At 59.9% G+C, this 56,116-nt stretch carries 59 protein-coding genes (1 of these 59 running past the window's edge); 41 read left to right on the forward strand and 18 right to left on the reverse strand.

Going from position 1 to position 56,116, the window contains the following annotated elements; translation table 11 throughout:
- Nucleotides 1–328 precede the first annotated feature (328 nt).
- Nucleotides 329–1,255 carry a Gfo/Idh/MocA family protein gene (locus PL599_RS17485; protein ID WP_077982557.1) on the forward strand — a complete coding sequence of 309 codons (927 nt, stop codon included), beginning with the start codon at nt 329–331 and terminating at the stop codon, nt 1,253–1,255.
- Between the two features lie 202 nt (nt 1,256–1,457).
- Here the strand turns inward: PL599_RS17485 and PL599_RS17490 are convergent, their stop codons facing one another.
- Both PL599_RS17490 and PL599_RS17495 read right to left on the reverse strand, forming a co-directional pair.
- Entirely contained in the window at nt 1,458–1,907 is a 450-nt protein-coding gene (locus tag PL599_RS17490) for a DNA polymerase III subunit chi (protein ID WP_137410057.1), read from the reverse strand.
- Nucleotides 1,908–1,932: 25 nt separating this feature from the next.
- Entirely contained in the window at nt 1,933–3,426 is a 1,494-nt protein-coding gene (locus PL599_RS17495) for a leucyl aminopeptidase (RefSeq protein WP_191217790.1), read from the reverse strand.
- Between the two features lie 299 nt (nt 3,427–3,725).
- Here PL599_RS17495 and PL599_RS17500 point away from each other — a divergent pair, with 299 nt between their 5' ends.
- From PL599_RS17500 to PL599_RS17535, 8 genes are all read left to right on the forward strand, one after another.
- Nucleotides 3,726–4,895 carry an LptF/LptG family permease gene (locus tag PL599_RS17500; protein WP_217004539.1) on the forward strand — a complete coding sequence of 390 codons (1,170 nt, stop codon included), beginning with the start codon at nt 3,726–3,728 and terminating at the stop codon, nt 4,893–4,895.
- Entirely contained in the window at nt 4,892–5,980 is a 1,089-nt protein-coding gene (lptG, locus tag PL599_RS17505; protein WP_269824201.1) for an LPS export ABC transporter permease LptG, read from the forward strand. Before PL599_RS17500 ends, lptG begins: the two co-directional genes overlap by 4 nt.
- Nucleotides 5,980–8,361, forward strand: coding sequence for an LPS-assembly protein LptD (locus PL599_RS17510; RefSeq protein ID WP_269824200.1), 2,382 nt, complete (start codon nt 5,980–5,982; stop codon nt 8,359–8,361). The genes lptG and PL599_RS17510 overlap by 1 nt, the downstream gene beginning before the upstream one ends.
- A gap of 295 nt (nt 8,362–8,656) precedes the next feature.
- Nucleotides 8,657–9,604: a SurA N-terminal domain-containing protein gene (locus PL599_RS17515; RefSeq protein WP_077982977.1), complete on the forward strand. Its 948-nt coding sequence runs from the start codon at nt 8,657–8,659 to the stop codon at nt 9,602–9,604.
- Between the two features lie 26 nt (nt 9,605–9,630).
- Entirely contained in the window at nt 9,631–10,653 is a 1,023-nt protein-coding gene (pdxA, locus tag PL599_RS17520) for a 4-hydroxythreonine-4-phosphate dehydrogenase PdxA (RefSeq protein ID WP_269824199.1), read from the forward strand.
- The gene (gene rsmA, locus PL599_RS17525) at nt 10,653–11,483 is read left to right on the forward strand and encodes a 16S rRNA (adenine(1518)-N(6)/adenine(1519)-N(6))-dimethyltransferase RsmA (protein WP_269824198.1); all 831 of its coding nucleotides are present in this window, start codon (nt 10,653–10,655) and stop codon (nt 11,481–11,483) included. Before pdxA ends, rsmA begins: the two co-directional genes overlap by 1 nt.
- A gap of 89 nt (nt 11,484–11,572) precedes the next feature.
- Entirely contained in the window at nt 11,573–11,827 is a 255-nt protein-coding gene (locus PL599_RS17530; RefSeq protein ID WP_269824197.1) for a type II toxin-antitoxin system Phd/YefM family antitoxin, read from the forward strand.
- Entirely contained in the window at nt 11,820–12,269 is a 450-nt protein-coding gene (locus tag PL599_RS17535; RefSeq protein ID WP_269824196.1) for a type II toxin-antitoxin system VapC family toxin, read from the forward strand. The genes PL599_RS17530 and PL599_RS17535 overlap by 8 nt, the downstream gene beginning before the upstream one ends.
- 13 nt (nt 12,270–12,282) lie before the next feature.
- Here the strand turns inward: PL599_RS17535 and gmk are convergent, their stop codons facing one another.
- From gmk to fabD, 7 genes are all read right to left on the reverse strand, one after another.
- On the reverse strand, nt 12,283–12,948 hold the full coding sequence (gene gmk / locus PL599_RS17540; RefSeq protein WP_269824195.1) for a guanylate kinase: 666 nt from the start codon (nt 12,946–12,948) through the stop codon (nt 12,283–12,285).
- A 4-nt stretch (nt 12,949–12,952) separates the two neighbouring features.
- Nucleotides 12,953–13,840 (reverse strand): YicC/YloC family endoribonuclease, encoded by an 888-nt coding sequence (locus PL599_RS17545; protein WP_137410052.1) that lies wholly within the window; start codon nt 13,838–13,840, stop codon nt 12,953–12,955.
- Nucleotides 13,841–13,907: 67 nt separating this feature from the next.
- Entirely contained in the window at nt 13,908–15,128 is a 1,221-nt protein-coding gene (mltG, locus tag PL599_RS17550; RefSeq protein ID WP_077982566.1) for an endolytic transglycosylase MltG, read from the reverse strand.
- A 308-nt stretch (nt 15,129–15,436) separates the two neighbouring features.
- Nucleotides 15,437–16,699 carry a beta-ketoacyl-ACP synthase II gene (gene fabF / locus PL599_RS17555; protein WP_077982567.1) on the reverse strand — a complete coding sequence of 421 codons (1,263 nt, stop codon included), beginning with the start codon at nt 16,697–16,699 and terminating at the stop codon, nt 15,437–15,439.
- Nucleotides 16,700–16,949: 250 nt separating this feature from the next.
- Nucleotides 16,950–17,186 carry an acyl carrier protein gene (locus PL599_RS17560; protein ID WP_003502080.1) on the reverse strand — a complete coding sequence of 79 codons (237 nt, stop codon included), beginning with the start codon at nt 17,184–17,186 and terminating at the stop codon, nt 16,950–16,952.
- Between the two features lie 350 nt (nt 17,187–17,536).
- Nucleotides 17,537–18,274 carry a 3-oxoacyl-[acyl-carrier-protein] reductase gene (gene fabG / locus PL599_RS17565; protein ID WP_080791001.1) on the reverse strand — a complete coding sequence of 246 codons (738 nt, stop codon included), beginning with the start codon at nt 18,272–18,274 and terminating at the stop codon, nt 17,537–17,539.
- Nucleotides 18,275–18,356: 82 nt separating this feature from the next.
- A complete protein-coding gene (gene fabD, locus PL599_RS17570) occupies nt 18,357–19,301 on the reverse strand; it encodes an ACP S-malonyltransferase (protein ID WP_269824193.1) in 945 nt (314 codons plus the stop codon).
- 224 nt (nt 19,302–19,525) lie between these two features.
- Here fabD and PL599_RS17575 point away from each other — a divergent pair, with 224 nt between their 5' ends.
- The 5 genes from PL599_RS17575 to rplI all read left to right on the forward strand — a co-directional run bounded on the left by PL599_RS17575 (nt 19,526) and on the right by rplI (nt 23,294).
- Nucleotides 19,526–20,569, forward strand: coding sequence for an aldo/keto reductase (locus tag PL599_RS17575; protein ID WP_077982569.1), 1,044 nt, complete (start codon nt 19,526–19,528; stop codon nt 20,567–20,569).
- Between the two features lie 288 nt (nt 20,570–20,857).
- On the forward strand, nt 20,858–21,319 hold the full coding sequence (rpsF, locus tag PL599_RS17580; RefSeq protein WP_003502065.1) for a 30S ribosomal protein S6: 462 nt from the start codon (nt 20,858–20,860) through the stop codon (nt 21,317–21,319).
- 13 nt (nt 21,320–21,332) lie between these two features.
- Nucleotides 21,333–21,581, forward strand: a complete 249-nt coding sequence (rpsR, locus tag PL599_RS17585; protein WP_003502063.1) for a 30S ribosomal protein S18 — start codon at nt 21,333–21,335, stop codon at nt 21,579–21,581.
- A gap of 148 nt (nt 21,582–21,729) precedes the next feature.
- Nucleotides 21,730–22,704 (forward strand): DUF2232 domain-containing protein, encoded by a 975-nt coding sequence (locus PL599_RS17590; protein ID WP_077982570.1) that lies wholly within the window; start codon nt 21,730–21,732, stop codon nt 22,702–22,704.
- Between the two features lie 14 nt (nt 22,705–22,718).
- Nucleotides 22,719–23,294, forward strand: a complete 576-nt coding sequence (gene rplI / locus PL599_RS17595; protein ID WP_077982571.1) for a 50S ribosomal protein L9 — start codon at nt 22,719–22,721, stop codon at nt 23,292–23,294.
- Nucleotides 23,295–23,398: 104 nt separating this feature from the next.
- On the opposite strand, the gene PL599_RS17600 is transcribed toward rplI, so the two are convergent.
- Genes PL599_RS17600 through PL599_RS17610 form a run of 3 tightly spaced genes read right to left on the reverse strand, consistent with a single transcriptional unit; the run spans nt 23,399 to nt 26,664 of the window.
- Nucleotides 23,399–24,466, reverse strand: coding sequence for an HlyD family secretion protein (locus PL599_RS17600; RefSeq protein ID WP_077982572.1), 1,068 nt, complete (start codon nt 24,464–24,466; stop codon nt 23,399–23,401).
- Nucleotides 24,467–24,484: 18 nt separating this feature from the next.
- Nucleotides 24,485–26,212, reverse strand: coding sequence for an MFS transporter (locus PL599_RS17605; protein WP_162520428.1), 1,728 nt, complete (start codon nt 26,210–26,212; stop codon nt 24,485–24,487).
- A complete protein-coding gene (locus PL599_RS17610) occupies nt 26,209–26,664 on the reverse strand; it encodes a MarR family winged helix-turn-helix transcriptional regulator (protein ID WP_142912521.1) in 456 nt (151 codons plus the stop codon). Before PL599_RS17610 ends, PL599_RS17605 begins: the two co-directional genes overlap by 4 nt.
- A 325-nt stretch (nt 26,665–26,989) precedes the next feature.
- Between PL599_RS17610 and PL599_RS17615 the strand changes: the two genes are divergently transcribed.
- The gene (locus PL599_RS17615) at nt 26,990–28,486 is read left to right on the forward strand and encodes a replicative DNA helicase (RefSeq protein WP_003520716.1); all 1,497 of its coding nucleotides are present in this window, start codon (nt 26,990–26,992) and stop codon (nt 28,484–28,486) included.
- Nucleotides 28,487–28,585: 99 nt separating this feature from the next.
- Here the strand turns inward: PL599_RS17615 and PL599_RS17620 are convergent, their stop codons facing one another.
- The 3 genes from PL599_RS17620 to PL599_RS17630 form a co-directional block, all read right to left on the reverse strand.
- The gene (locus PL599_RS17620; RefSeq protein WP_077982574.1) at nt 28,586–28,888 is read right to left on the reverse strand and encodes an AzlD family protein; all 303 of its coding nucleotides are present in this window, start codon (nt 28,886–28,888) and stop codon (nt 28,586–28,588) included.
- The gene (locus tag PL599_RS17625; protein ID WP_077982575.1) at nt 28,885–29,589 is read right to left on the reverse strand and encodes an AzlC family ABC transporter permease; all 705 of its coding nucleotides are present in this window, start codon (nt 29,587–29,589) and stop codon (nt 28,885–28,887) included. Before PL599_RS17625 ends, PL599_RS17620 begins: the two co-directional genes overlap by 4 nt.
- A 94-nt stretch (nt 29,590–29,683) precedes the next feature.
- Nucleotides 29,684–30,541 (reverse strand): AraC family transcriptional regulator, encoded by an 858-nt coding sequence (locus PL599_RS17630; protein ID WP_170985470.1) that lies wholly within the window; start codon nt 30,539–30,541, stop codon nt 29,684–29,686.
- An 86-nt stretch (nt 30,542–30,627) separates the two neighbouring features.
- Here PL599_RS17630 and alr point away from each other — a divergent pair, with 86 nt between their 5' ends.
- The 14 genes from alr to rarD all read left to right on the forward strand — a co-directional run bounded on the left by alr (nt 30,628) and on the right by rarD (nt 42,785).
- Nucleotides 30,628–31,803 (forward strand): alanine racemase, encoded by a 1,176-nt coding sequence (alr, locus tag PL599_RS17635; RefSeq protein WP_269824192.1) that lies wholly within the window; start codon nt 30,628–30,630, stop codon nt 31,801–31,803.
- A gap of 65 nt (nt 31,804–31,868) precedes the next feature.
- Nucleotides 31,869–32,138: a type II toxin-antitoxin system ParD family antitoxin gene (locus tag PL599_RS17640; RefSeq protein ID WP_269824191.1), complete on the forward strand. Its 270-nt coding sequence runs from the start codon at nt 31,869–31,871 to the stop codon at nt 32,136–32,138.
- A gap of 1 nt (nt 32,139) precedes the next feature.
- On the forward strand, nt 32,140–32,445 hold the full coding sequence (locus tag PL599_RS17645; RefSeq protein WP_137410985.1) for a type II toxin-antitoxin system RelE/ParE family toxin: 306 nt from the start codon (nt 32,140–32,142) through the stop codon (nt 32,443–32,445).
- Between the two features lie 6 nt (nt 32,446–32,451).
- Nucleotides 32,452–33,858 (forward strand): DNA repair protein RadA, encoded by a 1,407-nt coding sequence (radA, locus tag PL599_RS17650; protein WP_077982578.1) that lies wholly within the window; start codon nt 32,452–32,454, stop codon nt 33,856–33,858.
- Nucleotides 33,859–33,947: 89 nt separating this feature from the next.
- Nucleotides 33,948–34,535 carry a CvpA family protein gene (locus PL599_RS17655; protein ID WP_137410042.1) on the forward strand — a complete coding sequence of 196 codons (588 nt, stop codon included), beginning with the start codon at nt 33,948–33,950 and terminating at the stop codon, nt 34,533–34,535.
- A gap of 138 nt (nt 34,536–34,673) precedes the next feature.
- A complete protein-coding gene (gene purF, locus PL599_RS17660) occupies nt 34,674–36,182 on the forward strand; it encodes an amidophosphoribosyltransferase (protein ID WP_077982580.1) in 1,509 nt (502 codons plus the stop codon).
- Nucleotides 36,183–36,328: 146 nt separating this feature from the next.
- Nucleotides 36,329–37,069, forward strand: coding sequence for an SDR family NAD(P)-dependent oxidoreductase (locus PL599_RS17665; RefSeq protein ID WP_217004523.1), 741 nt, complete (start codon nt 36,329–36,331; stop codon nt 37,067–37,069).
- A 212-nt stretch (nt 37,070–37,281) separates the two neighbouring features.
- Complete coding sequence (cysS, locus tag PL599_RS17670; RefSeq protein WP_269824190.1) at nt 37,282–38,667, forward strand: cysteine--tRNA ligase; 1,386 nt, start codon at nt 37,282–37,284, stop codon at nt 38,665–38,667.
- A gap of 315 nt (nt 38,668–38,982) precedes the next feature.
- Nucleotides 38,983–39,291, forward strand: coding sequence for an endonuclease domain-containing protein (locus tag PL599_RS17675; protein ID WP_271359454.1), 309 nt, complete (start codon nt 38,983–38,985; stop codon nt 39,289–39,291).
- Complete coding sequence (locus tag PL599_RS17680) at nt 39,288–39,764, forward strand: GFA family protein (RefSeq protein ID WP_269824188.1); 477 nt, start codon at nt 39,288–39,290, stop codon at nt 39,762–39,764. Before PL599_RS17675 ends, PL599_RS17680 begins: the two co-directional genes overlap by 4 nt.
- On the forward strand, nt 39,761–40,225 hold the full coding sequence (locus PL599_RS17685) for a GFA family protein (RefSeq protein WP_077982584.1): 465 nt from the start codon (nt 39,761–39,763) through the stop codon (nt 40,223–40,225). The genes PL599_RS17680 and PL599_RS17685 overlap by 4 nt, the downstream gene beginning before the upstream one ends.
- Nucleotides 40,222–40,707, forward strand: coding sequence for a GFA family protein (locus PL599_RS17690; protein ID WP_077982585.1), 486 nt, complete (start codon nt 40,222–40,224; stop codon nt 40,705–40,707). The genes PL599_RS17685 and PL599_RS17690 overlap by 4 nt, the downstream gene beginning before the upstream one ends.
- A complete protein-coding gene (gene pip, locus PL599_RS17695) occupies nt 40,704–41,660 on the forward strand; it encodes a prolyl aminopeptidase (RefSeq protein WP_142912510.1) in 957 nt (318 codons plus the stop codon). Before PL599_RS17690 ends, pip begins: the two co-directional genes overlap by 4 nt.
- A gap of 216 nt (nt 41,661–41,876) precedes the next feature.
- Nucleotides 41,877–42,785 (forward strand): EamA family transporter RarD, encoded by a 909-nt coding sequence (gene rarD, locus PL599_RS17700; protein ID WP_077982587.1) that lies wholly within the window; start codon nt 41,877–41,879, stop codon nt 42,783–42,785.
- A gap of 83 nt (nt 42,786–42,868) precedes the next feature.
- Here the strand turns inward: rarD and PL599_RS17705 are convergent, their stop codons facing one another.
- A complete protein-coding gene (locus PL599_RS17705) occupies nt 42,869–43,489 on the reverse strand; it encodes a TIGR00730 family Rossman fold protein (RefSeq protein ID WP_271359456.1) in 621 nt (206 codons plus the stop codon).
- Nucleotides 43,490–43,645: 156 nt separating this feature from the next.
- Between PL599_RS17705 and PL599_RS17710 the strand changes: the two genes are divergently transcribed.
- The 6 genes from PL599_RS17710 (at nt 43,646) to PL599_RS17735 (ending at nt 51,391) form a co-directional block, all read left to right on the forward strand.
- A complete protein-coding gene (locus PL599_RS17710; RefSeq protein WP_269824187.1) occupies nt 43,646–45,652 on the forward strand; it encodes a LysM peptidoglycan-binding domain-containing protein in 2,007 nt (668 codons plus the stop codon).
- A gap of 110 nt (nt 45,653–45,762) precedes the next feature.
- A complete protein-coding gene (locus PL599_RS17715) occupies nt 45,763–47,649 on the forward strand; it encodes an ABCB family ABC transporter ATP-binding protein/permease (protein WP_269824186.1) in 1,887 nt (628 codons plus the stop codon).
- 106 nt (nt 47,650–47,755) lie between these two features.
- Entirely contained in the window at nt 47,756–48,511 is a 756-nt protein-coding gene (locus PL599_RS17720; RefSeq protein ID WP_137410032.1) for a phosphatidylserine decarboxylase, read from the forward strand.
- A gap of 22 nt (nt 48,512–48,533) precedes the next feature.
- Nucleotides 48,534–49,403: a CDP-diacylglycerol--serine O-phosphatidyltransferase gene (pssA, locus tag PL599_RS17725; protein ID WP_077982591.1), complete on the forward strand. Its 870-nt coding sequence runs from the start codon at nt 48,534–48,536 to the stop codon at nt 49,401–49,403.
- A 172-nt stretch (nt 49,404–49,575) separates the two neighbouring features.
- Entirely contained in the window at nt 49,576–49,707 is a 132-nt protein-coding gene (locus tag PL599_RS17730; protein WP_264673018.1) for a hypothetical protein, read from the forward strand.
- Between the two features lie 391 nt (nt 49,708–50,098).
- Complete coding sequence (locus PL599_RS17735; RefSeq protein ID WP_173988586.1) at nt 50,099–51,391, forward strand: GGDEF domain-containing response regulator; 1,293 nt, start codon at nt 50,099–50,101, stop codon at nt 51,389–51,391.
- Between the two features lie 209 nt (nt 51,392–51,600).
- Here PL599_RS17735 and PL599_RS17740 read toward each other — a convergent pair whose 3' ends face one another.
- Nucleotides 51,601–52,362, reverse strand: coding sequence for an SOS response-associated peptidase (locus PL599_RS17740; RefSeq protein ID WP_137410030.1), 762 nt, complete (start codon nt 52,360–52,362; stop codon nt 51,601–51,603).
- A 10-nt stretch (nt 52,363–52,372) separates the two neighbouring features.
- Complete coding sequence (locus PL599_RS17745) at nt 52,373–52,696, reverse strand: YnfA family protein (RefSeq protein ID WP_077982594.1); 324 nt, start codon at nt 52,694–52,696, stop codon at nt 52,373–52,375.
- 133 nt (nt 52,697–52,829) lie between these two features.
- On the opposite strand from PL599_RS17745, the gene PL599_RS17750 reads away from it, so the two are divergent.
- The 6 genes from PL599_RS17750 to PL599_RS17775 form a co-directional block, all read left to right on the forward strand.
- Nucleotides 52,830–53,246, forward strand: a complete 417-nt coding sequence (locus tag PL599_RS17750) for an NUDIX hydrolase (protein WP_269824185.1) — start codon at nt 52,830–52,832, stop codon at nt 53,244–53,246.
- 98 nt (nt 53,247–53,344) lie between these two features.
- Entirely contained in the window at nt 53,345–53,782 is a 438-nt protein-coding gene (locus PL599_RS17755) for a TIGR02301 family protein (protein WP_077982596.1), read from the forward strand.
- 105 nt (nt 53,783–53,887) lie between these two features.
- Nucleotides 53,888–54,145 carry a hypothetical protein gene (locus tag PL599_RS17760; RefSeq protein WP_003501987.1) on the forward strand — a complete coding sequence of 86 codons (258 nt, stop codon included), beginning with the start codon at nt 53,888–53,890 and terminating at the stop codon, nt 54,143–54,145.
- A 14-nt stretch (nt 54,146–54,159) separates the two neighbouring features.
- The gene (locus tag PL599_RS17765) at nt 54,160–54,927 is read left to right on the forward strand and encodes a hypothetical protein (RefSeq protein WP_269824184.1); all 768 of its coding nucleotides are present in this window, start codon (nt 54,160–54,162) and stop codon (nt 54,925–54,927) included.
- Between the two features lie 122 nt (nt 54,928–55,049).
- The gene (gene ygfZ, locus PL599_RS17770) at nt 55,050–55,898 is read left to right on the forward strand and encodes a CAF17-like 4Fe-4S cluster assembly/insertion protein YgfZ (protein WP_269824283.1); all 849 of its coding nucleotides are present in this window, start codon (nt 55,050–55,052) and stop codon (nt 55,896–55,898) included.
- Between the two features lie 2 nt (nt 55,899–55,900).
- A protein-coding gene (locus tag PL599_RS17775) for a YfbR-like 5'-deoxynucleotidase (protein WP_170985469.1) crosses the window boundary here: on the forward strand, nt 55,901–56,116 show its 5' end (the start). 408 nt of this gene lie beyond the right edge of the window; only the first 216 of its 624 coding nucleotides appear in the window; its start codon is at nt 55,901–55,903; its stop codon lies off the right edge, out of view.

Below are 56,116 nucleotides of genomic sequence, written 5' to 3' on the forward strand. Positions count from 1 at the left end.
ATCTTCAAACAAAAACACAAAACACCCGCTTCGTAAAATATATTCAAGTGAAATCTAAAATTATTACGGATAACTGCACAATACACCGGAGAAAATTAACACTATAACTATCAAAATTCAAAAACAACACTCAATAATCCAGAAAAATATTTGAAACAATCGAATATTAATTGATCTGCGGATACACACACCGAAACTTGTTGCGATATTACGGCTTGAAAAAAGACGCGCCGCATGGAAACGATCACCTTGCTCCTTGGAGCGTTTCTGCTAGAAACTTGTAAAAATCACACTTTATCCCAAGCAGCACTCAGACGGGTTCCACTTCATGTCAGCCACCAAGCTTGCCATCGTCGGCGTCGGCAAAATCGTTCGCGACCAGCATCTTCCCGCCATTGCAGGCAATCCGGATTTTGAGTTGATCTGCACCGCAAGCCGTCACGGCACCGTGGACGGCGTCGCTTCCTATGGCACCATCGAGGCCATGCTGGAGGCTGTGCCTGATATCGATGCGGTGTCGCTGTGCATGCCGCCGCAATATCGCTATGAGGCGGCTTACGCAGCGCTGAATGCCGGCAAGCATGTCTTCCTTGAAAAGCCGCCGGGCGCCACCCTTTCGGAAGTGCAGGATCTCGCTCGGCTGGCGGATTCGAAGGGCCTTTCACTGTTTGCGAGCTGGCATTCGCGTTATGCGCCCGCGGTCGAGGCTGCGAAGGCGTTTTTGGCCTCGACGACAATCGACAGCGTGCATGTCATCTGGAAAGAGGATGTGCGTCACTGGCACCCGAACCAGGCCTGGATCTGGCAGGCAGGCGGTCTCGGCGTGTTTGACCCCGGCATCAATGCGCTTTCGATCATCACCCATATCCTGCCGCGCGCGCTGTTCCTGACCAAGGCGACACTCGAATTCCCGGAAAACCGCGACGCCCCGATCGCCGCCGACCTGCATTTTTCCGATGTGACGAAAATGCCCGTCCATGCCGAATTCGACTGGCGTCAGACCGGCAAGCAAAGCTGGGATATCGTTGCCGAGACGGCCGCGGGACAGATGGTGCTTTCGGAAGGCGGTGCGAAGCTCTCGATCAACGGCGAAGAAAAGCTCTCCCAGCCGGAGCGGGAATATCCTGCTCTTTACGAGCGTTTCTCGGAAATCATCAAGGCAGGCCGTTCCGATGTCGACCTCGCGCCGTTGACCCATGTGGCTGACGCTTTCCTGCTCGGCCGCCACAAATTCGTGGATTCCTTCTACGACTGAGAAGCCGAAACGCTTGCCAAGAACGCTGATTCAAAGGGCGCGACTGACGAAACGGTCGCGCCCTGAATTTTTGGCCTCATACAGCGCTCTTCGAGGCTGTGCAGCGGCCCCATGCGGTCTGCATCCACATGAAGGGGCAAGCGCACCACCAATGCCGAGACAGGCATCAACCGCCTGTCGGGGAGGCACGGTCCCTGGTGGATCAGGCTTTTTTCTGCCAGCGGCCTTCTGGCGATTGCTGCCAATAGGTCAGGGAGTGCCCCTCCGTCTTCAGTCTCTTCCAATGGTTACGTGCTATTTCCAGCTGGTAGGCATCGTATCCGTCGAACATGAAGACGACGCGTTCATAAGCCTCCACCGCCGGCGGCTCGGCGCCATCAACGAGAAAGCGGACACTTGCCGCGTTGGCGTTCTCGCCCGACGCCGTTAGGAGAATCGGCTGATTTTGCGGTGCGGGCGAAATATCGGTGGCGTGCGGCAGGAAGCTGTCGTCACGAAAGGTCCAAAGATGCGTGTCGAGAAAATCACGGCGCTCCTCGCCCACCGTCTGGATCGCGACCTTCCAGCCGCGTTCCAGCGATTTCTCAAGCAAGGGCGGCAGCGCGTCCTCCAGCTTCGATTCCGTCAGGTGGTAGAACAGAATTTCAGTCATTCGCAGACGCGCAGCTCCGCTCGCTTCAATCTTCGTAATGGGCGCGAACGAGTTCGTTCAGAAGACGCACACCATAGCCCGAGCCCCAGGACTGGTTGATCTCGGTCAGCGGCGAGCCCATGGCGGTGCCGGCGATATCGAGGTGCGCCCAGGATGTTTCGCCCACGAAACGCTTGAGGAACTGCGCAGCGGTGACGGAACCCGCAAGGCGGCCCGAGCTGTTCTTCATGTCGGCGAATTTGGAATCGATGATCTTGTCGTAATCCTTGCCGAGCGGCATGCGCCACAGTTTTTCCGCCGTCACATCGCCCGCCTGCGTGAGGCGCGCTGCAAGTTCGTCGTCATTGGAGAAAAGACCGGCCTGAAGATTGCCGAGCGCAACCGTGATCGCGCCCGTCAGCGTGGCGAGGTTCACCATGAATTTCGGGTTGAAGCGATCCTTCGTGTACCAGAGCGCATCGGCCAGAACCAGCCGGCCTTCGGCATCGGTATTGATGATCTCGATGGTCTGGCCGGACATGGAGGTGACGATATCGCCGGGGCGCTGGGCATTGCCATCGGGCATGTTCTCGACCAGGCCAATGACGCCGATCACATTCGCCCTGGCCTTGCGGGCCGCCAGCGTGTGCATCAGGCCGGTAACGGCCGCAGCACCACCCATGTCACCCTTCATATCTTCCATATTGAGGCCCGGCTTCAGCGAAATACCACCGGTATCGAATACGACGCCCTTGCCGACAAAGGCGATGGGCTCATCCTTCTTTGAACCGCCGTTCCATTGCATGACCGCCAGCCGCGGCGGACGGGCCGACCCCTGCGCCACGCCCAGAAGCGCGTTCATGCCGAGCTTTTTCAGTTCCTTCTCACCGAGGACTTCCACCTCGACGCCGAGCTTGCGCAGCTCTTCGGCCTTCTCGGCAAATTCGACAGGTCCGAGAATATTCGGCGGGAGGTTGACGAGATCGCGCGCGAGAATCACACCGTCCGCGACCGCTTGCGACACGGCAAAGGCCTTCTCGGCCTCCTTGTGAGCGGCGGTGACAATGACAACCTCGACCTTCTTCGGCGCCTTCTCGTCGTCCGACTTCTTCTTGGTCTTGTAGGCATCGAAACTATAGGCGCGCAGCAGCAGGCCAAGCGCGAAATCACCTGCCGCCCGTGCGCCAACCTCGACACTCGGTGCGTCGAGATAGATAACGACCTTTTCCGCCTTCTTGAAATGGGCGGCCGCAGTACCGCCAGCACGCAACCAGTCGTGCGCAACCAGTTTGGATGGTTTGCCAAGACCGATGACAAGCAAACGATCGGCGGCGGAACCCTGCGGTGCGATCACATCGAGCGTCGCCATGGATTTTGCGGAAAAACCTGCGATCTTCGCCGCCCTTTCGATCACACCGCCCGGATCGGCCTCGGAGGCGCCGGCGACGGCCTGAGCCTCACCCGAGGCCTGCAGCACAACGGCGAGCGCATTTTCCAGCACGGCGGAATTGGCGAAAGAAATATCGAATTTGGCGGACATGTTTTCCTGCTCTTCTTCTACGACTTGCACGATGCGCATGATCATGGCCTTTTCGGCCCCGGGCGCAACCCTTGCATTCTTTAAAGCCCCACAGTCGTTAAAGGAAAGGCATTTTTGTGTAATGCGAAATCACGTCATGAAACCGACAGCTTGTTTCACAAAAAGACACAGGCAGCGGAAAAATCGTCGCGCAAAACATATTTGTGAGCGCGCCGGAATAGCCAATTGCAAACGATGCGATTAGATAGACGAAAATTCGGCGAGCGATCGCACGTAAAAACAATGTCGAACAGGGCCGTATGAAGCTTCTCGAGAACTATATCCTGCGGCGGACAACGCAGATGTTTCTGGTCGCGCTGCTGCCGGTGCTGGCCATCATCTGGACCATCCAGGTTCTCCAGAGAATCAATCTCGTCACCGATACGGGCCAGTCGATGGGTTCCTTCATGGCGCTCGCGACCATGATCCTGCCGACGCTGATCCCAGTCGTCCTGCCTTTTGCGCTTGTCATCGGCATTACCCAGATTTTCACGACGATGAACAACGATTCCGAGCTTGCCATCATTGATGCGGCCGGATCGCCGCGGTCGGTGATGTATCGCCCGGTTCTCATTCTGGCCGCCGTTCTGAGCGCCTTTTCCTTCACCATCACCAATTTCATCGAGCCGCCCGCCCGCAGCTCCGCCCGGCAGATGGTGGCCGCCGCCTATGCCGACCTCCTGTCCTCGGTGATCGAGGAAAAGACTTTCCGCACCATTCAGGATGGCCTTTACGTGCAGATCGCCCAGCGGCAGGGCCGTATTCTCAAAGGCCTGTTCGTCGCCGACCGCCGCGATCCGAATTTCGACCTCATTTATTACGCCAAGGAAGGCATGATCGATGAAAGCGGCACGTCGCTCACCATGCGCGACGGTGAAGTGCAGCAGAAGACGCCTGACGGCAAGGTCTCGATCGTCAAGTTCCTGTCCTATGCCTTCGATCTTTCGACCATGTCGGAGAAGCAGGATTCCGAGCCGTCGCTCTCTCCGGGCGACGCCAGCCTCGGTTTCCTTCTCGCGCCCGACGAGAACAATGCGAGCTACAAGCGCTCACCGGAAAACTTCCGCAGCGAGTTGCACAAGCGTCTGTCGGACTGGATGTTCGCCTTCTCCTTCGCGCTTATTTCGCTGGTCATCGCCGCCGACGCCCGTTCGCACCGCGAGGCGCGCCTGCATCCGATGGTGGCCGCACTGGTGACGGCCTTCATGCTGCGCTGGCTTGGTTTTTACGTCACCAATCAGGTCAAGCAGAGCGCGGCCTTCATTCCCCTGGTTTATGCCGTGCCGGGCCTTAGCGGCGGCGCTGCCGCCTTCATTCTGCTGACCGGCCGAAAGCCGAAAATGCCGACAATCCTCGCCGATGCGATGGGTCGTCTGCGCCGTCTGTTCTCCAGCCGGATGGCCAAAAACTCTGGGAGCGGCAGCGCATGATTTTCAACACGCTCTCCCGGTATTTCCTGAAGCGATATCTGATCACCGCCGTCTGGTTCGTGCTCGGCGTATCTTCGATCATTTACCTTGCCGATTTCAGCGAAACGGCACGGCGCATGTCCGGCCTGCCCGGCTATTCCGTTCCGGCCGCCCTTGGCCTGACGGCGCTTCGCCTGCCGCTGATCCTGCAGCAGACCGTGCCCTTCATCGCGCTTTTCGTCGGCATGACGACGCTGATCTCGCTCAACCGGCGTTATGAGCTGGTGGTGACGCGCGCCGCCGGCATTTCCGCCTGGCAGTTCATCCTTCCGTTCGTGCTCGGCGCGGTTTTCATAGGCATCCTGTCGGTCGCGATCCTGAACCCCATCGCGGCATGGGGCCAAAACAAGTCGCTGGCAATGGAAGCCGGCCTGCGCAACGAAGCGGGCGGCGGCCGCCAGCAGGAGATCGTTCCGTGGATGCGCCAGTCGAGCGGCGGCAAGGATACGATCATCGGCGCCAAGAGCTTCGAGGACAACGGAACGCTGCTTCTCGACGTGGTTCTGATCGACATCGACAAGGACGGAAACATCGTCTCGCGTAAGGATGCGAAGTCGGCTAAATTGGAAGATGGTTACTGGCTTCTTAACGGCGTTTCGGAAACGCGCGCCGGGCATGTGTCAGTTCGGCAAGAGAGCATGCGGATCAGTACCAATTTGAGACGGGAATTCGTCCAGGAACGCATGACGCAGACGGAAACCGTTGCTTTCTTTGACCTTTCTCACAAGATCGAAGTTGCAAAGTCCTTTGGACTATCTTCAAAGGCGCTTGAGACGCAGTATCATTTCCTGCTATCGACGCCCCTGCTTCTGGTCGCGATGACCTTGATCGCCGCGACCGTTTCATTAAAGTTCAGCCGCTTCGCCCAATCGCGCTCCGTGATTCTGGGTGGAATCGTTTCCGGCTTCGTGCTTTATGTAGTAACCGTGCTCGTAAGGGCATTCGGGAGTGGTGGTGTTGTCCCTCCCACCGTCGCGGTCTGGGTTCCAGTCATCGTGGCGTTGGCTTTGGGGGCAACCATTCTGCTTCATCAGGAGGACGGCTAGTGGCGGTAATTGACCGCGGGAATATCAGGCGGCTTTGGACGGCCCTTCTGACAGGTGCCGCTGTGTGCGCGTATTTGGCATCCAGCCCGGTCGCTTTCGGCCAGGATGGTTTGCTTGCGTCGGCAAGCCAAGACGATTCGAAACTCCTGCTTACAGCAAATGAACTGACCTATAATCGCGATTCCCAGCGCGTGATTGCGAAGGGCGTCGTTCGCATGAAATATTCGGGCTACCGCATGGTGGCCCAGCAGGTGGAATACAACCAGCAGACCGGCCGCGTGATCGCCCATGGCAACATCGAGCTGATCGAGCCGGGCGGCAACAAGATTTATGCCGACGAGATGGACGTGACCGATGACTTCGGTCAGGGCTTCGTCAATGCCCTGCGCGTTGAGACAACGGATAACACTCGCATTGCGGGTGAAAGCGCCGAGCGTCTCGAAGGCGACCGGATGGTTCTCAACAACGGCGTCTACACCGCCTGTCTGCCTTGCGCCGAACGGCCCGAAAAGGCGCCGCTGTGGCAGGTCAAGGCCGAGCGCGTCATTCAGGACGGCAAGACCCATACGGTGCGGCTGGAAAAGGCCCGCCTTCAGCTTTTCGGCCACTCGATCGCCTATCTGCCGTTCCTCACGGTTCCGGACAACACAGTGAAGCGTAAATCGGGCTTCCTGTTCCCGCAGATGAGCTTGACCAACAAGCTTGGTTTTGGCCTTGGCGTTCCCTATTTCCAGGTTCTTTCCGACACGTCGGATTTGACCATCACGCCGACCTACTACACCAAGCAGGGTCTGTTGCTGCAGGGCGAATTGCGGAACCGTTTCGAAAGCGGCATGCATACGTTGACGATTGCCGGCATCAGCCAGCAGTCGTCTGACACCTTCAACGCCGGAACGAGTGACGCGTTGAACGATCAGCGCGGCATGGTGGCAACCAAGGGTGATTTCAGCATCAACCCGCGCTGGGCTTTCGGCTGGGACGCCATGGTGCAGTCCGACAACAACTTCTCGCGCACCTATAACCTCAAGGGCTACAAGAACGACGTCCAGACCAACCAGATTTATCTGACGGGCACTGGCGAGCGTAACAGCTTTGAGGCCCGTGGTTATTATTTCAACGTTCAGGACACGGATAATTCGGAGCTCAAGGAACGCAAGCAGGCGATCGTTCATCCGGTCGTAGACTATCGTTACTTCCTGCCGGATCCGATCTATGGCGGTGAACTGTCGCTGACCACGAACTTCACGAGCATCAGCCGTTCGACGCAGGATTCCTACGCGATGGGCGGCTTCCCCCGCTTCAACGGTCTGGAAGGCTCTTATACGCGCTGGACCACGGAAGCGGAATGGAAGCGCACCATCACGATGGATAGCGGTCTTCAGATCACGCCGATCCTTGCCGCGCGCGGCGACGCGCTGTGGACCGACATGAATGCGGCAAGCTTCACCTCCGGCGGTACATCCTATGCCTATGAAGGCATGATCCATGACGATGCTGCCCTGCGTGGCATGGTCACCGGTGGCCTTGAGGTGCGTTATCCCTGGCTGTTTACTGCCCTCAACAGCAGCCACGTGATCGAGCCTATCGCGCAGATTTTCGTTCGGCCGAACGAGCAATATTCCGGTCGTTTCCCGAACGAGGACTCGCAAGCCTTTGTGTTCGACGCTACCAACCTCTTCGAGCGCGACAAGTTCTCCGGCTTCGACCGCATCGAAGGCGGTACGCGTGCCAATCTCGGCTTCCGCTATAACGGCACGTTCGACAATGGTTACGGTATTCGCGCCATTGCCGGCCAGTCCTTCCATCTGGCGGGCGACAATTCCTTCGCGTCTTACGATCTCGTCAATGCAGGCGCCAATTCCGGCCTCGAATCCGACCGTTCGGATTATGTCGCCATGGCCGCTTTCGATGCGCCGATCGGACTCTCGCTCTCGTCGAGCCTGCGTCTCGACAAGGACGATTTCGACATCAACCGCTCGGAAACCGGTATCAGCTATTCGGACCGTCGCCTTACCGGCAAGCTCAGCTATACGCAGGTCAAGGCACAGCCGAAATACGGCTATAACGAAGACCGCGACATCATTCAGGCGTCCGGCACGCTGCGCATGGACGACAACTGGTCGCTTTTCGGATCGATCAATTACGATCTGAACGGGAAGTTTGCCGCTGAACGCCGTATCGGTATTGCCTATCAGGATGAGTGCACAATCCTGACGGTCAGCTATTCGGACGAAGGCAATATCAATTCCAGCCGTCAGGCCGCCAATGACTGGTCGATCAATGCGCGTCTGGCCTTCCGCACGCTCGGCGATATCAGCATCGGCTCAGCCAATGAGGACTGGAACGACATGGATATCGGCTGGAAGCCAAACAACTACTGAGTTTAGAGGCAGGTTACGCAGCATCGTGACCTGCCTTTTTACCATTTGGCCAGTAAAGCCACGGTTTCGCCGCAACAACACGCCAATGTCGGCCGCACATGGAACCTATCGGGTTTTCTTTCAACAAACCGACACATTGCCGTCTTGCGGATCGCGATGATATATACGTGGCAAATTCGCGGTGCGGACGCACAGGTGCAGGTCTGAAAGCGGGAAAGTTCAATATTCCCCCATCAGGCAGAACAGATTGGCGGGACAGGGCAACAGGACCCTGCCCGACGAAAGGGAGAAGGATATGATGAATTTCGGAAAGACGGCTTTGCGTGGCGCTGCTTTTGCCTTTGCGATATTCGCCGTTCCCATGGCCGTTGTGCCCTATACCGGCCAGGCCTTCGCCGATAGCACCGTCAAGATCGTCGTCAACAAGACACCCATCACCAACGACGATATTGCCAAGCGCGTCGCCTTCCTCAAGCTGCAGCGCCAGTCCGGTAATCTCAATGAAAAGGCGCGTGAGCAGCTTGTCGATGAAGCGCTGAAGCGCGAGGAAATCGCCCGCGTCAAGATGTCGGTCAGCACCGACGATGTCGATGCGGCCTTCGCGCGCTTTGCCGGCAACAACAAGATGAGCCCGCAGCAATTGACGAAGGTGCTTGCGCAGGCGGGTGTCGGCGCCGACCATTTCAAGGCCTTCATCGCGGTTCAGATGAGTTGGCCGCGTCTTGTCAACGCTCGTTACGGCGCACGCGGCAAGATGTCGACGCAGGATCTCGTTACCCGCCTGAAGGAACGTGGCGACAAGCCCGTCACCACGGAATATTTCCTGCAGCAGGTTATCTTCGTGATACCGGAATCAAAGCGCAAGGCCATTACCGGCAAGCGCAAGGCCGAGGCTGAAGCCTCGCGCAAGCGTTATCCCGGCTGCGACCAGGCCATGAGCTTCGCCGCGACCATGCGTGATGTTGCGATCAAGGACCTGGGCCGCATTCTGGCGCCGGAGCTGCCGGAAGACTGGAAGGCGCTGGTGGAGAAGACCAAGGAAGGCGGCACCACCGGCACGCGCGTCACCGAAAAGGGCGTCGAATATCTGGCCATCTGCAAGCAGCGCCAGGTTTCCGACGACTATGCGGCGGAAATGGTGTTCAAGTCCGAAGATCTGATGAAGGCCAAGGACGGTGAAAACCCGAACGAAAAGAAATATATGGATGAGCTGCGCAAGAAGGCGCAGATCGTCAACACCTGATATTGATTAAAGAGCCGGGTCTTTCCGTGACATATGCATCCCTGCCGCTTGCCCTGACACAGGGAGATCCAGCCGGTATCGGCCCTGATATCGCCATCACCGCCTGGGCCAAGCGCCGGGAGAACGGCATGCCGCCCTTCATCTTCATCGGCGACCCCGATGTGGTAGCGAGCCGCGCGGCGTTGATCGGCGTGCCGGTCAATATCGAGACCTGCGGTGCGGAAAGCGCCGTCGACCTGTTCGAACAAGCCTTCCCCATCCTTTCCCTTCCCGTCGGCTTCGAAGTGCAGGCGGGTCAGCCGCATGTCGGAGCGGCGCACGCGACGATCAAGGCCATCGAGACCGCCGTTTCCCTCACGGTCGAGGGCAAGGCTGCGGCCGTCGTCACCAATCCGATCGCAAAATCGGTGTTATACGAGGCCGGTTTCGGCTTTCCCGGTCATACGGAATTTCTGGCCGATCTCGCCCTGCGCGAGACCGGGGAGCAAGTCATACCGGTCATGATGATTGCCGGCCCCAAGGTCCGTGTCGTCCCGGTGACGATCCATATCCCCGTGAAAGACGTGCCGGCCGCTCTTACCGAAGAGCTGATCGTCACGACCTGCCGGATCATCGATGCCGATCTCCGGCGGAAATTCGGCATTGAGGCGCCGCGTCTGGCGGTTGCCGGCCTCAACCCGCATGCGGGGGAAGATGGCGCACTCGGCACCGAGGATCGCGATATCGTTCACCCGGCGACCATGCGGTTGCGGAAGGACGGGATCGATGCCTTTGGCCCCCTGCCCGCCGACACCATGTTCCACGATGCCGCCCGCAAGCGTTATGACGTGGCGGTGTGCATGTATCACGATCAGGCGCTCATTCCGGCCAAGGCGCTCGGCTTTGACGATTCCGTCAATGTCACGCTTGGCCTGCCCTTCATCCGCACCTCGCCCGACCATGGCACCGCCTTCGGCATTGCCGGCCAGGGCATAGCCAATGAGGCGAGCCTTGTGGCGGCGCTGAAGATGGCGGCGGACATTTCGCTCCGCAGCCGGGCCAACACATAATGGCGGCCATCGACGGACTGCCGCCGCTGCGCGATGTCATCCAGCGCCACGGGCTCGACGCGAAGAAATCGCTCGGCCAGAACTTCCTGTTCGACCTCAACCTCACCCAGAAGATCGCAAGGACAGCAGGACCGCTAGACGGCGTGACGGTGATAGAGGTCGGCCCTGGCCCCGGCGGCCTCACCCGCGCCATTCTGTCGCTCGGGGCAAAAAAGGTCATCGCCGTCGAACGCGACAGCCGCTGCCTGCCGGCGCTGGCGGAAATCGAAGCGCATTATCCCGGGCGGCTCGAAGTCATCGAAGGCGACGCGCTGCAGACGGATTTCGAGGCTCTGGTTGCCGTCGGCGAACCGGTGCGGATCATCGCCAACCTGCCCTATAATGTCGGCACGCAATTGCTGGTCAACTGGCTGCTGCCGAGGGAATGGCCGCCCTTCTGGCTTTCGATGACGCTGATGTTCCAGAAGGAAGTTGGGCAGCGCATCGTGGCCGAAGAAGGCGATAATCACTACGGCCGTCTCGGCGTTCTCGCCGGCTGGCGCACGGTTTCCGAAATGGCCTTCGACGTTCCGCCCCAGGCCTTCAGCCCGCCGCCGAAGGTGACTTCGACGGTCGTGCATCTGCTGCCGAAGGACAAGCCATTGCCCTGCCACGTGGCCAAGCTTGAAAGGGTCACGGAAGCCGCCTTCGGCCAGCGCCGCAAGATGCTGCGCCAAAGCGTCAAGAGCCTTGGCGGAGAAACGCTGCTGGAAAAAGCGGGAATCGATCCCACGCGCCGGGCGGAAACGCTGTCGGTGGAGGAATTCGTGACGCTGGCGAACTGCCTGTAAGCTAGCGTAAAGCCGATGCAACGACGGAGGTTGCTTGCAACTCTGCGCTCTACTATTATGTCCATATATGGTCATTTTTGGAGGCGGATATGTCGAGCATGAGCGTTGCCGAAGCAAAAGCCGGATTTGCCACACTGATCGATGAAGCAGCGAAGGGCGAGTTCGTGACCATCACACGTCACGGTAAACCGGCAGCGGTGCTTGTTTCCGTCGAGGCGGCCGAAGCAGCGAAAAAGGCGCTGAAGACGCCACCCGCCAATTTCGGTGATTTCCTGCTAACCTATCCCGGCGGCGTGGATTTGTCGCGCAATCCTTCGACCATGAGGGACATCGATTTTGAGTAACGGCTTCCTGCTCGATACCAATATCATATCCCGATTTGCTCCCGACAAGCCAATCCCATCCGAAGCGACCCGCACATGGTTCCATGTACAGGGCGAGGCCGATGCACTTTATCTGTCAGCGATGACCGTTGCCGAAATCCAAAAGGGAATAGGATATCTTGTTCGCAAGGGTGCCATCGATCGCGCCAAGCGTCTGAACGACTGGCTGAGTTCTCTGACCGAAAACTTCGGAGATCGAATATTGCCGATGGATGTAGCGGTTGCCCGTGTAGCGGGTGCGATAGAGGATGTGGCAAACAGCAAGGGCCGTCATCCCGGCCTTGCCGACCTGATCATCGCCGCCACCGCTCAAGTCTATAATCTGACCGTGACAACCGAAAATCTGAAGCACTTCATTCCGTTGGGAATTCAAGTCGATTTGCCGGCCTCACTCCAGAAATAGAACAAAACGGCTTTCAACCGAGCTTTGGCTCTTCCTCGAGCAACGCCCGCACGAAATCGAACATGCCGTGGCGGCGGTCGCGGCGGACGCGTTCGGCCTTCACGATTGCTTCGACGGCCTCGAAGGCGGCCTGCAGGTCGTCATTGAGGATGACATAGTCATAGTCGCGCCAGTGTTCGATCTCGGCACGGGAATTGAGAAGCCGGGTCTTGATGACCTCTTCGGTGTCTTCGGCGCGGCGATGCAGGCGCGATTGAAGTTCGGTCATGGTCGGCGGCAGGATGAAGATCGAAACGACGTCGGCCTTCATCTTGTCCTGAAGCTGCTCGGCGCCCTGCCAGTCGATATCGAACAGCATGTCGCGGCCTGCGGCCATAGCTTCTTCCACCGGCTCGCGCGGGGTGCCGTAGAAATTGCCGTGAACCTCGGCCCATTCCAGCAGCGCGTCGCTGTCGCGCAGGCGCTCGAAATCGCGCTTGGAAATGAAATGGTAGTGGATACCGTCAATCTCGCTCTGGCGGCGCGGACGTGTCGTGACACTGACGGACAGGCCGATATTCTTGTCCTTGTCGAGCAGGTTGCGCGCAATCGTAGATTTTCCCGCGCCCGATGGCGAAGAAATCACCAGCATCAACCCTCTGCGGGCAATCGTGACGGGAGAATTATTCACCGGGGCCATGGGTCTACTCCAGATTTTGGACCTGCTCGCGGAACTGGTCGATCACCACTTTCAGCTCTATGCCCGCTGCGGTTACCGCACTGGCGTTCGATTTGGAACAGATTGTATTCGACTCGCGGTTAAATTCCTGTGCAAGAAAATCGAGCTTGCGGCCAACCGGCCCACCATTGGCCAAAAGCTCCCGCGACGCCTGAACATGGGCGTGCAGCCGGTCGATCTCTTCACGCAGATCCGCCTTGGTGGCGATCAGCGCCGCCTCTGCATGAAGCCGGTCACGATCGAGCCCGTGCAAGCCGTCGCCGATGAGGGCGATCTGCTGGGCGAGCCGTGCCGCAATTTGCTCGGGCTGGCGGGAAGGATCGTTTTCAATGATGTCTGCGAGCTGCTCGATCCGGTTGATGTGACCGGACAGGATGGCAAACAGCGAAGCCCCTTCGCGCTCGCGCATATCCTTCAGCTTCTCGACCGCGGCGGCGAAGCCGGCAAGCACATCATCGTTGCGCGCGGCCTGAACCTCCGCATCGTCTTCCGCCTCGCGAAAATCGACGAGCCCGCGCAGCGTCAGCAGCGTGTCGAAGCTCAGCGGCTTGTCTTCCACGACATCGCCAAGCTCCTTTTTCAGCGCCAGAACAGCCGCCAGAGCATCGCGGTTGACCACCGCCTCCAGCCGGTTTTCCGCAATCGCCAGCGTCAGACCCGCCTGGATATTACCGCGGGAAAGATGCTCGCCTGCGATTTCGCGCAGGGCCGTTTCCAGCGCTTCAAGACCGGTCGGCAGACGCAGGCGGACATCGAGCCCCTTGCCGTTCACGGACCGCAATTCCCACGCCCAGCGGTAACGGCCGGAGGTTCCTTCGCTGCGCGCAAAGCCGGTCATCGATTGCAATGTCATATCTGAAAGCCCCCCGTCATGCCTTACAAAACCGGGCCCTGTGGATCACAGAGCCCGGTCGAGATTATCAGTTGTTGGCGGGTTTCTCCGCCTCGGTTCCACCTGGCTGGCCATCCACGACAACATCGGGATTGGCGCCGGAAGCAGCCTTCTCAGCCTCGATCTTGCGCCAGCGGCGAACATTGGCGTTGTGCTCTTCAAGCGTCTTGGCAAAGACGTGGCCGCCGGTGCCGTCAGCAACGAAATAAAGGTCATCCGTGCGCCATGGATTGGCGACAGCCTCAAGTGCCGCGCGGCCCGGATTGGCGATGGGAGACGGCGGAAGGCCCTTGATGACATAAGTGTTGAACGGCGTCTGCTTCTGCAGGTCCGACTGGTAGATCGGGCGGTCCGACGGTTTGCCGTCGCCACCGAACAGGCCGTAGATGATCGTCGGGTCGGATTGCAGGCGCATGCCCTTCTTCAGGCGGTTGTAGAACACGGAGGCGACATGGGCGCGTTCGTCGTCCTTGCCGGTTTCTTTCTCGACAATCGAGGCAAGCGTCACGAATTCCTCGACGGTCTTGATCGGCAGATCGGGATCGCGCCGTTCCCAGATCATGTCGATCAGCTTGTCCTGCGCCGCACTCATCTGGTTGATGATCTCTTCGCGCTTGGTGCCGCGGGTGAAGCGATAGGTATCCGGGCGCAGGCTGCCTTCCGGCGGCAGCGTGGCGGGAAGCTCGCCGTCCAGAACTTCATCCGCAGCAAGACGTGCGAACATCTGTTTCACGGTCAGGCCTTCCGGAAGCGACACGGAATAAAGGATCGACTTGCCGGACTCCAGCAGCACCATGATGTCCTTCATCGATGCGCCAGCCTTGATCTCGTATTCACCCGTCTTCAGCGTCTGGTCCTTCTGCAGATAGCTGCCGGTCATCAGGCGGAAAACGCGGGCGTTGGAGATGATGTCATTGCGTTCGAGATTATTGGCGATCTCGATGATGCCTGCGCCGTTGCGCACTGTGAAATGGGTGTTCGTCTGGAGCGGACCGGGCTCCTGGAACGCATTGATCATGTAATAGAAAGCGGCAATGGCCAGCACACAGACGGCGACGGCCAGCGTCATCAGAAAGTTCAGGAAGATCACAAGCTGGCCGTGGGCCTTGCGGGAGCGCTTGGGCGGAGCCGGCACTTTTTCCGGCCGCAGCGCCTCCGTCGGGGATTTCGGAATGATCGGGCCGCGATTGCCTTCGCCCGCGCCGGTTTGTCCGTATGGTCCCTGGCTGTTCTGGTTCGTGTCGCTCACCGTCGGTCCTTTTCAGTTCGGCGTTGTCAGCGCTTTTTGCGCAGGTAATGCGGCAAAAACAGGTTCGGAATGCCGTCCCGCACCACATAGAGGTATCGTGAAGCCTGCTGTTCCGCTTCACGAACATCGTTTCGGACAAAGCCGATTGAGGGAGCAGCCGGCACCGGCAAACGCTTCCCATAAAACGACTACAATAGCGGCGCGAAAACCGGAATAGCTTTCACAGGCCGCAATGCGTTCTTCAAATGAAAGAACGTCCTTTGTCAGCACCCGGTGGGAGGGCGCCAGCGGCGGCAGAGCCGCCGCGATTATGCTTCGTAACGACGCAGCACGAGGGAGGCGTTGGTGCCGCCGAATCCGAAGGAGTTCGAGAGCGCCACGTCGACCTTACGCTTGCGCGCCTTGTGCGGCACGAGATCGATCTTCGTCTCCACATCGGGATTATCGAGGTTCAGCGTCGGCGGAACGATGTTGTCGCGGATCGCAAGCGTCGCGAAGATCGCCTCGATAGCGCCCGCCGCACCGAGAAGATGGCCGGTCGCCGACTTGGTGGAGGACATGGAAATCTTCGAGGCCGATTCGCCGACAAGCCGCTCGACCGCGCCAAGCTCGATCGTATCGGCCATGGTGGAGGTGCCGTGAGCGTTGATGTAGTCGATATCGTCAGGCGTGAGACCTGCGCGCTTCAGCGCCATCGACATGCAGCGATAGGCACCTTCACCGTCCTCGGACGGTGCGGTGATGTGATAGGCATCGCCAGAGAGGCCGTAACCGACGACTTCCGCATAGATCTTCGCGCCGCGCGCCTTGGCGTGTTCCAGCTCTTCCAGAACGACGATGCCCGCACCTTCACCCATGACGAAACCATCGCGGTCACGGTCATAAGGGCGCGAGGCCTTCTGCGGATCGTCATTGTGTTGTGTGGAAAGCGCCTTGCAGGCGGCGAAGCCGGCGAGCGCGATGCGGCAGACCGGCGATTCGGCGCCGCCGGCGACCATGACGTCGGCATCGCCGAGCGCGATCAGACGGGCGGCGTCGCCAATGGCGTGCGCGCCGGTCGAGCAGGCCGTCACCACGGCATGGTTCGGTCCGCGCAGCTTGTGGCGGATGGAAACCTGGCCGGATACGAGGTTGATCAGGCGGCCGGGAATGAAGAATGGGGAAATGCGCCGCGGGCCCTTGTCGCGCAGCGTATAGCCCGCCTCGACAATGCCCTCCAGGCCGCCAATGCCGGAGCCGATCAGAACGCCTGTCGCGATCTGGTCCTCGTCCGTTTCCGGATGCCAGTTTGCGTCGGCAAGCGCCATGTCGGCGGCAGCCATGCCGTACAGGATGAAAGGATCGATCTTGCGCTGTTCCTTGGGTTCCATCCAGTCATCGGCATTGAAAGTGCCGTTGGAACCATCGCCGACGGGAATACGGCAGGCGATCTTTGCCGGCAAGTCTTCGACTTCGAATTCAGTCACGAGACGGGCGCCGTTCTGGCCGGCCAAAAGCCGTTCCCAGGTCACTTCCGTTCCGCATCCAAGAGGAGATACCATGCCGGTACCGGTGATAACGACACGCCTCATCGCCAACGCTCCGCCCTTATCCAAATCATCGGTCTTCCTGCAACACCGGGCACCATGAGATGGCACTCTCGGCAGGCTGCAGTACGTCTCAATCTTTGCTTGAAGGTTACAGGCAGCGTTATCGCAGCCCGTGACCTTTAGGACAACGGGAAAGGGTGCCTTTGCGGCACCCACCGTCTGCCTATAAAACATTGGCCCGGACAAGCCGGGCCAAGACGGGAAGATATGTCACCCTCCCGATGAAGGTCGATCAGGCCTGGGCCTTCTCGATGAACTTGACGGCGTCGCCGACCGTCAGGATCGAGTCAGCTGCGTCGTCGGGGATTTCAACGCCGAATTCTTCTTCGAAAGCCATGACCAGTTCAACGGTGTCGAGCGAATCAGCGCCCAGATCGTCAATGAAGCTGGCGCCTTCGACAACCTTGTCGGCGTCAACGCCAAGATGATCAATTACAATTTTCTTTACGCGTTCTGCGATATCGCTCATGTCGGTTTCCTCGACCTTTATTTTGAAGGGAATGCCTTGCGGCACCCTGCCCTGTTAGAAGCCCTCATGCGCCGTTCAAATCCGGCGCTGCTGGCAAACCCGTTCAACCCGTTCCAAGCTAGACATCGTCACGCAAAATCGCAACGGCTTCCTGTCTCTCCGGGACGACTGTTCACAGTCTTGGCCCGCTTAACATGGTTTCAATCGGTCGAAAAGCCTGAAAACGCGCTAAGCACAGCGTATGACAGGCAATTTCGCCGAAAACCAGTCGGCGGAGCCTTGCGGCGCCAGCTACCCAAGAAGGTGCTTAAACAGCGCCGCAATCCTTTTCATGACAGCCTTAGGCGCCGTCAGATCATAGCCATGCCGCCATTGACGTGCAGGGTCTGGCCGGTCATGTAGCCCGCCTCGTTGGAGGCGAGGTAGAGAACGGCCGAGGCGACCTCAGCACCGGTTCCCATGCGCTTCATGGGAATGGCGCCCATGATGGCGTCTTTCTGCTTGTCGTTCAGCTTGCCGGTCATGGCGCTTTCGATGAAGCCCGGCGCCACGCAGTTGACGGTGACGTTGCGGGTGGCGATTTCCTGGGCCAGCGACTTCGAAAAACCGATCATGCCGGCCTTGGAAGCGCAATAGTTGGCCTGGCCGGGATTGCCGGTGACGCCGACGATGGAGGTGATGTTGATGATGCGGCCGAAACGGCGGCGCATCATCGGATGCGTCAACTCACGCGTCAGGCGGAACATCGCCGTCAGGTTCACTTCGATGACGTTGTCCCAGTCCTCGTCGCTCATGCGCACGAAGAGGCCGTCCTTGGTGATGCCGGCATTGTTGACGAGGATATCGACACCTTCCAGTTCGGCTTCGGCTTTTTCGCCGAGTGCCTTTACTTCTGAGCGATCGGCGAGGTTGGCCGGGAAAATCTTGACGCGCTCGCCAAGTTCCGCCGCCAGCGCCTCGAGCTTTTCAACGCGCGTGCCGTGCAGGCCGACGGTTGCGCCCTGGCTGTGCAGAAGGCGGGCGATTTCTTCGCCGATGCCGCCGGTTGCGCCGGTTACGAGAGCCTTGCGGCCTGTCAGATCAAACATGTCCTATTCCTTCTTTAGAGCTTCGGACTGAAAATGTTCAGCGCTGTTGCGCCCGATGAATGCGGCAGCCGGAGTATCCGTCTCAGCCGATAAGCGTGGCAAGAAGCTGGTCGATATCGGCAGCGCCGTTGACGGCAACGCCGTTCACCGTCTTGTCGATGCGGCGGGCAAGGCCCGTCAGCACCTTGCCGGAGCCGATCTCGTAAAGCTGCGTGACATTGTTGGCGGCGAACCATTCTACCGTCTCGCGCCAGCGCACCTGCCCCGTCACCTGCTCGACCAGCAGGGCGGCGATCTCATTGGCGTCGGAAACGGGAGCGGCGCGCACGTTGGCGATAACAGGCACGACCGGATTGTGCTTCTCGACTTTCGCCAGAGCCTCGCGCATCGCTTCCGCCGCCGGCGCCATCAGCGCGGAGTGGAAGGGGGCGGAAACCGGCAGCATAATGGCGCGCTTGGCGCCCTTGTCGGACGCGATCTCAGCAGCCTTCTCGACGGCGGCCTTGCCGCCGGAGATGACGAGCTGGCCACCGCCATTGTCATTGGCGATCTGGCAGACGCCGAGAATGGCCGCTTCTTCGCAGATTGCCGAAACGGCGTCATGCTCAAGCCCGATAATCGCCGCCATGGCGCCCTCACCCACCGGCACGGCGGCCTGCATGGCATTGCCGCGAATGCGCAGAAGACGCGCGGTATCGGCAACCGAGAAGGTGCCGGCGGCACAGAGCGCCGAATATTCGCCGAGCGAGTGGCCGGCGACATAAGAAACCGTATCGGACAGCTTGAAACCGCGCGCTTCGAGAACCCGCATGACCGCCATGGACACTGCCATGAGGGCCGGCTGGGCGTTGGCGGTCAGCGTCAGCGTCTCTTCAGGGCCGTTCCACATGATATCGGAGAGCTTCTGGTCGAGCGCCTCATCGACTTCCTGAAACACGGCGCGCGCTTCCGGATAGGTATCCGCCAGCTCCTTGCCCATGCCGACGGCCTGACTTCCCTGTCCGGGAAAAGTGAATGCAATACCCATGGGATGTCGTCCTTCTTGTCTGGCGTTGCCTTTATTCTTGTCGACTTCCATTCACATTCCCGCCAGCGAAGTCAAGGCTTGAAGCCCCATGGCGGGCCCTCGCCAGGGGTTTTGCCGACCTGTTTTCCCCTTATCTTTCATCATATTTTTTCTTGCACTGCGGCAAATCCCCATTACTTTCACCCCACCTTCCAAACTATCTGGCCAAGCACCGGGACATTTCCATGAAACAAAGACTATTGGGCCGCACGGGTATTTCCGTGTCTGAAATCTGCCTCGGCACCATGACGTGGGGCACGCAGAACACCGAAGCCGACGCGCACGCGCAGATGGATTACGCCGTCGAAAACGGCGTCAATTTCTTCGATACGGCAGAACTTTATCCTACCACCCCCGTTTCCGCCGAAACGCAGGGGCGGACGGAAGACTATATCGGCACCTGGTTTGAAAAGACCGGAAAGCGCGATCAGGTCGTGCTCGCCACCAAGGTCGCAGGCTCTGGACGTGACTACATTCGTGGCGGTCGCGATATCGACGCCGCAGCCATCCGCGAGGCGGTGGACACCAGCCTCAAGCGCCTGAAGACCGACTATATCGACCTCTACCAAATCCACTGGCCGAATCGCGGCACCTATCATTTTCGTGGCGCATGGAGCTTTGACGCTTCCGGCCAGGACACCAAGCGCACGCTCGCCGAAATCACCGAAAAGCTCGAAACGCTCGGCGAATTGGTGAAGGCCGGCAAGATCCGCGCCATTGGTCTCTCCAACGAAAGCGCCTGGGGCACGCAGAAATATATCGATATCGCGGAGGCTAACGGCCTGCCGCGCGTCGCCACCATTCAGAATGAATACAACCTGCTGTACCGCAGCTTCGATCTCGATATGGCGGAAGTCGCCCACCACGAGGACGTTGGCCTGCTCGCATATTCGCCGCTGGCGGCAGGGCTGCTGACCGGCAAATACCAGAACGGCGCCCGCCCGGCGGGTTCACGCGGCAGCATCAACAAAGACCTCGGCGGTCGCCTGCAACCGCTTCAGGAAGCGCCGGTCAAGGCTTATCTGGAGCTTGCTGCCGCTCATGGCATCGATCCAGCAAAGCTCGCCATTGCCTTCTGCCTGACGCGCCCCTTCATGGCCTCCGTCATCATCGGCGCGACGACGATGGAACAGTTGAAGGTTGATATTGCGGCTGCGGATGTGACGCTGTCGGACGAGGTACTGAAGGGTGTAGCGGCGATCCACCGGCAATATCCAATGCCGATCTGACGATGCAACAGCGCGCTTTTTCGCACTCGCCCTTGCATTCCGGGCAAAAATCCGTATAAGCGCGCTGTTCACAACACCCGGTCCAATTGGCTGGTGGCTGAACGGAGGGCTGGTTCCGGTAACGGAACAGCAGGAACCATAAGGTTTTTCCGGCCTCCCGTGTCTCCGCTCTCGACCGTCTCGAACAACGCTTTTCTTGCTTTAAGGCTCACGCCTTTTCAGGAGCAGTCGTTGAGGCTTAGCGCCGTTGCCGGGTGAAGGACGAAACGCAAGAAAGGCAAAGCTTAAATGGCTCTTTACGAACACATCTTCCTTGCCCGGCAGGATATTTCTGCCCAGCAGGTTGACGCACTTGTCGAGCAGTACAAGGGCGTTATCGAATCGTTCGGCGGTAAAGTCGGACGCGTCGAGAACTGGGGTCTGAAGTCCCTCACCTACCGCATCAAGAAGAACCGCAAGGCTCACTACGCTCTCATGGACATCGACGCTCCGGCGGCCGCCATCCATGAAGTCGAGCGCCAGATGCGCATCAACGAAGACGTTCTTCGCTACATGACCATCGCCGTCGAAGCCCACGAAGAAGGCCCGTCCGCGATGATGCAGAAGCGCGATCGCGACGACCGTCCGCGCCGTGACGGCGACCGTCCGGACCGTGGCCCGCGTGAAGATCGTGGTCCCCGCGCACCGCGCGAAGGTGGCTTCGGCGACCGCGAAGACCGTCCGCGCCGTCCGCGCGAAGACCGTGCATAAGGAGAATTGACCTATGGCTGACGCATCCTCTTCCCAGGCACGCCGCCCGTTCCACCGCCGTCGCAAGACGTGCCCCTTCTCCGGCGCCAACGCTCCGAAGATCGACTACAAGGACGTTCGTCTCCTGCAGCGCTACATTTCCGAGCGCGGCAAGATCGTTCCTTCCCGCATCACGGCCGTTTCCCAGAAGAAGCAGCGCGAACTCGCCCAGGCGATCAAGCGCGCCCGTTTCCTAGGCCTGCTGCCTTACGTCGTAGCATAATGAATTGAAGCGAGGCTGCGTTTTGGCGCGGCCTCGCTTTATCTCAATCCTTCTGCGTTGGGCGCGGATCGATACCAAAAAACCCATGTTGGGGATGAGGCTCCAAGGAGCGATCCTCTAACTGCTTAAGTTTCAGCAGGACAGCGAAGTGCAGAAGTTGAATCAGACAGTGCTGATCTCCGGCGTTCTCGCCGGCATATGCGCCGCGTTTTTAACGCTTGGCGCAACGGCACAGTCGTCGCTTTCTTTCCTGCTTTATGCCGGTTCCGCCATGCCGATTTTCATCGCCGGCATGGGCTGGGGCAACCGCGCCGCCATTATCGCGATCATCACCACGGCCATCATCGGTGCTTTGGTCATGTCGCCGCTTTTCGCGCTGACGATTGCCATCTTCACGCTGATTCCGGCGGGCTGGCTTTCGCATCTGGCCAATCTGGCGCGCCCGGCCTCCGAACTCGGCGGCCCGGATGATCTGCTTGCATGGTATCCGCTTTCCGGCATCGTGCTGCATCTGTGCATTCTGGTTTCCGTCGCCGTCGTCATTCTCGGCTGGATGATCGGTTACGGTCCCGATCTCGTCGCGCGCATGGTCGATGTGATGATGACCTCGGTTCAGAGCCGCGAACCCCTGTTCGAGCCCAATGTCGAGGCGCTGGCGCAAACAAAGACCCTGTTGGTGCTGATGCTGCCGATCGTTCAGGGCGGCCTCTGGGTCATCCTTTTGTTTGCCGCCTATTATTTCGCGACGCGAGTGGTCGGCACCTTCGGCAAGGGTCTTCGCCCGCGCGAGGACATCGCTTCGGCACTGCGCATGCACCGCAACGCCATCTTCATTTTCCTCGCTGGCATCGTCGCCATGTTCCTTGGCGGCGTCGCGGCCATGGTCGGAGCGGTCATCTGCGGCACCTTCGGCGCGGGCTTCCTGATGGCGGGTTACGCCTCGCTGCACAAGCGCGCGCGTGGAAAGGACTGGCGTCTGCCGGTTCTCATTCTCGCATATCTCTCGGCGGTCTTTGTCTTTCCGCTGTTCATCATTCTCGTGTTCGGCCTGAGCGACGTGCGCAGCACGATCTCTCTTACTCCGACGCGGAAAACCGACAATACGAACGAAACCAACAACTAGAAAGGATCAAGAAGATGGACGTTATTCTTCTCGAACGCATCAACAAGCTCGGCCAGATGGGCGAAACCGTCAAGGTTCGCGACGGCTATGCCCGTAACTTCCTGCTGCCGCAGGGCAAGGCGCTGCGCGCCAATGCTGCCAACAAGACCCGTTTCGAAACCGAGCGCGCAACGCTCGAAGCCCGTAACCTCGAGCGCAAGTCGGAAGCCCAGAAGGTTGCCGAAGCCCTCGAAGGCAAGTCCTTCATCGTCGTCCGTTCGGCTGGCGAAACCGGCCAGCTCTACGGTTCTGTCGCTGCTCGCGACGTCGTTGAAATCCTCGGCGCCGAAGGCTTCAACATCGGCCGCAACCAGGTTGAGCTGAACACGCCGATCAAGACCATCGGTCTGCACAACGTTACCCTGCACCTGCACGCCGAAGTCGAGCTGCAGGTCGAGCTGAACGTTGCCCGTTCGGCTGAAGAAGCAGAGCGTCAGGCCAAGGGCGAAAGCCTCACCTCCGCTGACGCCATTTACGGCGTTGACGAAGACGCGCTGCGTCCGGAAGATTTCTTCGACCCGGAAGCTGACCGCGACGGCGACGACGAATAAGATCTGGCCTAACGGTCAAAGGAAAACCCCGGATGGCGACATCCGGGGTTTTTTGTTTGTTGTGTTTGTAGAGGGGGGGTATCCCTCCGCAAACTCAACGCCCACTACCTCGCCGCCGTCTCCGTGCGCTCAGGCGCCTTGCTCTTGTCCACATGCACCACCACCGACATGCCTGGAGAAAGCTCCGCCGTCAGGGGCTGATCGGCATCGATCGCGATCCGTACGCCGAGGCGCTGGGCGATCTTTACGAAATTACCCGTCGCATTGTCAGGCTTGATAACGGCGAATTCCGAACCCGTCGCGGGCGAGAACCGTTCCACATGGCCGGTAAGCTTGCGGCGATGCAGCGCGTCCACCGAGATCGTCACCGGCTGGCCGACCTGCATGCCGGCGAGCTGGGTTTCCTTGAAATTGGCGATAACCCAGACATCATGCGGCACAACGGCCATCAGCTGCGTGCCGGCGGTGACATATTGGCCAGTGCGCACGCCGATTTCGCCGAGCCTGCCATCGACCGGCGCGTGGATTTCGGTATTGGCAAGATCGATCCGGGCCAGTTCGACGGCGGCTTCGGCATTGGCGACGGCTGCCTGCAGCGAGCTGCGGTTGACGATGATCGTCTGCAAATCCTGTCGCGACACTTCCAGCGCCGCCTTTGCCTGCGACAGCGATGCCCTCGCCTTTTCCAGCGCGGCATGAGCTTCTTCCTGGAGGCTTGAGGTTCCTACCCCGCTTTTGATGAGATTGTCCTGCCGGTCGGAGGCGAGCTGCGCCTGTTTCAGCGAGGCCTGCGCGCTGTCAACCGCCGCCTCGCTGGAGCGAATATTGGCATTGGCCGCATTTTCCTGCTGGCGGGAATTGTCGAGTGCCGCCTTATGCGTATCGAGCGTTGCTTCCGCCTGGGCCTGTTTCTGGCGATAGATGCGGTCGTCGATCTTCGCCAGCAGGGTGCCCTGCTTGACTTCCTGATAGTCCTTCACCGGAACATTCACCACATAGCCACTCACCTGCGGGCTCATCGTCGTGACATAACCCCGCACAAAGGCATTGTCGGTCATTTCGACGGTGGAAAGGAACGGCGGCAGCCGCCACGCGTAAAGCACCAGCGCCACACCGGCGATGCCGCCGAGCAGCACGAGAATGGAAACGGGGGTAAAAAACTTCTTCAGCATGATGTCACTCTTGGATGTTCAAGACTGTGTCGCTGGCGCGGCACCGGCATTTCCCGAAAGGAGTGGCCAGATGCGTCGCCAGGCAAGATGGATTAAAAGGAAGGCAAGCGCCAGCGCCGAGACAACGGCGATCAGCAGGAACGTATCGTTATAAGCAAGCACATAGGCTTCCCTGCTGACCTGCTGACCGAGCAGCGACAGCCCCTCGGCCTTCAGCAATGCCGGATCGGTGATGACATGACTGTAAGCGCCGGAAAGTTGCGAGACGCGCTGGGCGACTGCGGGATTGGTGAGCAGGATATTTTCCACCAGAATATTGGAGTGGAATTTTTCCCGCAGCGTCACGAAACTGCCGAGCAGGCCCGTCATCAACATCGATCCGGTAATCTGCGTAAACAGGAAGATGGTGATGAAATTCACCAGATAGGGTGTGCCCCTTGCAATCGCTGCGCCAAAACCCTTCGCCATGACAGGCGGCAGGAACATGGCGGCGCCGAACGCAATCATCATCTGGCTGAGATACATTTGCTCCGGGCGGGTCAGATTGGTGGACTGACTGTCCATAAAGGACCCGGCGGCAATCAGCGTCAGCGCAATGACATGGGCCGTATCGACATATTTCGTCAACATCAACCAGGCGCAGGCCGCCCCACCCAGGAGGGTCGCCAGCAGCACCAGCGCATAAAGCGGAATTGTCTGATCATTGAGCAGGCCGAGCTGCTGGTAAAAGCTGACGGCCGTCGAGGATTGTTCAGACGATACCGCTCTATAGACCAGCAGGACCGCGATGGCGTGCAGGTTGGTTTTGGAGAAAATCCAGCGCAGGTCGAGAAGCGGGTTCTGGCGCGGCAATTCAATGAAAGCCATCAGTGTCAGAAGAGCAATGGATGTCGCCAGCAGCGCACCGAGCCACCAGGTCTCGAACCACCAATAGAACCGGCCCAGCGTCAGCATCACCGCGAGGCAACCGAGACCGCCAGCAAACAGGAGATAGCTTAGAATATCCATGCGCTCGATGACTTTCGCGCGCGGCGGCGGCGTGACCTTGAGGACGTAGATCATGGCAAGCGAGATCAGCGCAAAGCCGACTTCCATTGAATAGAGGGCGTTCCAGCCGTCAATCGCCAGCAGCGAGGGTGAGACCATGCGCGCAATCGGCGCGGACAGCAGGGTTCCCGTCAGCGCAATGCTGAAGCCGAGCGAGAATTTTCGCGCGGGCGGAAAAGCTTCTAGTATGTAGAGGAAGCCGAGCGAGGAAATCGGTGCGGCGGCCATGCCGCTGATGAAGCGGATGACGATCGCCGAATGCAAATCGGTGACGAAAAGATTGAGGCAGTTGGCGATGACAAAGGCGACGATCGAAAGCTCGGCGAAGGGTCGCAGGCCATATTGCGCCCTGACCTTGAACAAAGCGATGGAGAAGGTGGCATAGGGCGCCATATAGGCCGCCGAAAGCCAGGCCACCTCAGCCACGGTTGCGGAAAACTCGCCCTGCAGCTGATAGAGATTGGCCATGACGAGGTTCATGCCGAGACCCTGCGTGATGAAAAAACACAGCCCAGCGAAAATGAAGCAGAGCCGCAGCCACAGCGGCCGATCCGGCTGAACGGGCGCGGCAAGCGTTGGTTCCGGTTCCGCAGCTGTCGCAGAAACGACCGCAGGCGTCACATTCGCCTGCTTCTCCGCCGTATCCGGCTCCTGGTTAAGCCTCACATCGTGATCATTCTGCGATACCACGGTGCTCATGCCTGCCCCCTTCCCGAAGCGAGATTTTGCAGGTTGGCCGACAGGCGGCGCATGACATCCAATGCCATCGCCAGATCCTGCGAGGAAATATCGGCGGCAATCTCGGAACGCAGCGACTTTGCCATCGCCTGCACCGTCTCCGACGTTTTCTCGCCTTCCGCCGTCATGTGGATGCGTTTGGCGCGGCGGTCGTTCTCATCGGAACGGCGTTCGATGAGGTTTTGCTTCTCCATGCCGTCGAGCACGCGCACCAGGGTCGGCGTCTCGATTTCCATTTCCTCGGCAAGTTCCGTCTGCGTCAGCGGACCTCGGCGAGAAAGGGCGAAAAGCGCCCGCGCGCGGGCCAGCGTCAGGCCGCTTTCCCCCACCCGCGCATCGAAAAACGCGCGCAGTTTGCGGGTAAAAGCGGAGACTTCATCCAGAAGCTGTTCCTTGTCGGTCTCGCGGGACATGTCAGTAAGCCTTATAATTAGCACACTACTTATTTTCTACCTATTTATTCGTAAGGCTGACGAATTTCAAGGTTCTTTCACGCCGGGTCTGCCATGCGGTAAACTCATGGCAGCGAATCACGTTGCCGCGAATTCCGGGCCGGTAATTTTTCCCGCCCCTTGTCTGCGCCCCCTGTGGATTGCTGGGGACAACTGAAGATGTGATCGAGCGCAACGGGGCAGACGTCACCCTGCCATGGAGTGTTGCAACAATATCATTGACTGCCATGCCCCAGGAAGCCAAAGCCTGAGGTGTAAGAAAAGGCAAAGGGAGATCGCGCAAACCATGAACGACGCTGTGAGAAAGATCACCCCCGCGCAACCGGCGGAACCGCATTACCGCGAAGCGCCGAACAACATCGAAGCGGAACAAGCGCTGCTGGGCGCCATCCTCGTCAATAACGACGCCTATTATCGCGTGTCGGACTTCCTGAAGCCCGTGCATCTTTACGAACCGCTGCACCGTAAGATTTTCGAGGTGGCGGGCGATATCATCCGCATGGGCAAGACCGCCAATCCGGTGACGATCAAGACCTTCCTGCCCGCCGACGACAAGATCGGCGATCTGACGGTGGCGCAGTATCTCGCGCGTCTGGCGGCGGAAGCCGTCTCGATCATCAACGCGGAAGATTACGGCCGGGCGATCTACGATCTGGCGCTGCGCCGCGCACTGATCCAGATCGGCGAGGATGTCGTCAACATCGCCTATGACGCGCCGCTCGACATGCCGCCGCAGGCGCAGATCGAAGACACCGAACGCCGCCTGTTCGAACTGGCGGAAACCGGCCGTTACGACGGCGGTTTCCAGTCGTTTAACGACGCCGTGGCGCTGGCGATCGACATGGCCGGCGCCGCCTTCGAACGCGACGGCAATCTCTCCGGTATTTCCACCGGTATTCATTCGCTCGACGCCCGCATGGGCGGGTTGCAGCGTTCCGACCTTATCGTGCTTGCCGGCCGCCCGGGTATGGGCAAGACCTCGCTTGCGACCAACATCGCCTACAACATCGCCGCATCCTATGAGCAGGAAGTGCAGCCGGACGGGTCGTACAAGGCGAAAAACGGCGGCGTCGTCGGCTTCTACTCGCTCGAAATGTCGTCCGAACAGCTCGCTACCCGTATCATTTCCGAGCAGACGGAAGTGTCTTCCTCGAAAATCCGCCGCGGCGACATCACCGAGGCCGATTTTGAAAAGCTCGTCGCCTGCTCCCAGATGATGCAGAAGGTGCCGCTTTACATCGACCAGACCGGTGGCATCTCGATTGCCCAGCTTTCCGCCCGCGCCCGCCGCCTGAAGCGCCAGCGCGGCCTCGATGTTCTGGTGGTCGACTACGTTCAGCTGATGACCGGCTCCGGCAAGAGCGGCGAAAACCGCGTGCAGGAAATCACCCAGATCACCACGGGTCTGAAAGCGCTCGGCAAGGAACTCAACGTTCCGATCATCGCGCTGTCACAGCTCTCCCGTGCGGTGGAAAGCCGCGAAGACAAGCGTCCGCAGCTTTCCGACCTGCGTGAATCCGGCTCCATCGAGCAGGACGCGGACGTGGTGCTGTTCGTGTTCCGCGAGGAATATTACGTCAAGAACATGGAGCCGCGCGATATATCCGATCCCAAATATGCCGAATGGGAAGCCCTGTTCGACAAGGTGAAAGGCACGGCTGACGTCATCATCGCCAAGCAGCGTCACGGACCGACCGGCACGGTGAAGCTTGCCTTCCAGTCCGAGTTCACCCGCTTTACGGATCTGGCCGATCCGAGTTTCAGCCAGTACGAAGAGCATTGATCCGGCAACAATGGCAAAGAGGGTATGTTTACCGTCTCAGCCATGTCTCACATTGCGTAAACAAGGCTGGAATCTTTTCAGGGTCTTGGCGGAATTTTCTCACAATCCGATTCCGCGCAGCAGCGCCACGGCCGCAACACCGAGCGTTGCGGCCGGCAGAAGGCTGAGGCGCAGCGCCGCAACCGCGGTGATTGCACAGGCGATGGTTTCCGCCAAGCCACTGGCGAGCGCCGTCGGCGTCACCACGGCCATCAAGACGGCGGGCGGCACCACGCCGAGCGCCTTTTTCAGGCGCGGTGTCAGCGAAAAATGAGTGACCAGCAACAGGCCGCCAAGGCGGGTGGCGACGGTTGCCGCCATCATGGCAAGGATTGTCAGCAGCGTATTCGGGTCGAGCGTCATGCCGGCTGCTCCACCTGTTCTTCATGCCCGAAGGCGGCGACGGCAAGCCCCGCCAGCGCGCCGGCGGCGATATACCACGCGCCTGGAACCAGCGTGTGGGTGAGACAGGCGGCGGATGCGCTTGCCAGAAGCACGAAGCCGGTTTCCCTGCCCTTCCAGAACCCCATGAGCAGCACGATGAAGACGGCGGGAAAGGCGAAATCCAGACCGATGACCGACATGTCTCCCACCACCGAACCGAGCAGCGCGCCGGCAAGGGTTGCAAGGTTCCAGACGAGATAGATCGAGAGCGCGGCACCGGTGAAGAAGGCCGCCGTCAGCCTGTCGGCGATGACGCGGAATTCGGACAATGCCCAGGATTCGTCGGTCAGCACCAGCATGGCGGCATATTTCCGCCAACCCCTGAAATCCTCCAGCTTGCCCGCGATGGAGGCGCTCATCAACACATGGCGCAGATTGACGAGAAGCGCCGCAAAACCGAGCGCTGTCCAGCTTGCGGGATGCGTCCATAGATCCATGGCAACGAATTGTGAGCCGCCGGCAAAGACAAGCAGCGACATCAGCGAGGCCTCGAGCGGCGACAGGCCTTTGCCGATGGCGACAGCACCGAACACCGCGCCGATCGGCACCATGGCGACAAGCAATGGGGCGGCGGCCCGCAACCCCGCGATAAATTCCGCGCGTTTCTCCGATATGAACATCGCATTCTCCCTTTCGAAGGAAAGGGATTACGCCTGAGAAATACAGTCGTCTTGAACAAAAGTGACGCCGCGTGACGGTAAGGTCTGCGGCAAGTCAACCCGTCCGAAATTGTCCTGGTGTTACGCCAGTACGCGCTTTGAAATGCCGGGTGAAATGCGCCTGATCGGCGAAACCACACAGAACCGCCACCTCGGCCGGCATCTCCCCTGCACGCAGAAGCCGACGCGCCCTGCGGATGCGCACATCCGTCAGATAGGCATGCGGGGTGATGTGAAACTCCTTGCGAAAAGCGCGGATGAGATGCGCCCGGCTGAGACCGGCGATAGAGGCGAGTTCTTCAAGGCCGATATCGCTCTCGTAATTATCGGTGAGATAATCGCGGGCGGTATGAACCGCCCTTTTCTCGCGGGTTTCAACCGGCAGGATGATGGCGCTGCCATGCCTGCCGAACAGCGCCGCCAGAACCGAGAACATCCCCTCATCCGCCTCCAGCGCGCCGGATTTCGTCTCCAGCCGCCGGTGGGCCATCTGAAAGGCGGCCGCCATCTGCGGATCGTGCGGCAGGAATTTGGGAAAGCACGGCGTGCCGTGAAATGCCCTGCCCGTTACGTCCTCGATGATGTCGCGCAGCAGTTCCGTGTCGGGATAGATCATCCGGTAACGATAACCGCCGCCGCCCGGCGCGCCGTCGTGAATCTCGTCTGGATTGATGAGATAAAGATGCCCCGGCCCCGTCTGTTCGGTGGTGCCCTGAATGGTGGAGATCTGCGAGCCGCTTTCGATGGCACCGATGGAAAACGTGTCATGTGCATGCGGTGAGTATTCATGGGTGAGAAACGTCGCGCTGAGGCATTCCATGCCGCCAAAACGTCCGTCCCGCCAGAAACGCGTGGTTTCCGTCGTGGCAACGGGCATAAAATCAAGGGCCTGTTCCTGCGAAACATTGTGCATGAGCGAAGTTTAGAGCATTCCGTCCTTACCGTCTTGAACAAAAGTGCTAGGGTCTGGCCGGTTCCAAAATCAACCGGACGCATGGCATGACAGACGACTTCGAAGACAGCTTTCCCGAAAACGAAAATGATGCTTTCGAGCACGCGCCGCTGCGGCTGACCGTCGATCTCGGCGCGCTCGCCGACAATTGGCGGGACATGAAGAAGCGGTCCGGAAGCGCCCGCACGGCGGCTGTCGTCAAGGCCGATGCCTATGGTCTCGGTATCGAGGATTGCGGCGCGACGCTTTACCATGCCGGCGCGCGGGACTTCTTCGTGGCGACGGTGGCTGAGGGCGCAACGTTGCGATCCTATGCCCCGGAAGCGCGCATCTTCGTCCTGTCAGGCATCTGGCAGGGGCAGGAACGGCAGGTCTTCGACAACGATCTTGTGCCGGTGCTGGCGTCAGAAGAGCAGCTGTCGTTCTGGATGGCGACGGTTGCCGAGCGCGGAGACCACCCCTGCGCGCTGCATGTGGATACCGGCTTCAATCGCCTCGGCCTTCCGCTCGACGACGCCCTGTTCCTTGCCGACGACGTGACACGACCGGCGAGTTTCGATCCGGTTCTGGTGCTGTCACACCTCGCCTGCGCCGACACGCCCTCCTCACCGATGAACAGGGCGCAGCTCGAATCATTCCGGAAGGTTAGCGCCGCTTTCGAAGGTATCGAATCAAGCCTTTCGGCATCCGCCGGGATTTTCCTCGGCTCCGACTATCATTTCGACCTCACCCGCCCCGGCATTGCGCTTTATGGCGGCGAAGCCGTCAACGGCATGGCCAACCCGATGCGGCCCGTGGCGAAGGCCGAGGCGCGGATCATCCAGATACGCGATGCGAGCGAAGGCCAGACCGTCAGTTACGGCGGCAGCTTCCTGCTGAAGCGCGCCAGCCGGCTTGCCATTGCTTCCGTCGGTTATGCGGATGGATATCAGCGTTCGCTTTCCGGCTCCGGCATTCCGCTGCGCGAAATGGGCCATGGCGGCGCCTACGGTGCCGTTAACGGCCATAAAGTGCCCGTGGCGGGACGCGTGACCATGGATCTCACCATTTTCGACGTGACGGATGTACCTGTTAATGCCATCCGCAGCGGCGACTATATCGAGCTTTTCGGCCCCAACGTACCGGTCGATGAGACTGCACGGGCGGCCGGCACCATCGGCTATGAGATGTTCACGGGGCTCGGCCTGCGTTACGAACGGCAATATCTGATGGCCGACGACTGAGGGCTGCCTTTAGCTCTTGGAAAGCCGATGTGACCTGTGCTAAAAGAGAACAAAAGGAGATCGAAATGCCCGAAATCCATTTGAGCGAGCAGGACGAGAAGTTCATTGAGGAGCAGGTGGCGGCTGGTATTTATAGCGACGCGGACGCCGTCATTCATGCGAGCCTGCAATTGCTGAGCAGTGACGAAGGTAAACGAGCCGCGCTTCAGTTGCTGATCCAGGAGGGCATCGACGACGCCGAGGCGGGCCGGGTCCACCGTTATACCTCACAGGACGAGTTTCTGAGCGATATCAAACGAGTTTCCGCGCAGCAAAAAACGGGGTCCGGCAATTAAAATCCGGACTCCAACCTTCACCACGCGCGCAAGGCGCGACCTTGCCGAAGACCACGCCTATATCGAGGCCGAAAATCCCCTTGCTGCTGATCGCTTCGCCCTCGATATCTTCAATAAAATCGAATCGATAGCGGCACTGGGCTTATCCGGTGTCTCAAGAAGCGGATATGGAGCCGGGCTTCGCAGCATCGCTTATCGTGAGCGCGTTATTTTCTTTCGTGTCGACGAGAATGAGCTTACCGTTTTGCGCGTACTGCACGGCCATCAAGACATTTCCGCCAACGATTTCAAACAAGAAGAAAACTGACAAAACATGGCCAAAGCCAAGACCCAATTTGTGTGCCAGAACTGCGGCACGGTTCATACCCGCTGGGCAGGAAAATGCGAAGGCTGCGGCGAGTGGAATACCATCGTCGAAGAAGACCCGATGGGCGGTATCGGCTCCGGGCCGGGCAAGGTGCCGAAGAAGGGCAGACCTGTCACGCTCACCTCGCTTTCCGGCGAGATCGAGGAAGCGCCGCGTATTCCGACCGGCATCAGCGAACTAGACCGGGCGACTGGCGGCGGCTTCGTGCGCGGTTCGGCCGTTTTGATCGGCGGCGACCCGGGTATCGGCAAATCGACGCTGCTGATGCAGGCGGCGGCTGCCCTGTCGCGGCGCGGCCATCGCATCGTCTATGTCTCGGGCGAAGAGGCGGTGGCGCAGGTGCGTCTGCGGGCGCAACGTCTCGGCGCTGCGGATACGGACGTGCTCTTGGCGGCGGAAACCAATGTCGAGGATATTCTGGCAACGATTTCCGAGGGCAAGCGGCCCGATCTCGTCATCATCGATTCCATTCAGACGCTGTGGAGCGACACGGCCGATTCCGCCCCCGGCACGGTGACGCAGGTGCGCACCGGCGTGCAGGCGATGATCCGTTTCGCCAAGCAGACAGGCGCGACCATGGTGCTTGTCGGCCATGTGACAAAGGAAGGCCAGATCGCCGGTCCGCGCGTGGTGGAACACATGGTCGATGCCGTGCTTTATTTTGAAGGGGATCGTGGTCACCATTACCGCATTCTGCGCACGGTCAAGAACCGCTTCGGGCCGACCGATGAAATCGGCGTTTTCGAAATGTCGGATCGTGGCCTCAGGGAAGTGTCCAATCCGTCGGAGCTGTTTCTGGGCGAGCGCAACGAAAAATCGCCGGGTGCAGCGGTTTTCGCCGGCATCGAAGGCACACGTCCCATACTTGTCGAGGTGCAGGCGCTGGTCGCTGCCACGTCGCTCGGCACGCCGCGCCGCGCGGTCGTTGGCTGGGACAGCTCGCGACTCGCCATGATTCTCGCCGTATTGGAGGCCCATTGCGGGGTGAAGCTTGGCCAGCATGATGTTTATCTGAATGTCGCAGGCGGCTACCGCATTTCAGAACCGGCGGCCGATATGGCGATTGCCTCGGCGCTTGTTTCCTCGCTTGCCGGTCTTGCCCTGCCCGCCGATTGCGTCTATTTCGGCGAAATCAGCCTGTCGGGTGCGGTGCGCCCGGTTTCGCATACGGGCCAACGGTTGAAAGAAGCTGAAAAACTCGGCTTTTCCGCCGCACTTCTGCCGTCTGGTTCGGCTGAATTGCCCAAAGCGGGCAAGGGTCGGTGGGCGGAAATTGAAAGCCTTCCGGACCTCGTGGCCCGCATCGCCGGCTCCGGCAACCGGTTCAAACAGGTTGAGGACGACGAATATTGATCCTTTCGCCAAGGGAAACAGTGGTGTAAGAGGATCGCAAAATTGGCAAGGCAGCGTCTGACAAGGCGTCGCACCTCCGGAGTTGGTATATGCCCATTACAATTTTCGACGGCATCGTCATCGCCGTTGTTCTTTTCTCTGCCCTTCTTGCAATGGTGCGCGGTTTCTCACGCGAGATTTTGTCGATTGCGAGCTGGGGCGGCTCTGTCGCCGCCGCCTATTATCTTTATCCGGTCCTCTTGCCCTATGCGCGCAACTATACTGATGACGACAAGATCGCCATCGCCGGTTCCGCCGGTGTGGTCTTCCTCGTCTCGCTGATCGTGATTTCCTTCATCACCTCGCGTATTGCCGATTTCATCATCGACAGCCGCATCGGCGCACTGGACCGTACGCTCGGCTTCCTGTTCGGCGCGGCGCGCGGCATCCTGCTGCTCGTCGTCGCGGTCGCCTTCTGGAACTGGCTGGTGGATGTGAAGACGCAGCCGGAATGGATGACCCAGGCCAAGTCCAAACCTTTCCTCGACGGGCTGGTCGGCAAGCTGGAGGCGGTTCTTCCTGACGATATCGAGCCGCAGATCCGCGCCCGTATCCTTGGAAAACCGCAGGAACCGACAGCAGCGCAGGCGCCTGCGGAAGATGTGCCGGCGACAAATCAACCGGCAACGAATAATTGACACAGTGTCGCGCCTTGCAATGCATGCAAGGCGCGCTATTTGTGCTAAATATCAAGCACGACACAGACGGACCGACCGGGAGAGATACTCACCGGAGAGGTCTTTCTTTTTTCTCGGTAGAGAGCAAGGGCAAGCCGGATGATTGAGCCGCTTTCGCATTCCACATTCCATGGGACCACTTTCAAGGAAGAGATCGACGGCGATACGCTGCATGAAGAATGCGGCGTGTTCGGCATTCTCGGCCATGCCGATGCCTCGGCGCTGACCGCGCTCGGTCTGCATGCGCTCCAGCATCGCGGCCAGGAAGCAGCCGGCATCGTCTCCTTCGATGGCAAGCGCTTCCATCAGGAACGCCATATGGGCCTCGTTGGCGATCATTATACCGATCCCGCAACGCTCGCCCGCCTGCCAGGCTCCATCGCCATTGGCCACACCCGTTATTCCACCACGGGCGAAGTGGCGATGCGCAACGTGCAGCCGCTGTTTGCCGAGCTGGAAGAAGGCGGCATTTCCATTGCCCACAATGGCAACTTCACCAACGGCCTGACGCTGCGCCGTCAGATCATCGCGACAGGCGCCATCTGTCAGTCGACGTCGGATACCGAAGTCGTCCTTCACCTCATCGCCCGCTCACGCCACTCTTCCACCGCTGATCGTTTCATTGACGCGATCCGCCAGATGGAAGGCGGTTATTCGATGCTGGCGATGACCCGCACCAAGCTGATCGCCGCACGCGACCCTATCGGCATCCGCCCGCTCGTCATGGGCGAACTGGACGGCAAGCCGATCTTCTGCTCGGAAACCTGCGCTCTCGACATCATCGGTGCGAAATTCGTGCGCGACGTTGAAAACGGCGAAGTCATCATCTGCGAAATCCAGCCTGACGGTTCGATCACCATCGACGCGCGCAAGCCCTCGAAGCCGCAGCCGGAGCGTCTCTGCCTGTTCGAATATGTCTATTTCGCCCGCCCCGATTCCGTCGTCGGTGGCCGCAACGTCTACACGACGCGCAAGAACATGGGCATGAACCTTGCCAAGGAAGCACCGCTGGAAGCTGACGTCGTGGTACCGGTTCCCGATGGCGGCACGCCGGCAGCGCTCGGTTTTGCGCAGGAAAGCGGCATTCCCTTCGAATATGGCATCATCCGCAACCATTATGTCGGCCGAACCTTCATCGAGCCGACGCAGCAGATCCGCGCTTTCGGCGTCAAGCTCAAGCATTCTGCCAACCGGGCGATGATCGAAGGCAAGCGCGTGGTGCTGGTGGACGATTCCATCGTGCGCGGCACGACCTCGGTCAAGATCGTGCAGATGATCCGAGAAGCCGGCGCCAAGGAAGTGCATATCCGCGTTGCCAGCCCGATGATTTTCCATCCGGATTTTTACGGCATCGATACACCTGACGCAGACAAGCTGCTCGCCAACCAATATGCGGACGTCGAAGCGATGGCGAAATATATCGGCGCAGATTCGCTGGCCTTCCTGTCCATCGACGGGCTTTACCGTGCGGTGGGTGGCGAAAACCGCAACCCGGCGCGGCCGCAGTTCACGGACCATTATTTCACCGGCGATTATCCGACCCGCCTTCTCGACAAGAATGGCGAGGCCATGGGCAGCAAGATTTCCATGCTGGCCAGTAACGGCTGATAGGTGCGACAGAACAAGCGGCCACCGGTCTCCGGCGGCCGCTTTTTTCTTGCCTTTTATTCCGCACGTCAGCTGCGACAATTTAATTGCTTGCAGCGGGCGTCCGCGGCTTCGTAGAAGAAGGCGCAATCATTTCGGGAGAGACCATGACTATCGATCTCAAGGGGCGCATCGCTCTCGTTACCGGCGCATCGCGCGGCATCGGCTATTTCACCGCGCTGGAGCTGGCCAAAGCGGGCGCGCATGTCATCGCCTGCGCCCGCACGGTCGGCGGCCTTGAGGAACTGGACGACGCCATCAAGGCCGTCGGCGGCACCGCGACGCTGGTCCCCTTTGATCTCGCCGACATGAAAGCCATCGATGCGCTGGGCGCCAATATATACGAACGCTGGGGCAAGCTCGATATTCTGGTCGCCAATGCCGGTGTTCTTGGCGTGATTTCCCCGGTCGGCCATATCGAGGCGAAGGTCTTCGAAAGGGTCATGAACATCAACGTCACCGCCACCTGGCGGCTGATCCGTTCGGTCGAGCCGCTGCTGTTGAAATCGGATGCCGGCCGCGCGCTCATCCTGTCTTCGGGTGCGGCCCATAGCTGTCGTCCCTTCTGGGGCGTCTACGCCACCTCCAAGGCCGCCGTGGAAGCGCTCGCCCGCACCTGGGCTGCGGAAACGCAGAAGAGCGCGCTTCGTGTCAACAGCATCAATCCGGGTGCCACGCGCACGGCGATGCGCGCCCAGGCCATGCCGGGCGAAGATCCGGCCACCGTGCCGCATCCGTCCGAAGTTGCCGCCGCCATCCTTCCACTCGCCTCGCCCGATCTTACCGAAACCGGCAAGCTCTTCGTCGTGCGTGAGAGGAAATTCGTGGAATATCGCCAGCCGGAATAAGCTTTTGGCCCGCGTCATTGCGGCACCGGCGAGAAACGCTTGACCACACAGAACCGCCGCGCCATAAGGCAAGGTATGAAAACAACGATCTGCACCTGCTGCTGAATAATTTTTGCTGGTTCGCCACCGGCCAGATCGTTTTCGTCTTCCCGCAAGGTCCAACAGACAAACGGTCCGGTCAGGACAATTGACTGCCTTTAGGGAACACCCGCATGTCCTTGCGCCTGAAACTCTACAATACCCTGACCCGCGAAAAGGCGGAATTTGCGCCGATCGATCCTGACAATGTGCGCATGTATGTGTGCGGCCCGACGGTCTATGATTTCGCCCATATCGGCAATGCGCGCCCGGTCATCGTGTTCGATGTTCTCTATCGCCTGCTGCGCCACGTCTACGGCGAAAACCACGTTACCTATGCCCGCAACATCACCGATCTCGACGACAAGATCAACGCGCGGGCATTGCGCGACTATCCGCATCTGCCGCTGAACGACGCCATCCACGCGGTGACGAAAAAGACGGCCGACCAGTTCCATGATGACGTCGCCGCCCTCGGCTGCCTTCCGCCGACCGTGGAACCCCGCGCCACCGACTATATTGCCGAGATGATCCGTCTCATCGAGAGGCTCATCGAACGCGGCCACGCCTATACGGCGGGCGGCGAGGTTCTGTTCGACACGCGGTCGATGGCCGATTACGGCCAGCTTTCCAAACGTCCGCTGGACGAACAGCAGGCCGGCGCGCGCGTGGCGGTGGAAGCCCACAAAAAGAACCCCGGCGATTTTGTGCTTTGGAAACTGTCGTCCCACAACGAACCTGGCTGGGAGAGCCCCTGGGGTCTCGGCCGCCCGGGCTGGCACATCGAGTGCTCGGCCATGGCTGGCCGTTACCTTGGCGAAATCTTCGACATTCACGGTGGCGGGCTCGACCTCATCTTCCCGCATCATGAGAACGAAATCGCGCAATCGCGCTGCGCCCACGGCACGCATGTCATGGCCAATGTGTGGATGCATAACGGCTTCGTGCAGGTGGAAGGCCGCAAGATGTCGAAGTCCGAGGGCAACTTCGTGACGATCTACGAATTGCTGCACACGGAAAAATTCGGCGGACGGCAATGGCCGGGCGAAGTACTGCGTCTCGCTATGCTGATGACGCATTATCGCGAGCCGATCGATTTTTCGGTGAAGCGTCTGGAAGAGGCCGAACGCCTGCTGGCCAAATGGCCGGCGGCCGAAAACTCCGAGGCCGCACCGGACGAAACTGTGCTTGATGCGCTTGCCGACGACCTCAACACGGTTGCCGCCGTGCAGGCGCTGCATGCGCTGGCCCATGCGGCCAATACCGACCCGTCCAGACTACCCGCCTTCGCCGCCAGCGCCGCCCTGATGGGTGTTCTGCCGAAGAAGACGGAGGTGGATGAGGCCATCGTTTCGGCTGTCGATGCGTTGGTGGAATTGCGTCTTGAAATGCTGAAGGCGAAAAACTTTGCGGAGGCGGATCGTGTTCGCGACGAGCTTTTGGAAAAGGGCATTCAGTTGAAGGATGGCAAGGACAAAGAGACCGGGGAGCGGACGACAACGTGGGAGATTAAGCGGTAATTTACTGCTGCGGTTTGGGGTTTACCCCCCTCTGCCCTGCCGGGCATCTCCCCCTCAAGGGGGGAGATCGATCTGTGGCGCGGTCTCGCCCATCTCAACGCTTAAGAGTGAAGTTGAGGTAGCGCCTCCTGCTGATCTCCCCCCTTGAGGGGGAGATGCCCGGCAGGGCAGAGGGGGGTAAGTCCCACGACACGCCCTTGCTTTCGACCACGCCATACTCCAATCTCGCAGCACCCATCAAGCCGCGAGCCGCTCATGCCCCACGCCAAGGTCAAACCCCAACATCGGGAATATGCGCGGAAGATGCGAAAGGCTATGACCGACACAGAGCTGAAGTTTTGGAACGCCGTCCGTGCTCACCGCCTAGACGGCCTGTCTTTCCGACGCCAGTTGCCGGTTGCCGGATATATCGTTGATTTCGCTTGCCCGTCGCATAAGATCATCATCGAACTGGACGGGTTTCAACACGCGGAAGACTTTGCGGCAGCTTACGACCGGCAGAGAACACAAACGCTTGAGGAACTAGGCTGGACCATCCTCCGTTTCTGGAACGACGATATCCTCAACGACATCGACAATGTCTGTCTCCACATTATCCGCATGGCAGAGGAGAACCAAGCATGACCACCCATACCGGCGGATGCCAATGCGGCGCGGTCCGTTTTCGCGCCACAGGCGACCTGAAAGACAGTTCCATCTGCCATTGCCGCATGTGCCAGAAGGCCTTCGGGGCCTATTACGCGCCGCTGGTTTCGGTACGCAACGTGGAATTCGAATGGACGCGCGGCGAGCCGAAGCGGTTTCAATCCTCCAGCGTCGTCAGACGCGGCTTCTGCCCGGAGTGTGGCACGCCGCTCACCTATGAGGCGCCGGATGGCGTGGCGGTGGCTGCCGGGGCATTTGACGATCCCGCAGCGCTGCCGCCAACCATTCAGTGGGGCGTGGAGCGCAAGATCGATTTCGTCGACACGCTTCACACGCTGCCTGCCGTTCCGACGGAAGACGACCTGACTTCGGTGGACTATCTCACCAATCTCGTCTCCTATCAGCACCCCGACCATGATACGGCACAATGGCCGCTGGAGAACAGACAATGAGCGAAAGTGGTTTTTCCGGCGGTTGCCAGTGTGGTGCGGTGCGTTTCCATGCGGGCAAACTTGGCCGGGCCTCCATCTGCCATTGCCGCATGTGCCAGAAACATTTCGGCAATTTCTTCGGCGCACTCGTCACAGCCGATCAGGCGCATCTGACCTGGACGCGCGGCCAGCCTGCCCTCTTTCGTTCGTCGCAGAAAATCCATCGCGGTTTCTGCAACAAGTGCGGCACGCCGCTGACCTACCATTATCCCGGCGGCGTCGAGATCGCCATCGGCGCTTTCGATGAGCCCGAGCGGATCGAGCCGCAGGTGCAGGTCAATGTCCACAAGCGCATGCCGTGGATAGAGCAGCTCTTCGGCAAGCCGACCGTGGAACAGGGCGTGGACGAGGCGGAGATCACCTCCTATCAGCACCCGGATCACGACACACAGGTCTGGCCGCCGGAAGACGAGCGCGCATGAGCGGAGCCGAGGGTTTCAGCGGTGGATGTCAGTGCGGCGCGGTGCGTTATCGGATAGAGGGCGGTCTTCGTTATCCGCATCTGTGCCATTGCCGCATGTGCCAGAAGGCATCGGGCAATTATTTCATGCCGCTTGCCGCAAGTACGCTTACGCAGTTTGAAATCACCCGCGGCGAAGCAACGTGGTTCCAGTCCTCCGATCACGTGCGTCGCGGTTTCTGCGGCCGGTGCGGCACGCCGCTGTTCTACGACATGCCGGGCGCCGATTTCATCAATATTGCCCTCGGTTCGCTGGACGAACCCCAGCGGATCAAACCCGAGGCGCAATCCAATCTCGCTGGCAAAATGCAGTGGTTCGGCGCACTCGACGGCTTGCCGATCGAGCCGGAGCCTGCAACGGATAGCCCTTCCCCTCGGGTGAACAATTGCCAACACCCGGACCATGATACGGCCGAATGGCCAGCGAAGGATGATGACCCATGACCGAAGAATTGCGCGGCTTTTACCCCGAGATCGAACCTTTCGAGACCGGCATGCTCGATGTCGGCGACGGCCACACGATCTATTGGGAACGGGTGGGCACGCGCGGTGGAAAACCGGCGGTTTTCCTGCATGGCGGCCCCGGCGGCGGGGTGAATCCCACGCATCGCCGCGTTTTCGATCCGGCCCTTTACGACGTCATCCTGTTCGACCAGCGCGGCTGCGGCCGCTCCACGCCGCATGCGGAACTGGAAGCCAATACCACATGGCATCTCGTTGCCGATATCGAAAGGCTGCGCGTGCTTTGCGGCTTCGAGAAATGGCTGGTTTTCGGCGGTTCCTGGGGCTCGACGCTGGCGCTCGCCTATGCCGAGACCCATCCCGACCGCGTCAGTGAGCTGGTTCTGCGCGGCATTTACACCGTCACCAGGCCGGAACTGGACTGGTATTACCAGTTCGGCGTTTCCGAAATGTATCCGGATCAGTGGGAAAAATTCATAGCACCCATCCCGCAAGCCGAACGCGGCGAGATGATGCAGGCCTATAACCGCTATCTCACCGGTACCGACGAGGCGAAGAAACTCGAATGCGCCAAGGCATGGAGCCAGTGGGAAGGGGCAACCATCTCGCTCGTCAGCGATCCCGACCGGGTCGCGGATTTCGGCGAGGACAAATACGCCATCGCTTTCGCCCGCATCGAAAACCACTTTTTCGTCAATGGCGGCTGGCTGGAAGAAGGCCAATTGCTGCGCGACGCCGGCAAACTTAACGATATTCCCGGCGTCATCGTGCATGGGCGTTATGACATGCCCTGCCCGCTGAAATATGCCTGGCAGCTGGCCAAGGCCTGGTCGAAGGCGGATTTCCATATCGTCGAGGCGGCCGGACACGCGATGAGCGAGCCGGGCATTCTTGATCAACTGATCCGCGCCAACGACCGTTTTGCCGGGAAATAACCAGTCCTTTCATCACCTTGCAACGGACGGATAAGAGAATGATTCACGCAGGGCTTCCTGCGTGAATCATTTCCTTCCATCGCGGAGCAGCCCATTTCAAGGGCAGCGCGCCTTTTATTCATGCAGTTTTTCTCATGAACCCTTCACGGAAATGAATTGGCCGCCACTGTGGCAATCCGTTATAAAACGGCATCCGAACAATTGGCGGTACTCCCCATGGCACTCGACAAATCGCTCCCGGCCCAGGAGGGCGGCGACAGCGCGCGCGGTTTTGCTTTCGCGCTTTCCGCTTATCTGCTCTGGGGGTTTCTTCCATTCTACATGAAAGCGGTTGCGCATATTTCGCCGATCGAGGTCATTGTCCATCGCGTCGTCTGGTCGGTGCCGATTGCGGCGGTCGTGCTGATTGCGCTCGGGCGCACGGCGGAAATCAGAACCGCGCTCAGAACCCCGAAGATGCTGGCTATGGCGAGCCTGACGGCCATCCTCATCAGCATCAACTGGGGCGTCTATATCTGGGCGATCGGCGCAGGCCGCGCGCTCGATGCCGCGCTTGGCTATTTCATCAATCCGCTGTTCAGCATTTTCCTCGGCGCGGTGCTTCTCAAGGAAAAGCTTTATCCGGCGCAGATCGCCGCTATCTGCCTCGTGGCGCTGGCGGTGGCGATCCTCACCTGGCATGCGGGTAGCCTGCCCTGGGTGTCCATCGCGCTCACCGTGTCCTGGGGTTTTTACGCCTTTTTCCGCAAGACTTTGCCGATTGGCGCAACGCAGGGTTTCCTGCTGGAAGTCATGCTTTTATCCATCCCTGCCGTGCTGGTGATGATCTGGCTCGCCTTCAGCGGACAGGCGCATTTCATGGGCGGCAACTCCGCCGATACCTGGCTTCTGGCGGCAAGCGGGCTTATCACCGCCGTTCCGCTCATCCTTTATGGCAATGGCGCAAAACTGCTGCGGCTGTCGACCATCGGCATCATGCAATATATCGCACCGACGATGATCTTCCTCATTGCCATCTTCATCTTCAAGGAGCCGTTCGACATGGTGCGCATGGCCGCCTTTGCGATGATCTGGGTGGCGCTGGCGATCTATACCGGCTCCAGCCTGCTGCGGCTCAAGCGGTAGTCTGTACTATCGTGGTCACCTTTCCGCTGTTTGGGGCAAATGGGTCTCAACAATTCGCCAGCAATCGCGGATACGCATAGTCGTTAAAGGCGGGAAATCACCGAAGGGTCGCCTTCCGGGTTCTGCTGCGCCAGCGCCCGGTCGATGATGGCGGGCACGATATCCTTCACCTCGTCGATGACGAGCGGGTTGAGAAGATGCGCGCGGTGAATGAAGCCCTGGTCGCGCATGTGTTGCACCAACTCCAGCATCGGGTTCCAGAAGCCGTTGATATTGGCAAAGACCATCGGTTTGGAATGGCGGCCAAGCTGCGCCCAGGTCATGATCTCGACAATCTCCTCCAGCGTGCCGACACCGCCCGGCAATGTCACGAAGCCATCGGACCGCTCGAACATCATATGTTTGCGCTCGTGCATGTCCTTGGTTATGACAAGCTCGTTCAATTGTCCGAGAGAATGGCGCGTCGCCTCCATATCGACCAGAAATTCCGGTATGATGCCGGTTACTTCGCCGCCATTGGAAAGAACGCCGCTGGCGACCGCGCCCATGATGCCCTTGGTGCCGCCGCCATAAATGAGGCGAATGCCGCTTTCGGCAAAGCATTTCCCAAGCGCGCGGCCTGCTTCCATATAAGCCGGATCACGTCCGGGCTGGGAGCCGCAATAAACGCAGATGGATCGAATCGATGTATTTTTGTCCGTCATGAAGGGAAGGAACTATGTGCGATGCGGCACGTCAAGAAAATTTGGGAAATCCCTTGCAAATATGGCCTTTTAGCCACTCGCCGCTTGTCTGGCGCAAGGTAAGGCGCTAGCAATCTCAACTTGTGTGAAAAGCTTGAAATACCCGGAGATTCCAGGATGAAAAATAATAAAGCCGGTTTGCTGGCGCTGGTCGTGCTGGGGATTGCGTCCCTGCTCATGATCTTTTTCGTCCTGCCGCGGATTTCAAACGACGGCAAACCGATCGGCGACGCTATCAACGAGGCCGGCGACGCTGTGAAGAACAGCGTTGAAATGGGCGCCGACAAGGCGGGCGACATCCTGTCCGACGCGGCCGAGGAAACCGCCAACATCGCCGACAAGGTCGGACGGCGGGCGGCTTCCGCCACCCAGTCGATCAAGGATCTGACGACGCTTTTCGCCGACAGCAAGGTTCCCTCCGACGCCGATTTCGCAGCGGCGCGCAAGAAGGTCGAAACCTCGCTGAAGGAACTGACGAATATCGAAATTCCCGAGTCGCTGGACGAAACGACGTCGCGGCTCATCACTACGGCGCGCGCGGCCGCCGAGCGCACCACGGCGTTCCTGCGCGGCCTGCCTGACAATGCGGCGGCGGCGGCGGCCCAGGTGCGTCGTCTGGCTGGCGTCTTCGCCGGCACCGACGATGGTGCGCCAGAACCGGAAAAACCGGCCGCAGCACCCGCCGATGCGGCGCAATCATCATCCGCCACGCCGACTTTCGACGTGCTGCGCGTCGAGCCGGATGGTTCGGCCGTGATCGCCGGCAAGGCGCAGCCCGGTGCGAAGCTCGAAATCTTGAGCAACGGCAAGGTGATCGCGCAGACGACCATCGACGGCAGCGGCGATTTCGCCGCCGTTTTCGACAATCCGCTGCCACCCGGCGATCATGAGCTGGTGCTGCGTTCGACCGATGCCAACGGCAAGGCAACGCAATCCGAAGAAGTCGCCACGGTTTCCGTACCTGACGGCAAGACGGGCGAGCTTCTGGCCATGGTTTCCAAGCCCGGCAAGGCAAGCCGCGTGCTGGCCATGCCGGAGGCGGCCCCTCCGGCGCTTCAGCCGCAAGCCGCGCCCTCGCAACAGCCTGCGGCAACATCCGAAACCAGCGCCAACACCGCTTCCGCACCGCTCGCCGGCACTGCGGCTGCGTCCGCCGCGGCCCCGCTGACCTCGAGCGTTCAGGTCACCGCCGTCGAGTTCGAGGGATCGAAGATCTTCGTCGCCGGTTCCGCGCCTGCCGGTTCGACTGTGCGTGCGCTGGTCGATGACAGGGAAATCGGCAAGAGCATCACGGAAGCCTCCGGTCATTTCGTCGTCGAAGGCGATGTCGAGCTTAGCGTCGGCAGCCACATCATCACCGTCGAGGAACTGAACGCCGACGGCGCCGCGAAACTGCGCGTGCGCGTTCCCTTCGAGCGGCCGCAGACCGACCAGGCGACCGTCGCCATGCAAACGCCGTCCGCTCCGTCGTCAGCCACAGCGACTGCGGCGCCGGCTGAAAACCAGAGCACGGCGAGTGATCGCGCAACTTTTGAAAAGCTGCGCGACGATGTCGCCAAGGCCTTCGGCATTCTTTCCAATCTCTACAAGGATCAGGCCACGCCGGCGCTCGATCAGGCCATTGCCGGCCGCTCCGCCGTCGTCATCGGCCTCAAGTCGCTTTCGGAATTCCGTACCGCCGCCGCGACAGATCCGGCCTTCACCGCTTTTGCCGGCGACATCACCGCCAAGGCGCGCCAGCTGCTGACATCGGTCGAAGCATGGCCGAACGATGTGGCGGCAATCGGCAAGGGTATCGCCTCGCTGACAAGCCGCCTTGCCGAGCTCCACATCACGGCGCCCGCCGCTCCCGCTCCACAGGCGCCCGCCGGTCCGCAGACCTTCGAGCAGGCGCCGCTGGCAGAGAGCCAGAACAGCGTCATCATCCGCCGCGGTGATACGCTGTGGCAGATTTCCCGTCGTGTTTATGGTCAGGGCGTGCGTTATACGACGATCTATCTCGCCAACGAAGACCAGATCAAAAACCCCGACCTGATCGAGCCCGGCCAGATTTTCGGCGTGCCGAAAGAGGCGTTGCCGAATGCCGAGGAACTTCACCGCAAGCGGCTGAAGGGCGGCTCCTGAGCATTTCTAGCGTTGCGGCGAATGCGCAACAACCCTATCTGTGACACGCACGGCGGCTTGACCAAAGCCGCCGCCCTGCTGTCGGCTTCCGGCAGTCACCGGAGCGAATGATGGCCACGAAGAAAAAAACCATTTCCGCGGATTCCAGCAATCCCATCCAGACGCTGATCAATCTCTGGCCCTATATGTGGCCGGAGGGGCGTTGGGATCTGAAGATGCGGGTGGTCTGGGCCACCGTGTATCTGGTCGTCGCCAAGCTGGTGCTGATCTCGGTTCCCTATTTCTTCAAATGGGCGACCGATGCGCTGAACGGCCGGCTGGATATGGCCGGGCTTGTTCCCGCCTTCCTGCTCGGAGCCGTCGCGCTGGTGATCGCCTATAATCTGACGCGGCTGATACAGGTGGGACTCAACCAGCTGCGCGATTCGCTTTTTGCAAGCGTCGGCCAACATGCCGTGCGTCAGCTCGCCTACAGGACCTTCGTTCACATGCACCGGCTTTCTTTGCGGTTCCATCTGGAGCGCAAGACCGGCGGACTGTCGCGGGTCATCGAGCGTGGCACCAAGGGCATTGAAACCATTGTCCGCTTCACCATTCTCAACACCGCGCCGACCCTCATCGAATTCCTGCTGACAGCGATCATCTTCTGGGCCTCCTACGGTTTTTCCTATGTGCTCGTCACGGTCATCACGGTCTGGGCCTATATCTGGTTCACCGTGCGGGCCAGCAACTGGCGTATCGGCATCCGCCGCGCCATGAATGACAGCGACACCGACGCCAACACCAAGGCAATCGATTCGCTCCTCAATTTCGAGACCGTCAAATATTTCGGCAATGAAGAGATGGAGGCGCGGCGTTTCGATGTCGCCATGGAGCGTTACGAAAAATCGGCGACCTCGATCTGGACCTCGCTTGGCTGGCTGAACTTCGGCCAGGGCGTTATCTTCGGCATCGGCTCCACCGTCATGATGGTGATGTCGGCGCTTGCCGTGCAGCGCGGCGAACAGACAATCGGCGATTTCGTCTTCGTCAATGCGCTGCTGTTGCAGCTTTCCGTGCCGTTGAATTTCATCGGCTTCGTTTATCGCGAAATCCGCCAGGGCCTGACCGACATCGAGCAGATGTTCGATCTTCTGGAAGTAGAGGCGGAAGTCACCGACAGGCCGGATGCGAAGCCGCTTGCAGCCGGACCGGGCGCGATCTCCTTCCGCGACGTGCATTTCGCCTATGACCCCGACAGACCGATCCTGAAGGGCGTTTCCTTCGACGTGCCGGCGGGCAAGACGGTGGCCATTGTCGGCCCTTCGGGCGCGGGCAAATCGACGATCTCGCGGCTGCTTTATCGTTTCTACGATATTCAGGAAGGCTCCGTGACCGTTGACGGGCAGGATATTCGCGATGTGACGCAGAAGAGCCTGCGCTCGGTGATCGGTATGGTGCCGCAGGATACCGTGCTTTTCAACGACACGCTCGCCTATAACATCCGTTATGGCCGCCCCTCCGCCACCGACGAGGAACTGAGGGCTGCGGCGGATGCGGCGCAGATCAGCGCCTTCATCGGCAAGCTGCCGGAAGGTTACGCCACCATGGTCGGTGAACGCGGCCTGAAGCTTTCCGGCGGGGAAAAACAGCGCGTGGCGATTGCCCGCACGATCCTCAAAGGGCCGCCGATCCTCATTCTCGACGAGGCGACCTCTGCGCTCGATACGCATACCGAGCAGGAAATCCAGAGCGCGCTCGACATCGTCTCGAAGAACCGCACCACGCTGGTCATCGCCCATCGCCTTTCCACCGTCATCGGCGCGGATGAGATCATCGTGCTGAAGGACGGGCAGATCGCCGAACGCGGCACGCACAGCTCGCTGATGGAGCAGAACGGCCTCTACGCCTCGATGTGGAGCCGCCAGCGCGAGGCGATCCGTGCGGAAGAGGTGCTGCGCCATGTGCGCGAAACCGACGATCTGGGTGTCATCGACCGCGGTGAACCGGCGCATTGACGCGCATAACCCCGGCCAACCGGGCCTCATGGCCCCCGGCCCATTGCCCGGCGGCGCGTTTGGCTGTAACCAGCTAGGCAAAATTTGTCGCATTGCCGTGTGGCTCATGTCGTATCACGACCACATACAGACGCGACAGACGACAACCGGAGCAAGGAATCTCATGAATCTGTTCGACACCATTCGCAACACCATCGTACCGATCCACAAGGAAGGTTATGTCTTCGTGGCGGCCTTCTTCGTCGCATCGCTGGTGCTCGGCTGGATCGCCGAACCGCTGTTCTGGGTCGGTCTCGTGCTGACGGCCTGGTGCGCCTATTTCTTCCGCGATCCCGAGCGTGTCACGCCGCAGGATGACGACCTCATCATCAGCCCGGCCGATGGCAAGGTTTCCGCCGTGCAGAGCGTCGTTCCGCCGCTGGAGTTGGAACTCGGCAAGGAACCGCTGGTGCGTATCTCGGTGTTCATGAACGTGTTCAACTGCCATGTGAACCGCGCGCCCGTGCGTGGCCGCATCGTCAATGTCGCCTACCGTCCCGGCCTCTTCCTCAATGCCGAAGTGGACAAGGCTTCCGAAGACAATGAGCGCAACGGCCTCGTCATCGAGACGTCGCACGGCAAGGTCGGCGTGGTGCAGATCGCCGGCATGGTTGCCCGCCGCATCGTCTGCTGGGTAAAGCCGAATGAACCAGTCGACGCCGGCGAGCGTTTCGGTCTTATCCGTTTCGGCTCGCGTCTCGATATCTTCCTTCCCGCAGGTTTCGAGCCGCGTGTATCGGTGGGTCAGACGGCGATTGCCGGTGAGACCGTGCTTGCCGAAATTGGCTCCGCCAAGGGTCCGGTCGTCAGCCGCCGCGGCTGACGGAAACAGGAAGGGCATGCGCATGGAAACGCCGATCGCCGAACCGCAACAGAACGGCAAACCCGAAAGCCGCAGCGACAGCGGCCGTGGACCACGGCTGAGGGAAATTCCCTTTCGCCTCGTCGTTCCCAATCTCATCACCGTTCTGGCCATCTGTGCGGGCCTGAGCGGCGTGCGTCTCGCCATAGAGGGCCGCTTCGAGCTGGCCGTCGGCATGGTGCTGCTTGCCGCCTTCCTTGACGGCATAGACGGGCGCATCGCCCGCATGATGAAAGCGACGTCCAAATTCGGCGAGCAGATGGATTCGCTGGCCGATATCGTCAATTTCGGTGTCGCCCCTGCCCTCGTGGTCTATGCCTACCTTCTCGATCAGGCGCGCTCCATCGGCTGGATCGCCGCCCTCATCTATGTCATCGCCGCCGGCCTGCGTCTGGCGCGTTTCAACGTCATGATCGAGCGGCCGGTCAAGGCGCCGTGGCAGAATGAGTTCTTCGTGGGCGTCCCCGCCCCGATGGGCGCCATGCTGGTGCTGCTGCCTGTCTATCTCGGCTTCCTCGGCGTCGAGCCGGACAAGCCCTTCGCCTATGTGGCCGCCGCCTATACCGTGCTGATCGGTTATCTCCTCATCAGCCGCCTGCCGGTCTGGTCGGGAAAATCCGGCACCAGCCGCATCCGTCGCGATCTGGTCCTGCCGATGATCCTCGTCGTCGTGCTCTATGTCGCAATGCTGATGAGCTTCACCTGGGAAGTGCTGGTTCTGACGGTTGCCGCCTATCTCGTCTTCATTCCCATCAGCGCCCGCCTCTGGCACCGCCGCTACGGTACGCTGACCATCGAGGAAGACGCACATGACGACGCCAATGGCGGCAACGGCCTCGATCGCGGCATTTAAAACCGCAGGTTTATTTTTTCTCACACAAGCCGGCGCAGGATGTGACGCAAAATGTCGCAGTCTGGAAAGCCGGCTTCGTTTTTCTTCGCCTCGAATCCGTCAAGATTAGCCGCGAAAGAAGTGGCTCACACGCATCGCAACGGCGATTGACGTGAATTGTGGAGAGAGAGAAATGACGAACGAGACGAAGGCGCAGCCGCCGGCGAAGCCCGACCTCAACAGCCACTACCGCCCGCTCGGACTGAAGGCCGTAGCGGCCGCAACCCTGATGCTGAAGCGCAAGCCCGCCGCCAAAACCGCCTGAAAATATTAGCTTTTTTGATTTTTTTGGATTTTGCGAATCTTCCAGAAAACGGAACGTTGCCGACGGAAAATCGACAATCACGCGGCGCCTTTTTCGGGCGCCGTTTTTTTGTTTCAGGCACCGCCGCGATACTGCAAAGCTTCAGTCATTCACGCAATCGGCAGCCTTCTGTAACGAAGCTGCAACGAAAGTGTAGTAAAAGGCTCGCCTTCCACAAGAAGGCTATACGAACACCGACGTATAGATTAGTGAATACAAAAGAACTTTTTTATTCCGCATTTTTTTCCACAACAATGCATAAGCCGGCTCTCGAATCCGCAGACACGCGGATGGCGGATGTTCGGCGTTGAGGGAAGATTGTGAAGACAGGCCAGGGGGGCTTGGGACGGCCATGCAGGATAAAATCCTTCTGATTGAAGATTCCGTTGCTCTTTCCATGCTGCTGAAGACGCGGCTTTCGGAAGAAACGGAAGCCGAAGTCGTCCATTGCGACAGCATGGCCGCGGCCGATACCCTCATGCAGGCCCATGATTTCACGCTGGCGCTGACGGGCCTCAACCTGCCCGATGCGCCGAAGGGCGAGATTCTCGCACTTTTATCCGAGCGCAAGGTGCCAGCCATCGTTTTCACCGCCACGGTGGATGACGAGGCGCGCAAGCGCTACGCCGAAAAGAAGATCATCGACTATATCGTCAAGGACGGCCATCGAACCGTCGATGCGGTCGTCAGAACGGTCCAGCGGATTTTGAGCAACAAGCTCTTCTCCGTTCTGGTCGTCGATGATGTGCGAACAGCCCGTTCCGGCCTGGTGGAAATTCTGGAGCGGCAGAATTTCAGGGTCAGCGAGGCCCATTCGGGCAAGCAGGCGCTGGAGATACTGTCGCAAGACCCGACGATCCAGCTTGTCATCACCGATTATCATATGCCCGACATGGACGGCTACGAGCTCACACGCCGTATCCGCGACAGCCGGTCCTCCGAAGATTTGCGGGTCATCGGCATCTCCTCTTCAACGGATCGTCTCCTTTCGGCAAGTTTTCTCAAGGCCGGCGCGTCGGATTTCGTCTACCGCCCCTTCGTGCCGGAAGAATTGCAATGCCGCATCGACAACAATATCGAGACGTTGAAACAGCTCAAACGCCTGCGCGAACTGGCAGAGCGAGATCACCTCACCGGCCTGCCCAATCGCCGCTCTTTCTTCGAGCGGACGCGGGCGCTGATGGATGTCATCAATGGCAATGACGAGAGCGGCGCCGTCGCCATTCTCGACATCGATCATTTCAAGAAGATCAACGACACGCTGGGGCATGATGCCGGCGACAGGGCGCTGAAGAAGCTGGCCGAACTGCTGCATGACATGTGCGACGAGCAACGCCATATTCCCGCGCGCCTCGGCGGCGAGGAATTTGCCGTGTTCCTGCGCGGACTGGATGCCCGGGCTGCCTATGCCTTCTGCGAGGAACTGCGCGAACAGGTGGAAAGGAACGGCCGCCAGCTGAGCGGCAGCAGCCTGGCGCTGACCATTTCGCTCGGCGTCGTGGAGATCGAAAAGGGCGAGCCCTTCGACAACCAGCTGAATGCGGCGGATCAGTTGCTCTATCTCGCCAAGGCGAATGGCCGCAACCGCGTCTATTCCGACATCATGATCCAGGAAGGCCTGCAAAAGATCGGGCTGAACGGCTGATTGTCTCTGAAGACTTCTATGGGACCGAGCAAGTGCCACTTTTTTCTTCTCCCCGCCGGGGAGAAGTCCGCGGCAGCGGGATGAGGGGGCAAGCTCTCCGCATATCTCTACCGTAGCCCCCTCATCTGACCCTTCGGGCCATCTTCTCCCCGGCAGGGAGAAGAAAGAGGCGGCTCGCTCAGCCCTCGTCATTGGCCTCGCGAAACACCTCAAAACAATGACATCTGCCCCTCGTCCTTCGGCGGTTTGATCTTTGCCAGCGGCGCGCTTTCCGGCACCGGCTCGATGAGGTCGGCGCCGACATTAGCGACCTTGTTGACCTTGTCCGAGACGGGAATCATCTCGAAAAAATCATCCTGAACTGGCCGCATCAGGTCGGCGACCTCGCGTGGCTCCTGGGTCTTGCAGTCGAGCCAGCGGCTGAAATCTTCCGGCGCAATGACCACGGGCATGCGGTCGTGAATACGGCCAATCGCGGCATTGGCGGCCGTGGTGAGGATTGCGCCGGTATCGACTTCCGAACCATCGGCGGACGACCAGGTTTCCATGAGACCGGCGAAAGCGACGATGCCGCCGTTCTTCGGGCGGATGAAATAGGGTTGCGGTTTGCCGCCCTCCTCCTTTGGCGGGCGCCGCCATTCGTAAAAACCCGTTGCCGGGACGAGCACGCGGCGATGGCGCATGGCGGCGCGGAAGGAGGCCTTGCCGATTGCGGTTTCGGAACGGGCATTGATGAGCAGCGGAAAGTCCTTCGGATCCTTCACCCAGCCCGGCATGAAACCCCAGCGCACCAGCACGGCCCGGCGATTGGGCAGGTTGCTGCCGCGCTCCTGCCGCTCGCCTTCCATGACGACCAGAATGGGTTGGGTCGGCGCGATGTTGAAACGGGCGGGAAAGTCCTCAAGGCCGATCAGATCGAGATAATCGGCAATCTCCTCCGGCGTCGCCTTCAGCACGAAACGTCCGCACATCGCCTTCTCCTTATGCCCTTGGTCCGAACAGGATGATGGCGGTGCCGGCAAGGCAGACGATGCCGCCGGCGATATCCCACCTGTCCGGCGTTTGCCCTTCCACGCCCCAGAGCCAGAAAAGCGAGGCAGCAATATAGATCCCGCCATAGGCGGCATAGGCCCTGCCCGCCGCCTCTGTCGGCACCAGCGTCAGAAGCCAGGCAAAAGCCGCCAGCGCCACCATGCCGGGCAACAATATCCAACCGGTCTTACCGAGTTTCAGCCAGGCCCAGAAGGAAAAACAGCCGGCGATTTCGGCAAGAGCCGCCAGAACGTAGATAAGATAGACCTTCATTCCACCGTCTTTAGCATGCACAATCGCGTCCGTTCCGGACTATAACCATCGGCGCGGAAACCGGAATCGAATTTTCCGAGCCACGATACCACGATAGACAGGCCGGAAACGGCCGAAACAAGCGAAACCCTTCATGACCCTTCGTATCAAGCCCCGTGCCGCCTCCTCCGCCATCGTCAGGAATGGAGACCGGCTGCTTCTCGTGCGCCGCATCAACCCACCCTCCAAGGACATGTTCGCCTTTCCGGGCGGTCGGGCCGAAGACGGCGAAACCCCGGCCGAGACTGCACTGCGCGAACTGCAGGAAGAAACCGGCATCATCGCTCGCCGGCCGCAGCTTTTCGCGACATACGATCTTCCCTCGCGAGATGCGGCAGGCCTGCTGACGAGCCATTATTTCCTGTCGGTTTTCACCGTGGAAACCGATGCCGACCCCCTCGTGACTGTCGGCGACGATGCGGCGGATGCGGGCTGGTACACATTGGCGGAAATTCGCCTGCTGCCCGCGCCCGAAAGCGTCGTCGAATGCGCCGAACGCCTGCTTGCATGATTGCCAGCCAGCCAGAATCGCTATTATCTAGGATCGATCCGCCCGCCGGATGGTCACGAGCCAACAGTTCACGCGTATGTGTGGGGCAGAATAGAATTTTGATACGACCAACCATCTTCCTGTCTCTTTTTGTGACAATGCTTGCCGTATCAGGGCAAGAGGGCATCGCTTATGCGCAGCCTTCAAAATCCGTTTCGACGGCGCGTCCTGCGGAAGCGACACCGCCCAAACCCGCTCCTTACGACGACAAGCTGGCGCGGCTTTCGGAAATATTGGGCGCGGTGCAGTATCTGAGAACGTTGTGCCCCTCCTCCGGACCGGAGGACTGGCGCAAGTCGATGAGCGACCTTCTGGCCGCTGATACGGCCAACGAACCCGAACGCCGCCAGCGCATGACGGCCGCATTCAACCGTGGATACCGCTCCTTTGCAGCCATCCACACCAGTTGCACACGCGCCGCCATCATGGCAGAAGAGAACTACCGTAACGAAGGGGCAACACTCGCGCAGGAAATCGCGTCCCGGTTCGGAAATTAGAGGATTATTAACCTCTTTTCGCCGCAGGCCGTGCCGTTTTGATAAAAGGCTGCTAGTGTTGTTAACAGGGTGGTAAGGACTTGCCCGCCCTGTCGAGGATGAAAAATGCAGACAAGCCGTAACGAAATCGACGATATGATCGTGCATGAAAAAATGCAGGTCGCTCTGGAACACCAGAACGAGGCATGGGCTGACGGCATGGCCGACGGCATCGAGCCTGAGATCATCGCCGATGCCGCCATCGCTCTGGCCATGCGCGAAACCATCCGTATCCATGGCGAGGCCGGCGCTGAAGCAATGCTGGAATCGCTGCGCCAGCGCATGCTTCAGGGCGAATTTTCGCCGCAGCGGGTAATACAGTAAAGCCGGGGTCTATCATGTCTTGCCTGAGCAAGGGGCTTTTGCGCTCTTCCGCCCTGCTGTCCATCCTGCTTGCGCTCGCCGCCAGCCCGATTGGCATGCCAGGCCGCGCCTTTGCCCTTTCCGAGCTGAAGCCGGCGCAGAACACCGAAAGCGAGCCGAAGGCTGAGAATGGCGGTGAGCCGCAGCAGACCCAGCCCGCGGAGCCGGACGAAATCGAAGGCGATTCGGAAGGCATTCCCCTGCCCGACCCGCTGGTGGACCGTTCCGCCAGCCAGACGAACCAGCAATCTGCCAAGCCCGACGCGACGCCGGAAATGTCCGTTGTCATCGAGCACGATATTTCCAAGGCGCCGGAACCCGTGCGCAAGCTGCGCCAGCAGATCATCGATGCCGCCGCCTCCGGCGATATCGAAAAGCTGCGACCCTTCATCGCTGCCGGCCAGAACGAATTCCGCATCGACGGCAATGACGGCGAAGACCCGATTGCGGCGCTGAAAACTTATTCCGGCGATCCTGACGGGCTGGAAGTGCTGGCGATCATCATCGACCTGCTGTCGACCGGTTATGCCCATGTGGACGCCGGCACGCCCGACGAGGCCTATGTTTTCCCCTATTTTTCCGGAAAACCGCTGAATACGCTGACTGCGCCGGAAAAGGTGGAGCTTCTGCGAATCATTACGGCGGGCGATCTGGCTGACATGCAGGAATTTGGCAATTACAGCTTTTATCGCGTCGGCATTTCGCCTGACGGCAAGTGGAAGTTCTTCACCGCCGGCGATTGATCGCATCGCAGCGCTTGCCGTTCTTTTGCAAAAATCCTAACTGTGCGGAATGAGCATTCCGGCAAATGCATCTGCATCTTGCCTGCTATCCGCATAGTCTCGACGAACCGAACGGTGACGCCATGCCTTCCGCCTTTCTTGCCGACCGCCGTCTGATCCGGGTTTCCGGCGCCGGCGCCGAGGAATTTTTGAACAACCTAATCACCGCAGATGTTGAAAACCTGCCGCAAGGCGAAGCAAGGGCCGCAGCCCTTCTGACGCCGCAGGGCAAGATTCTGTTCGATTTTCTGATCTGGCGCGATGGCGGGGACTATCTGATCGAGACGGGCGCGGCCGAACAGGACGCGCTGTTGCGCCGCCTGACCATGTACAAGCTGCGTGCACCGGTCGACCTCAAAGCCGAGACGGTGGAAGGCGTGAGCGTTTTCTGGAACGAGACTGCGCCGGCGGCTGGCGTCAGGGATGGCCGTTTCGCCAAAGCCGGCATCGATCTCTACCGTATACCGGGCGCCTCCGCATCCGGCGACATCGCGGCCTATGATGCGCTCCGTATCGAGCAGGGCATTGCCGAATCCGGTCGGGATTATGCGCTTCAGGATGCTTTTCCGCACGATGTGCTGATGGATGTGAATGACGGCGTTTCCTTCAATAAGGGTTGTTTTGTCGGTCAGGAAGTCGTCTCGCGCATGAAACATCGCGGCACGGCAAGACGCCGCGTCGTCAGCGTTTCGGCCGAAGTCGCGCTTCCCGCCAGCGGAACGGAGATTACTGCCGATGGAAAGCCGGTCGGCGCGCTCGGAACCGTTTCCGGTAACAGGGCGCTCGCCATTGTGCGGATCGACCGTATTGCCGATGCGCTTGCTTCGGGTACGCCGCTTCTTGCCGGGAATGTTCCCGTGACGGTGGCGCTGCCGGCGTGGAGCGGCATTTCCTTGCCGACGGCCGATCCGGCAGCACGGGCGGAGGATTGAGAGTGACGCCCGCAAAAAGCCCGCGCGCCTGGCAGCGCATGCTGTCCGGTCGGCGGCTCGATCTGCTCGACCCTTCGCCGCTCGATGTGGAAATCGTCGATATTGCCCATGGCCTTGCCCGTGTGGCCCGCTGGAACGGCCAGACACGCGGCGACCATGCCTTTTCCGTGGCCCAGCATTGCCTCATCGTCGAGACCATCTTCTGCCGCATGTGCACC

It is taken from the genome of Agrobacterium sp. ST15.16.055, from assembly GCF_027956555.1.
Lineage (GTDB): Bacteria > Pseudomonadota > Alphaproteobacteria > Rhizobiales > Rhizobiaceae > Agrobacterium > Agrobacterium salinitolerans.

Bases quoted from the DNA above. Each gene is read 5' to 3' on its own strand.
- fabF (WP_077982567.1), bottom strand. From the start codon at position 16,699: ATGAGGCGTGTCGTTATCACCGGTACCGGCATGGTATCTCCTCTTGGA.
- PL599_RS17720 (WP_137410032.1), top strand. From the start codon at position 47,756: ATGTCGTATCACGACCACATACAGACGCGACAGACGACAACCGGAGCA.
- PL599_RS17560 (WP_003502080.1), bottom strand. From the start codon at position 17,186: ATGAGCGATATCGCAGAACGCGTAAAGAAAATTGTAATTGATCATCTT.
- PL599_RS17615 (WP_003520716.1), top strand. From the start codon at position 26,990: ATGAACGACGCTGTGAGAAAGATCACCCCCGCGCAACCGGCGGAACCG.
- radA (WP_077982578.1), top strand. From the start codon at position 32,452: ATGGCCAAAGCCAAGACCCAATTTGTGTGCCAGAACTGCGGCACGGTT.
- PL599_RS17705 (WP_271359456.1), bottom strand. From the start codon at position 43,489: ATGACGGACAAAAATACATCGATTCGATCCATCTGCGTTTATTGCGGC.
- PL599_RS17665 (WP_217004523.1), top strand. From the start codon at position 36,329: ATGACTATCGATCTCAAGGGGCGCATCGCTCTCGTTACCGGCGCATCG.
- PL599_RS17545 (WP_137410052.1), bottom strand. From the start codon at position 13,840: ATGACATTGCAATCGATGACCGGCTTTGCGCGCAGCGAAGGAACCTCC.
- PL599_RS17530 (WP_269824197.1), top strand. From the start codon at position 11,573: ATGTCGAGCATGAGCGTTGCCGAAGCAAAAGCCGGATTTGCCACACTG.
- PL599_RS17745 (WP_077982594.1), bottom strand. From the start codon at position 52,696: ATGAAGGTCTATCTTATCTACGTTCTGGCGGCTCTTGCCGAAATCGCC.
- PL599_RS17765 (WP_269824184.1), top strand. From the start codon at position 54,160: ATGTCTTGCCTGAGCAAGGGGCTTTTGCGCTCTTCCGCCCTGCTGTCC.
- rarD (WP_077982587.1), top strand. From the start codon at position 41,877: ATGGCACTCGACAAATCGCTCCCGGCCCAGGAGGGCGGCGACAGCGCG.
- cysS (WP_269824190.1), top strand. From the start codon at position 37,282: ATGTCCTTGCGCCTGAAACTCTACAATACCCTGACCCGCGAAAAGGCG.
- PL599_RS17730 (WP_264673018.1), top strand. From the start codon at position 49,576: ATGACGAACGAGACGAAGGCGCAGCCGCCGGCGAAGCCCGACCTCAAC.
- PL599_RS17630 (WP_170985470.1), bottom strand. From the start codon at position 30,541: ATGCACAATGTTTCGCAGGAACAGGCCCTTGATTTTATGCCCGTTGCC.
- PL599_RS17690 (WP_077982585.1), top strand. From the start codon at position 40,222: ATGAGCGGAGCCGAGGGTTTCAGCGGTGGATGTCAGTGCGGCGCGGTG.
- PL599_RS17740 (WP_137410030.1), bottom strand. From the start codon at position 52,362: ATGTGCGGACGTTTCGTGCTGAAGGCGACGCCGGAGGAGATTGCCGAT.
- PL599_RS17625 (WP_077982575.1), bottom strand. From the start codon at position 29,589: ATGTTCATATCGGAGAAACGCGCGGAATTTATCGCGGGGTTGCGGGCC.
- PL599_RS17575 (WP_077982569.1), top strand. From the start codon at position 19,526: ATGAAACAAAGACTATTGGGCCGCACGGGTATTTCCGTGTCTGAAATC.
- pssA (WP_077982591.1), top strand. From the start codon at position 48,534: ATGGAAACGCCGATCGCCGAACCGCAACAGAACGGCAAACCCGAAAGC.
- lptG (WP_269824201.1), top strand. From the start codon at position 4,892: ATGATTTTCAACACGCTCTCCCGGTATTTCCTGAAGCGATATCTGATC.
- PL599_RS17735 (WP_173988586.1), top strand. From the start codon at position 50,099: ATGCAGGATAAAATCCTTCTGATTGAAGATTCCGTTGCTCTTTCCATG.
- fabD (WP_269824193.1), bottom strand. From the start codon at position 19,301: ATGGGTATTGCATTCACTTTTCCCGGACAGGGAAGTCAGGCCGTCGGC.
- PL599_RS17655 (WP_137410042.1), top strand. From the start codon at position 33,948: ATGCCCATTACAATTTTCGACGGCATCGTCATCGCCGTTGTTCTTTTC.
- PL599_RS17515 (WP_077982977.1), top strand. From the start codon at position 8,657: ATGATGAATTTCGGAAAGACGGCTTTGCGTGGCGCTGCTTTTGCCTTT.
- PL599_RS17680 (WP_269824188.1), top strand. From the start codon at position 39,288: ATGACCACCCATACCGGCGGATGCCAATGCGGCGCGGTCCGTTTTCGC.
- gmk (WP_269824195.1), bottom strand. From the start codon at position 12,948: ATGGCCCCGGTGAATAATTCTCCCGTCACGATTGCCCGCAGAGGGTTG.
- rpsR (WP_003502063.1), top strand. From the start codon at position 21,333: ATGGCTGACGCATCCTCTTCCCAGGCACGCCGCCCGTTCCACCGCCGT.
- alr (WP_269824192.1), top strand. From the start codon at position 30,628: ATGACAGACGACTTCGAAGACAGCTTTCCCGAAAACGAAAATGATGCT.
- PL599_RS17750 (WP_269824185.1), top strand. From the start codon at position 52,830: ATGACCCTTCGTATCAAGCCCCGTGCCGCCTCCTCCGCCATCGTCAGG.
- rpsF (WP_003502065.1), top strand. From the start codon at position 20,858: ATGGCTCTTTACGAACACATCTTCCTTGCCCGGCAGGATATTTCTGCC.
- fabG (WP_080791001.1), bottom strand. From the start codon at position 18,274: ATGTTTGATCTGACAGGCCGCAAGGCTCTCGTAACCGGCGCAACCGGC.
- PL599_RS17610 (WP_142912521.1), bottom strand. From the start codon at position 26,664: ATGTCCCGCGAGACCGACAAGGAACAGCTTCTGGATGAAGTCTCCGCT.
- rplI (WP_077982571.1), top strand. From the start codon at position 22,719: ATGGACGTTATTCTTCTCGAACGCATCAACAAGCTCGGCCAGATGGGC.
- PL599_RS17675 (WP_271359454.1), top strand. From the start codon at position 38,983: ATGACCGACACAGAGCTGAAGTTTTGGAACGCCGTCCGTGCTCACCGC.
- purF (WP_077982580.1), top strand. From the start codon at position 34,674: ATGATTGAGCCGCTTTCGCATTCCACATTCCATGGGACCACTTTCAAG.
- ygfZ (WP_269824283.1), top strand. From the start codon at position 55,050: ATGCCTTCCGCCTTTCTTGCCGACCGCCGTCTGATCCGGGTTTCCGGC.
- PL599_RS17500 (WP_217004539.1), top strand. From the start codon at position 3,726: ATGAAGCTTCTCGAGAACTATATCCTGCGGCGGACAACGCAGATGTTT.
- PL599_RS17715 (WP_269824186.1), top strand. From the start codon at position 45,763: ATGGCCACGAAGAAAAAAACCATTTCCGCGGATTCCAGCAATCCCATC.
- PL599_RS17760 (WP_003501987.1), top strand. From the start codon at position 53,888: ATGCAGACAAGCCGTAACGAAATCGACGATATGATCGTGCATGAAAAA.
- PL599_RS17485 (WP_077982557.1), top strand. From the start codon at position 329: ATGTCAGCCACCAAGCTTGCCATCGTCGGCGTCGGCAAAATCGTTCGC.
- PL599_RS17605 (WP_162520428.1), bottom strand. From the start codon at position 26,212: ATGAGCACCGTGGTATCGCAGAATGATCACGATGTGAGGCTTAACCAG.
- rsmA (WP_269824198.1), top strand. From the start codon at position 10,653: ATGGCGGCCATCGACGGACTGCCGCCGCTGCGCGATGTCATCCAGCGC.
- PL599_RS17600 (WP_077982572.1), bottom strand. From the start codon at position 24,466: ATGCTGAAGAAGTTTTTTACCCCCGTTTCCATTCTCGTGCTGCTCGGC.
- PL599_RS17490 (WP_137410057.1), bottom strand. From the start codon at position 1,907: ATGACTGAAATTCTGTTCTACCACCTGACGGAATCGAAGCTGGAGGAC.
- pip (WP_142912510.1), top strand. From the start codon at position 40,704: ATGACCGAAGAATTGCGCGGCTTTTACCCCGAGATCGAACCTTTCGAG.
- PL599_RS17710 (WP_269824187.1), top strand. From the start codon at position 43,646: ATGAAAAATAATAAAGCCGGTTTGCTGGCGCTGGTCGTGCTGGGGATT.
- PL599_RS17685 (WP_077982584.1), top strand. From the start codon at position 39,761: ATGAGCGAAAGTGGTTTTTCCGGCGGTTGCCAGTGTGGTGCGGTGCGT.
- PL599_RS17640 (WP_269824191.1), top strand. From the start codon at position 31,869: ATGCCCGAAATCCATTTGAGCGAGCAGGACGAGAAGTTCATTGAGGAG.
- PL599_RS17620 (WP_077982574.1), bottom strand. From the start codon at position 28,888: ATGACGCTCGACCCGAATACGCTGCTGACAATCCTTGCCATGATGGCG.
- PL599_RS17495 (WP_191217790.1), bottom strand. From the start codon at position 3,426: ATGTCCGCCAAATTCGATATTTCTTTCGCCAATTCCGCCGTGCTGGAA.